This window comes from Streptomyces sp. NPDC057697 (assembly GCF_042799335.1).
Taxonomy (GTDB): domain Bacteria; phylum Actinomycetota; class Actinomycetes; order Streptomycetales; family Streptomycetaceae; genus Streptomyces.
The window spans coordinates 1-57,671 of the sequence record NZ_JBHVJA010000024.1; the positions used below are offsets into that span (position 1 = coordinate 1).

The 57,671-nt window shown below is 73.6% G+C and carries 37 protein-coding genes (1 of these 37 running past the window's edge); 23 read left to right on the forward strand and 14 right to left on the reverse strand.

From position 1 onward, the window contains the following. Positions 1 to 266 (reverse strand): adenylyl-sulfate kinase (locus tag ACFVFH_RS34945; protein ID WP_383776846.1); only part of this gene is annotated, 266 nt, incomplete at its 3' end. Between the two features lie 1,029 nt (positions 267 to 1,295). Here ACFVFH_RS34945 and ACFVFH_RS34950 point away from each other — a divergent pair. The 7 genes from ACFVFH_RS34950 (at position 1,296) to ACFVFH_RS34980 (ending at position 21,743) form a co-directional block, all read left to right on the forward strand. Further along, positions 1,296 to 8,678 (forward strand): SDR family NAD(P)-dependent oxidoreductase, encoded by a 7,383-nt coding sequence (locus ACFVFH_RS34950; protein ID WP_383776847.1) that lies wholly within the window; start codon positions 1,296 to 1,298, stop codon positions 8,676 to 8,678. A 200-nt stretch (positions 8,679 to 8,878) separates the two neighbouring features. Then, positions 8,879 to 13,060 (forward strand): amino acid adenylation domain-containing protein, encoded by a 4,182-nt coding sequence (locus ACFVFH_RS34955; RefSeq protein WP_383776763.1) that lies wholly within the window; start codon positions 8,879 to 8,881, stop codon positions 13,058 to 13,060. A gap of 19 nt (positions 13,061 to 13,079) precedes the next feature. After that, the gene (locus ACFVFH_RS34960) at positions 13,080 to 16,451 is read left to right on the forward strand and encodes an amino acid adenylation domain-containing protein (protein WP_383776766.1); all 3,372 of its coding nucleotides are present in this window, start codon (positions 13,080 to 13,082) and stop codon (positions 16,449 to 16,451) included. A 4-nt stretch (positions 16,452 to 16,455) separates the two neighbouring features. Then, positions 16,456 to 17,994 carry a GMC family oxidoreductase gene (locus ACFVFH_RS34965; protein WP_383776769.1) on the forward strand — a complete coding sequence of 513 codons (1,539 nt, stop codon included), beginning with the start codon at positions 16,456 to 16,458 and terminating at the stop codon, positions 17,992 to 17,994. After that, positions 17,982 to 18,782 carry a thioesterase II family protein gene (locus ACFVFH_RS34970; protein WP_383776771.1) on the forward strand — a complete coding sequence of 267 codons (801 nt, stop codon included), beginning with the start codon at positions 17,982 to 17,984 and terminating at the stop codon, positions 18,780 to 18,782. The genes ACFVFH_RS34965 and ACFVFH_RS34970 overlap by 13 nt, the downstream gene beginning before the upstream one ends. A gap of 471 nt (positions 18,783 to 19,253) precedes the next feature. Continuing rightward, positions 19,254 to 20,039 carry a thioesterase II family protein gene (locus ACFVFH_RS34975; protein WP_383776774.1) on the forward strand — a complete coding sequence of 262 codons (786 nt, stop codon included), beginning with the start codon at positions 19,254 to 19,256 and terminating at the stop codon, positions 20,037 to 20,039. A gap of 150 nt (positions 20,040 to 20,189) precedes the next feature. After that, positions 20,190 to 21,743 (forward strand): class I adenylate-forming enzyme family protein, encoded by a 1,554-nt coding sequence (locus tag ACFVFH_RS34980; protein ID WP_383776850.1) that lies wholly within the window; start codon positions 20,190 to 20,192, stop codon positions 21,741 to 21,743. Positions 21,744 to 21,807: 64 nt separating this feature from the next. On the opposite strand, the gene ACFVFH_RS34985 is transcribed toward ACFVFH_RS34980, so the two are convergent. The 3 genes from ACFVFH_RS34985 to ACFVFH_RS34995 form a co-directional block, all read right to left on the reverse strand. Then, on the reverse strand, positions 21,808 to 22,200 hold the full coding sequence (locus ACFVFH_RS34985; protein WP_383776776.1) for a YrdB family protein: 393 nt from the start codon (positions 22,198 to 22,200) through the stop codon (positions 21,808 to 21,810). Further along, entirely contained in the window at positions 22,197 to 22,721 is a 525-nt protein-coding gene (locus ACFVFH_RS34990; protein ID WP_383776778.1) for an SRPBCC family protein, read from the reverse strand. Before ACFVFH_RS34990 ends, ACFVFH_RS34985 begins: the two co-directional genes overlap by 4 nt. Before the next feature lie 108 nt (positions 22,722 to 22,829). Next, positions 22,830 to 24,401, reverse strand: a complete 1,572-nt coding sequence (locus tag ACFVFH_RS34995; RefSeq protein ID WP_383776780.1) for an MFS transporter — start codon at positions 24,399 to 24,401, stop codon at positions 22,830 to 22,832. Between the two features lie 216 nt (positions 24,402 to 24,617). Here ACFVFH_RS34995 and ACFVFH_RS35000 point away from each other — a divergent pair, with 216 nt between their 5' ends. The 4 genes from ACFVFH_RS35000 to ACFVFH_RS35015 all read left to right on the forward strand — a co-directional run bounded on the left by ACFVFH_RS35000 (position 24,618) and on the right by ACFVFH_RS35015 (position 27,556). Further along, positions 24,618 to 25,676 carry a ketoacyl-ACP synthase III family protein gene (locus ACFVFH_RS35000; protein WP_383776783.1) on the forward strand — a complete coding sequence of 353 codons (1,059 nt, stop codon included), beginning with the start codon at positions 24,618 to 24,620 and terminating at the stop codon, positions 25,674 to 25,676. 48 nt (positions 25,677 to 25,724) lie between these two features. Further along, positions 25,725 to 27,002, forward strand: coding sequence for a type III PLP-dependent enzyme (locus tag ACFVFH_RS35005; RefSeq protein WP_383776785.1), 1,278 nt, complete (start codon positions 25,725 to 25,727; stop codon positions 27,000 to 27,002). 7 nt (positions 27,003 to 27,009) lie between these two features. Then, positions 27,010 to 27,297, forward strand: a complete 288-nt coding sequence (locus ACFVFH_RS35010) for an acyl carrier protein (RefSeq protein WP_383776788.1) — start codon at positions 27,010 to 27,012, stop codon at positions 27,295 to 27,297. A gap of 76 nt (positions 27,298 to 27,373) precedes the next feature. Then, positions 27,374 to 27,556 carry a hypothetical protein gene (locus ACFVFH_RS35015; protein WP_383776791.1) on the forward strand — a complete coding sequence of 61 codons (183 nt, stop codon included), beginning with the start codon at positions 27,374 to 27,376 and terminating at the stop codon, positions 27,554 to 27,556. 246 nt (positions 27,557 to 27,802) lie between these two features. Here the strand turns inward: ACFVFH_RS35015 and ACFVFH_RS35020 are convergent, their stop codons facing one another. After that, complete coding sequence (locus ACFVFH_RS35020; protein ID WP_383776794.1) at positions 27,803 to 29,029, reverse strand: cytochrome P450; 1,227 nt, start codon at positions 29,027 to 29,029, stop codon at positions 27,803 to 27,805. Between the two features lie 32 nt (positions 29,030 to 29,061). Next, positions 29,062 to 30,336 carry an FAD-dependent monooxygenase gene (locus ACFVFH_RS35025; protein WP_383776798.1) on the reverse strand — a complete coding sequence of 425 codons (1,275 nt, stop codon included), beginning with the start codon at positions 30,334 to 30,336 and terminating at the stop codon, positions 29,062 to 29,064. A gap of 268 nt (positions 30,337 to 30,604) precedes the next feature. Here ACFVFH_RS35025 and ACFVFH_RS35030 point away from each other — a divergent pair, with 268 nt between their 5' ends. The 12 genes from ACFVFH_RS35030 (at position 30,605) to ACFVFH_RS35085 (ending at position 47,402) form a co-directional block, all read left to right on the forward strand. Then, complete coding sequence (locus ACFVFH_RS35030; RefSeq protein WP_383776800.1) at positions 30,605 to 32,797, forward strand: MMPL family transporter; 2,193 nt, start codon at positions 30,605 to 30,607, stop codon at positions 32,795 to 32,797. Between the two features lie 228 nt (positions 32,798 to 33,025). Beyond that, positions 33,026 to 34,963: an HAD-IIIC family phosphatase gene (locus tag ACFVFH_RS35035; protein ID WP_383776802.1), complete on the forward strand. Its 1,938-nt coding sequence runs from the start codon at positions 33,026 to 33,028 to the stop codon at positions 34,961 to 34,963. An 11-nt stretch (positions 34,964 to 34,974) separates the two neighbouring features. Then, a complete protein-coding gene (locus tag ACFVFH_RS35040) occupies positions 34,975 to 35,226 on the forward strand; it encodes a DUF6059 family protein (protein WP_383776805.1) in 252 nt (83 codons plus the stop codon). A 108-nt stretch (positions 35,227 to 35,334) separates the two neighbouring features. Next, positions 35,335 to 37,143: a fatty acyl-AMP ligase gene (locus ACFVFH_RS35045; protein WP_383776852.1), complete on the forward strand. Its 1,809-nt coding sequence runs from the start codon at positions 35,335 to 35,337 to the stop codon at positions 37,141 to 37,143. A 1-nt stretch (position 37,144) separates the two neighbouring features. Continuing rightward, positions 37,145 to 38,959 (forward strand): acyl-CoA dehydrogenase family protein, encoded by a 1,815-nt coding sequence (locus tag ACFVFH_RS35050; RefSeq protein WP_383776809.1) that lies wholly within the window; start codon positions 37,145 to 37,147, stop codon positions 38,957 to 38,959. After that, a complete protein-coding gene (locus ACFVFH_RS35055; protein WP_383776811.1) occupies positions 38,953 to 40,737 on the forward strand; it encodes an acyl-CoA dehydrogenase family protein in 1,785 nt (594 codons plus the stop codon). The genes ACFVFH_RS35050 and ACFVFH_RS35055 overlap by 7 nt, the downstream gene beginning before the upstream one ends. A gap of 41 nt (positions 40,738 to 40,778) precedes the next feature. Next, positions 40,779 to 41,075: an acyl carrier protein gene (locus ACFVFH_RS35060; RefSeq protein ID WP_383776814.1), complete on the forward strand. Its 297-nt coding sequence runs from the start codon at positions 40,779 to 40,781 to the stop codon at positions 41,073 to 41,075. Further along, positions 41,075 to 44,074: a type I polyketide synthase gene (locus tag ACFVFH_RS35065; RefSeq protein ID WP_383776816.1), complete on the forward strand. Its 3,000-nt coding sequence runs from the start codon at positions 41,075 to 41,077 to the stop codon at positions 44,072 to 44,074. The genes ACFVFH_RS35060 and ACFVFH_RS35065 overlap by 1 nt, the downstream gene beginning before the upstream one ends. Before the next feature lie 26 nt (positions 44,075 to 44,100). Beyond that, positions 44,101 to 45,141 (forward strand): 3-oxoacyl-ACP synthase III family protein, encoded by a 1,041-nt coding sequence (locus ACFVFH_RS35070; protein WP_383776818.1) that lies wholly within the window; start codon positions 44,101 to 44,103, stop codon positions 45,139 to 45,141. 27 nt (positions 45,142 to 45,168) lie between these two features. Further along, positions 45,169 to 45,396, forward strand: coding sequence for an acyl carrier protein (locus ACFVFH_RS35075; RefSeq protein WP_361710682.1), 228 nt, complete (start codon positions 45,169 to 45,171; stop codon positions 45,394 to 45,396). After that, a complete protein-coding gene (locus ACFVFH_RS35080; protein ID WP_383776820.1) occupies positions 45,393 to 46,238 on the forward strand; it encodes a 2-oxo acid dehydrogenase subunit E2 in 846 nt (281 codons plus the stop codon). The genes ACFVFH_RS35075 and ACFVFH_RS35080 overlap by 4 nt, the downstream gene beginning before the upstream one ends. A gap of 117 nt (positions 46,239 to 46,355) precedes the next feature. After that, entirely contained in the window at positions 46,356 to 47,402 is a 1,047-nt protein-coding gene (locus tag ACFVFH_RS35085) for an alpha/beta fold hydrolase (protein ID WP_383776823.1), read from the forward strand. Between the two features lie 68 nt (positions 47,403 to 47,470). Here the strand turns inward: ACFVFH_RS35085 and ACFVFH_RS35090 are convergent, their stop codons facing one another. The 8 genes from ACFVFH_RS35090 to ACFVFH_RS35125 all read right to left on the reverse strand — a co-directional run. Beyond that, on the reverse strand, positions 47,471 to 50,185 hold the full coding sequence (locus tag ACFVFH_RS35090; protein ID WP_383776826.1) for a BTAD domain-containing putative transcriptional regulator: 2,715 nt from the start codon (positions 50,183 to 50,185) through the stop codon (positions 47,471 to 47,473). A gap of 258 nt (positions 50,186 to 50,443) precedes the next feature. Continuing rightward, on the reverse strand, positions 50,444 to 51,460 hold the full coding sequence (locus ACFVFH_RS35095; protein WP_383776828.1) for an AfsA-related hotdog domain-containing protein: 1,017 nt from the start codon (positions 51,458 to 51,460) through the stop codon (positions 50,444 to 50,446). A gap of 68 nt (positions 51,461 to 51,528) precedes the next feature. After that, the gene (locus ACFVFH_RS35100; protein WP_383776831.1) at positions 51,529 to 52,707 is read right to left on the reverse strand and encodes an alpha-hydroxy acid oxidase; all 1,179 of its coding nucleotides are present in this window, start codon (positions 52,705 to 52,707) and stop codon (positions 51,529 to 51,531) included. After that, a complete protein-coding gene (hppD, locus tag ACFVFH_RS35105) occupies positions 52,704 to 53,798 on the reverse strand; it encodes a 4-hydroxyphenylpyruvate dioxygenase (protein ID WP_383776833.1) in 1,095 nt (364 codons plus the stop codon). Before hppD ends, ACFVFH_RS35100 begins: the two co-directional genes overlap by 4 nt. 144 nt (positions 53,799 to 53,942) lie before the next feature. Next, a complete protein-coding gene (locus tag ACFVFH_RS35110) occupies positions 53,943 to 54,155 on the reverse strand; it encodes an MbtH family protein (RefSeq protein WP_383776835.1) in 213 nt (70 codons plus the stop codon). A 54-nt stretch (positions 54,156 to 54,209) separates the two neighbouring features. Next, positions 54,210 to 54,941 (reverse strand): thioesterase II family protein, encoded by a 732-nt coding sequence (locus ACFVFH_RS35115; protein ID WP_383776837.1) that lies wholly within the window; start codon positions 54,939 to 54,941, stop codon positions 54,210 to 54,212. 100 nt (positions 54,942 to 55,041) lie between these two features. Further along, complete coding sequence (locus tag ACFVFH_RS35120; protein ID WP_383776839.1) at positions 55,042 to 56,361, reverse strand: PLP-dependent aminotransferase family protein; 1,320 nt, start codon at positions 56,359 to 56,361, stop codon at positions 55,042 to 55,044. Positions 56,362 to 56,392: 31 nt separating this feature from the next. Next, positions 56,393 to 57,671: the 3' portion of a cysteate synthase gene (locus tag ACFVFH_RS35125; protein ID WP_383776841.1), read on the reverse strand. It continues 194 nt past the right edge of the window; only the last 1,279 of its 1,473 coding nucleotides appear in the window; the start codon falls outside the window, past its right edge — the gene reads right to left on this strand; its stop codon occupies positions 56,393 to 56,395.

The following is a 57,671-nucleotide window of genomic DNA, read 5'->3' on the forward strand; positions in this document are numbered from 1 at the left end:
ACCAGCACCTTCACACCGTTGGCCGCCAGCAGTTCGGCGACGAAGCCGATCCGCTGGACGTTGGTGTGGCGGTCCTCGCGGGAGAAGCCGAGCCCTGCGGAGAGGAACTCCCGGATCTCGTCGCCGTCGAGCACCTCCACACGGTGGCCCTCGCCGCGCAGCCGTCCGGCCAGCTCGTACGCGAGGGTGGTCTTGCCCGCGCTCGGCAGACCGGTCAGCCACACGGTGGCACCGCGCTCGGAGGGGGCGGCCGCCGGGACCGCCACTGCGGGGTCCCCGGCGACCGTTGTGTCGGCTGTCGTCACGGTGATGTTCTCCAGACGGTGGGTTGACTGGCTGTCAGGGGCGGATGCCGCGCCCGGCACTGCCCGGCCCGGCGCCCGGCCCCGGCGGCCGACGTCCCGGGTCCTCGCGGGCTGCCGGGCGAGGGGCCGGTGTGTGGTGACGCGGGGTCCTGTGGTCGGACCCGGTGGCCGGTGGGAAACGTACGAGCCGGTGAGGTGGGCGGAGCCGTGACACCACGCGGTGGCGCTCCTCGGGACCGGACGTACGGGCCGGACGGCGCGCGGCCGTCGCCCCTCGTGGGACCGGCACACGGCCGGCGGGGCCCAGGGCGTCGCGGAACGGTACGGAGTGGACTGGCGGACCCGTCGAAAGACACGGGCCGACGTGTGATCAGGTCTGTCGGAGCCGGAAAGTGCCGAGCTGACCGGTGGCCGGTCCCCGCGCCTACCTCCCCCTGCTGGACAGCCCGTTCGGTCGTGCGGCCGCGACAGAGCATAGGTGCCTTCCGTAGGGAGCGCCAGTCACGGATCTTGATGCCGCGTGTGACTTCTCCCATTCTTCGAGTGGCGTCCGTACGGTGAACAGGTTCAGGCATCCGAATGGACGTCATTCCGGACTCTCCTAATCCGGTGCGCCGAGGTGTCGGATTTTTGTACATTTCTCGCACTTGCGCACCACCTACCCGTCCGAAATTTCGACAAGGGGAGCACCGTATTCCGATTGCGAGTAAGTCCAATGATGCTTGACGCGCCTCCGGTTCACTCATTAGGGTGATGATCATCATTCAGAAGGCTTTTGGCCGAGTGGGCCGCGTTTCAAGCGGCGACCGAGTGTGCCGGGTCTCGGACGGGGGAGTGGTCGAGGGTGGTGGCGGTTGTGCGAATGGATATGCGTAGCTCCTGCTGAGGTGCCCGCTGGCTGATGATGTCGCCAGCCCTGGCTTCCGGCTTACCGAATTCTTTTCCCTGTCGTTCCGACGGGTTCCCAGCGACCCTTTTTTTATGGGTCTCATGTGTGCCGTTTCTGGCTGCTCAAAAGCAGAAGAAAGCGTGCCAACAAAATCTCGGTGGGATATTTCCGTGTTCATTATTGATGCTGTTCGCGCGCGGGTTGTCGAGTCGCCCGAAAAGCCTGCGCTCATCATGCTGGCCGAGGGGGAGAACGAGGCCGAGCGCCTGTCCTTCGCCGAGTACGACCGACGCGCCCGGTCCTTCGCCGCAGGGCTCCAGGCCCGCGGGATGGCCGGCGAGCGGTTACTGGTACTCCTGCCGCAGGGCGTCGACTACGCCGTCGCCTTCCTCGGCTGCCTCTACGCCGGGGTGATCGCGGTACCCGCCTTCCCGCCCACCAGGAGCCGGAAGGGTGCGCGGGTCGAGGGCATCGTCGACGACTGCGCCCCGCGGCTCGCCGTGGTGGGCGCCGACCGCGTCCAGCCGATGCGCCGCGAACTCCCGGATTCCTGCGCCGTGCTGACGACGGCCGAGCTGTCGGCGGACCCGGAGACCTGGCACCGGCCCGAACCCGGCCCGGACGACGTCGCCTACCTCCAGTACACCTCCGGCTCGACGGGTCGCCCGCGCGGTGTGATGGTCACCCACCGCAACCTCGTCCACCAGCTCGACATGCTCGCCGACGTGATCCGGCTGGGACCGGACGAGACGTCACTGTCCTGGCTGCCGCTCTTCCACGACTTCGGCCTGGTCGCCGGCCTCATGTACCCGCTGCGGGCCGGTGCGACGAACGTGCTGATGGCACCGATCGACTTCGTCCAGGAGCCGCTGCGCTGGCTCGCCGCGGCCACCCGCTACCGGGCCGCGCTGACCTTCGGACCCAACTTCGCGCTGGACCTGTGCTGTGCGCGCATCCGCCCCGAGGACCGCGAGGGCCTGGACCTCTCCGCGCTCCGCACCTTCATGATCGGCGCCGAGCCGATCCGGCCCCAGTCGATCGAGCGTTTCGCGGCCGAGTTCGCGCCGTTCCGATGTCGTACCGACATCTTCACCCCGGCCTACGGAATGGCCGAGTCCACACTCGCCGTGACGATGCGACGGCCCGGCGACGCACTCGTCGTCGACTCCTTCGACGGCGACGAACTGGGACACGGCCGACTGCGACGCGTGCCCGACGGCACCCCCGGCAGCCGCCGGCTCCCGAGCAACGGCGACGTCCTGCTGGACACCGGACTGCTGATCGTGGACCCGGAGACGCACACCCCGCTGCCGGACGGCGAGTGCGGCGAGATCTGGCTGCGCGGCGACACCGTGAGCCCCGGCTACTGGCAGAACCCCGGGGCGACCGAGGCCACCTTCGGCGCCCGCCTGTCCGACGGCAGTGGCCCGTACCTGCGCACCGGGGACCTCGGCGGACGCCTCGGCGCGGACACCTACATCACCGGACGGCGCAAGGACCTCATCGTGGTCCGCGGCGTCAACCACTACCCGCAGGACATCGAGCTCACCGTCGCCGACTCCCACCCCGCGCTCGAACGGGACAAGGGCGTCGCCTTCTCGGTGGAGGACTCCGAAGGCGCGGAACAGCTGGTCGTGGTCAGCGAACTGACGCGCAGCGGCTTCCGCGACGCCGACCGCGACGAGGTCGTGCAGAGCATCCGCCTCGCCGTCGTCGACGAGCACCAGATCGACCCGCGGACCGTCGTACTGATCCGCCCGGCCCAGCTTCCGCTGACATCGAGCGGCAAGGTCCGCCGCCAGGAGTGCAAGCGGCTCCATCTGGCGGGCGAACTCAAGCCCGTGCACACCTCCTCCGCCCCGTCCGGACCGTCCGCCCCCGCCCCGGCGGGGCCGGACCGCTCCCGGCAGGAGGTGGCCGACTGGCTGACCCGACGGATCGCCCGCCTCCGGGGGCTCGACCCGCGCGAGGTCCCCGCGGACACGCCCTTCGGCTCCTTCGGACTCGACTCGGCGGGGCTCGCCGGACTCGCCGGTGACCTCCGCGCCTGGCTCGGCGGCCCGGTCGACGCCAGGACCCTCTACAACCACCCCACCGTCGCGGCCCTGGCCGACGCGCTCACCGGCGGAGACACGCCCCGCCCGCTCCCGCAGGCCGAGGCGGCGGCGCCGCCGCCGGACGGCCGCGATCCGGTCGCCGTCGTCGGCATGGCCTGCCGCCTGCCGGGCGCCGAGGACGTCGACGCCTTCTGGCAGCTGCTCATCGACGGCCGGGACGCGGTGACCGAGGTGCCGCCGCGCCGCGCACTGCTCGGCTACCGGCTGGAGCACGGCGAACCGGCGTGGGGCGGATTCATCGACGGGGTCGACGAGTTCGACGCCGCGTTCTTCGGCATCTCCCGCGACGAGGCCCGCCACATGGACCCGCAGCAGCGCCTGCTGCTGACCACCGTATGGCGCGCCCTGGAGGACGCCGGAACGGACCCGGCGGCGCTCGCCGGGGGCAGGACCGGCGTCTACGTGGGCATCAGCACCCACGACTACGGACGGCTCCAGGACCGCGCCCACCGCCCCGCCACCGCCCACGACGGCACCGGCAACGCATCCAGCATCGCCGCCAACCGCATCTCCTACCTCTGGGACCTGCGGGGCCCCAGCCAGGTGGTGGACACGGCCTGCTCGTCCTCCCTGGTGGCCCTCCACCAGGCGTGCGAGGACCTGCGGCGCGGCGCCTGCGACCGCGCCGTCGTCGCCGGTGTCAACCTGCTCCTGGACCCGGCGCTGACCACCGGCTTCACCCAGGCCGGCATGCTGGCCCCGGACGGCCGGTGCAAGACCTTCGACGCCGCCGCGGACGGCTATGTGCGCGGCGAGGGCTGTGGGGTGGTGGTGCTCCGCCGCGGCGCGGACGCCCTCGCCGACGACGACCGGATCCGCGCCCTGGTCCAGGGCTCGGCGGTCTCCTCCGACGGGCGCACCAGCACCCTGACCGCACCGAACGGACCGGCCCAGGAGGCGGCCCTGCGCGCGGCGCTCGCCGCCGGCGGCCTGACGGCCGGAGAGATCGGTTACGTGGAGGCCCACGGCACCGGCACCCGGCTCGGCGATCCGATCGAGATGGGCGCGCTGCGCGCCGTCTACGGCGAGCAGGACGGCACCGAACTGCATGTCGGCTCCGTGAAGAGCAACATCGGCCACCTGGAGGCCGCGGCCGGAATGGCCGGTCTGATCAAGACCGTGCTCTGCCTGGAACACCGCCGGATCCCGGCCTCGCCGCACCTCGGCACGGTCAACCCGCTGATCGACCTGGAGGGCTCCCGCCTGCGCATCCCGCGTACGGCGACCGACTGGCCCGAGGGGCCCGCACGGGCGGCGGCCGTCAGCTCGTTCGGCTTCGGCGGCACCAACGCACACGTGGTCCTCTCCGGCGCACCGGCCCGGCAGCCCGCCGTGGAAGTGGCGGAGAGCGGCGAGTGGTTCCTCCTCCCGGTCTCCGCGAAGAGCGGACCCGCCCTGCGCCGACTCGCCGGTGACTACGCACGGCTCGCCGGCGGCGAGGACGGCCCGGTCCCGCCCTCGAACGCGCTGGTCCACACCGCCGGAGCCCGGCGCCCCCACCACGACCACCGCCTCGCCGTGCTGGCTCGTTCGCACCAGGACGCGGCCCGGGCACTGACCGCGTACCACGACGGCCTGCCGACCGACGCGGTGGTCTCCGGCGTCGCCCGCCACGACGGGAACGGACGGGTGGCGTTCGTGTTCACCGGCCAGGGCGCGCAGTACCCCGGCATGGCCAAGGCCCTGTACTTCCGGCACGCCGCCTTCCGCGAGACGCTCGACGAGGTGGACGCGGTGGTGCGCGCCGAACTCGGGGTCTCCCTGCTGCCGACGCTGTGCGACGCCCCGGGGCCCAGGGCGGACCTCGAACAGACCCGCTTCGCCCAGCCCGCGCTCTTCGCCATGGACTACGCGCTGGCCGCGCTGTGGCGCGCGAGCGGGGTGGAACCCGACGCCGTGGCCGGGCACAGCCTCGGCGAGTACGTGGCGGCCTGCGTCGCGGGCGCCCTGACCCTCCCGGACGCCGTCCGGCTGGTCGTCGCCCGCGCCGGTGCCATGCAGGACCTCGCCGGGCCCGGGGCGATGTACGCGATCCACGCGGACCGGGAACTGCTCGCGGCGCTGCGCGCGGAGCTTCCCGCGGACCGTTCGGTGGTGGCCGCCGCCCTCAACGGGCCGGAGGACCTGGTGATCTCCGGCGGCGAGGAGGCGACGGCCGGGCTCGCCGCCCGCTGGGCGGAGCGAGGCGCCCGGACCACCCGGCTGCACGGCACCCGGGCCTTCCACTCCCCGCTGATGGCGGACGCCGTCGCGGAATTCGAGCGCTTCGCCGCGACGGTCACGTTCCACGCACCCGCGATTCCCCTGGTGTCCAACCTGACCGGCGCCGTCGTGCCGGAGCTCTCGGCCGGTCACCTCGCCCGGCACGCCGACGAGCCGGTGCGGTTCGGCGACTGCCTGGACGCCCTGGCCGCGCTCGGCTGCACCACCGTCGTGGAGTGCGGACCACACCCGGTGCTCGGCCCGCTCGTCGAGGCCGTGCTCACCGACGCGGTCAGCCTGCCGAGCCTGCACCGGGACGACACCGACGACCGGCGCTTCGGAGAAGGGCTGGCCCGGTGGTACGTCCGGGGCGGACGGGTCGACTGGACGGGGGTGCTGCGGGACCGGGACGGGACGTACGGACGGCTGCCGCTGCCGGTCCGGCTGCCCGGCCACCCGCTCGAACCGGCCCGGCACTGGTTCACCGACGGCGGCGACGGGCGACACCCGCTGCTCGGCGCCCCCGTCGAGCTCGCCGGTGCCGAGGACCGCCGGTTCTCCCGCACCCTGACCGCCGAACAGCCCTGGTACCTCGACCAGCACCGGGTCGCCGGCCGGCCGGTGCTGCCCGGGGCCGCGATGACCGAATGGGCCGACGCGGCCGTCCGCGCGGTCGCCGGAGACGGGCCGTGGTCGCTGCACGGAGTCTCCTTCACCGCCTTCCTGCCACTGCCCGAAGACGCCCCGGTCACCACCCAGACGGTCGTCGGGACCGGGCACCGGATCCGCGGCTTCAGCCGGGTGCCCGGACGCGACGAGTGGACGGAACACGTCACGGTGGCCGCCGCGCGGGCGGCGGAACCGGCCCCGGACACCCGGGCCGACCTCGACCGCCTCCGCGACGGCCTCACCGAACTGGACGTCGAGACGCTGTACAAGACGCTGCGCGGACGCGGGCTCGACTACGGCCCGGCCTTCCGCGGGCTGCGCAGGCTGTGGGCGGCCGGGACGCGGGCCGTCGGCCGGATCGAGGCGGCACTCCCCGCCGAGGACCGCACGGCCCACCAGGCACACCCCGCGGTGCTCGACGCCTGCTTCCACGCGACCGCGGCCTTCCTCGGCGACACGGAGGAACTCCTCCTCCCGGTCGGCATCGACCGGATCACCCTCCACCACCGGCTGCCCGCCCATCTGTGGTGCGTGGTCCGCGACACCGGAACCGGGGCCGACGGCACCCGCGCCTTCGACCTGGACCTGCTGTCCGACGACGGCGACACCCTGGCGACCGTCGAGTCGCTGCGGCTCCGGCCGGTCGCGCCGGACCGGATCGCCGCGGCGGCCGGGGCCGGGGTACGGACACTGCGGACCGACTGGGTACCGGCCCCGCCGGAGGCCACCGACGGGCGGCCGGGCACCTGGCTGGTCTGCGGGACCGACACATCACCGGCCGACGACTGGTGCGCCGGGGCCGAAACCACGGCACGCGCACTGGCGATCGCCCCGGACGCCTCGGACGCGGAACTGGCCCGGCTCTTCACCGAGGCCCGCGACCGGGCGGACACCGTCGCCGGACTGGTCCTGCGGCTCGCCCCGGCGGAAGCCGGGAGCGACCCCGCCGGGCCCGCCGGTACGGCCTTCGCGGTCCTCCGGCAGTTCCTGCGGGAGTTCGCCGCGGACCGCCCCGACGTCGTCGTCTGCTCGACCGGTGCCGCCCGGGTCCCGCAGCTGCCGACGCGACCGGACGCCGGACAGGCCATGCTCACCGGACTGTCCAGGGCGGTCATCGCCGAGTACCCCGAACTCAAGTGCGTCCAGGTCGACTTCGAGCCGGACGGAACCCCGCCGCCGCTCTCCGGAGTGCTCGCCCGCGTCGCGGGACTGCCGGGACGCGGTCATCTGGCGGTACGCGACGGCCGGTGGTTCACCGCCCGGCTGCGGGAAACCGGCCGCGGCGACGCGGCGACGGCACCCGTCCGCCCGGACGGCAGCTATCTGGTCACCGGCGGGCTCGGCGCGCTGGGCCTGGCCACCGCGCGGTGGCTGGCCGACCGGGGCGCCCGCTGCCTGGTCCTGACCAGCCGCTCCGTACCGGCCGGAACCCCCCGTGAGGTCCAGGAACTGCGGGCCGCCGGGGTGCGGGTCGAGCTCTGGCCGGCCGATGTGGCCGACCTCCCCGCGGCGACCGGGCTGCTCCGGCGGATCGAACGGGAACTGCCGCCGCTGCGCGGCGTCGTCCACGCCGCGGGCATCACCGATGACGCCCCGCTGACCGACCTCGACCGCGGACGCTTCGACGCCGTCCTCAGGCCGAAGGTCCAGGGCGCGCGCAACCTCCACACCCTGACCGCCGGGACCGAGCTCGACTTCCTCGTGCTCTTCTCGTCGCTCGCCGCCCTGACCGGCTCGGCCGGGCAGGCCGCCTATGTCACCGCCAACGCCTACCTGGACGGACTGGCGGAACAGCGGTGCCACGAAGGACAGGTGGCGCTCGGCGTGAACTGGGGCCCCTGGGCCCAGGCGGGCATGGCCGTCCGCCCCGGACTGCTCGCCCGGCTCGCCCGTACCGGCATCACCGGCATCGGCACCGCCGAGGCCCTGGCGGCGCTCGGCGGACTGCTCGACGGCGGCCTCCCGACGGCCGGTCTCGCGGCGGTCGACTGGGCCCGGTTCACCGCCACGGACGACCGGCGGCTGCCGTACACCCTGCTGAGCGACCTGGCGCCGGACCGCAGCACCCCGGACGAGCAGCCGCCCGGCACCCCGGCGGAACCCGCCGGGGCCCGGGAGGGCCGCGCGGCCGACCGGGTGGCCGCGCTCGCGCTCCGCGACCCGCAGGCCGGGAAGGCCGCGATCGGCGAGGAACTCCTCGACGCCGCCGGTGAACTGCTCGGCCTCACGGCACGGCAGCGGGACGAGCTGCGGCCCACCTTCGGGCATCGCAGGCTGAGCGAACTCGGCCTGGACTCGCTGAGCGCCGTACGGCTGCGCAACCGGCTGCTGGCCGACTTCTCCGCGGACGTCCCGCCCTCGTTCGTGTTCGGCGGCAACACCGTCGCCGACGTGATCGACCTGATCCACCGACAGATCACGCTCCGCAGCCTGGTCGCGGACGACGGCGAGGACGACCCGGACGGGGCCGCCGACGTCGAGGTCCTCACCATCTGATCCACGCACGCACCGCGCGGCCGACCCACGCCCGTGCGTCCGCCGGTCCACCGGCCGACGGACGCACGGGCGCGCCCCGGACCGCGGTGCCATGCCCCGGGGCCGCCACGCCCCGCCCCCCGACTTCGCACCGCTTCCCCGTGGCGGCGCCGGCCCGACCGGGCCCGGCGCCCCCGACCGTTCGAATGGGAGTACCCGGAATGACAGCACACGGAGGCCACGCCGACCCGGCCGAACTGCTGGGCCGGCTCGCCCGGCACGGCGTCCGCCTGCGGCTGGTCGACGGCGACCGCATCGAGGTGCGCGCCACCGCCGGCTCGCTCCCCGACGGAATCCGGCAGGAACTCACCGAGCGCAAGGCGGAGCTGGTCGCCCTGCTCAAGCAGGGCGACGCCGCCCGGCAGACCGGCGCGCTCCCGCAGGTCGTCCGCGACGAGCAGCGGCGCCACGAGCCGTTCCCGCCGTCCGACCTCCAGATGTCGTTCCTGGTCGGCAGCACCGCCCAGTTCGAGTACCACGTCCGGCCGCACCAGTACATGGAGTTCGACTTCGCGGAACTCGACCCCGAGCGCTTCGAGGCCGCGCTCAACCGCATGCTGCACCGCCAGCGCGACAGCCTGGTGGTGGTGCGCGAAGACCTCCAGCTGGAGACCGTCCGCGACCCCGCGCCCGTGAAGGTCCGGGTCACGGACGTCCGCCACGCCCCCGAGGCCGAGGCACGGGCCGTCGTCGAGCGCACCCGGGACGAGATGCAGGCGGCCGAACTCCCGCTGGACACCTGGCCGTGGATGGACGTACGCATCACCCGCTACGGCGACGGCCGGGCCCGGCTGCACTACAACAACAACAACTTCTTCAGCGACGGCCCCGGCACCGGCCGTTTCCTCGACAGCGTGCTGCGCAGCTACCACGACCCGTCCGAGACCCTGCCGGAGCTGGAACTCGCCTACCGCGACTGCGTGCTGGCACTGGCCGCGCTGGAGGAGTCGGAGCGCGGCGTGGCCTCCCGCAAGTACTGGTGCGACCGGATGGCCGACTGGCCGGAGGCGCCCAACCTGCCGCTGGTGAGCGGCACGGACACCCGCACCCGGGTCCAGCTCACCCGCCGCGAGTTCACCCTGACCGCCGACCAGTGGACCCGCTTCAAGCAGCGGGCGACGGACAACGGTGTCACCACGACCAACGCCGTGTACGCGGTCTACGCCGAACTCGTGGCGTACTGGAGCGGCTCCCGGCACTTCCTGCTGAACAACATGATGACCCACCGGCTGCCGATCCATCCGCAGATCTCGGAGGTGGTCGGCAACTTCGCCTCGCTGTACCCGCTGGAGGTCGACTGGCGCCACGACGAGACCTTCCGCGACCGCGCCCGGCGGCTCCAGGGCCAGGTCATGACCGACATGGAACACACCTACTGGAGCGGGGTGAAGGTCCTCCAGACCCTCAACCAGGTACGGCGTACGCCCGGCCGCGCGGCCTGCCCGTTCGTGGTCGGCAGCGGACTGTTCATGGGCCACCTCGACCAGCCGGTCTTCAGCCACCTGGAGACGCCCCAGGTGCTGCTCGACAACCAGTTCTGGGAGCAGAGCGACGGCGGCCTCTGGGTGGTCTGGGACCTGGTCGAGACCATGTTCCCGGACGGTCTCGTCGACGCCATGCACACGGCCTACCGCAAGCTGCTCCTGCTCCTCGCGGACGACCCGGCCGCCTGGACGCGCGGCTCCTTCGACCTGCTGCCGGACGGACAGCGCGAACACCGCGCCGCGGTCAACGACACCGCCCGTGAGATCCCCGAGGGACTGCTCGGCCGCGCACTGGCCCGGCAGGCCGCCGACCGCCCCGGAACCCCGGCCGTGGTGGCGCCGGACGGCGCCATGGACTACGCGGAACTGCACGCCCGCGCCCAGGACGTGGCCGCCCTCCTGCACCGCAACGGTGTCCGGCCCGGCGACAAGGTCGCCGTCGTCCTGCCGAAGGGCGGCGAACAGATCGCCGCCGTCCACGGCGTGCTCGCGGCCGGCGCCGCCTATGTGCCCATCGACCCCGGCTGGCCCCGGGAACGCGTGGCCGAACTCCTCGTGGACGCCCACGCCGCCGCGGTGATCACCTCGCCGGACGGGCGCGACTCCCTCGCCCCGGCCGCCGGCCGCCCGGTGCTGACGGTCGCGGACGCGCAGCCCGCGCGGGGCCCGCTGCCCGCGCCCGAGGGCGACCCCGGCGACACCGCCTACGTCATCTACACCTCGGGGTCCAGCGGCAAGCCCAAGGGCGCGGTCCTCGACCACCGCGGGCCGCTGAACACCATGGTCGACATCAACCGCCGGTTCGGCATCGGCCGCGACGACGTGGTCTTCGGCGTCTCCTCGCTCTGCTTCGACCTCTCCGTGTACGACGTCTTCGGCACCGCGGAGGCGGGCGCGACCCTGCTGCTGCCCCCGGCCGGAGCCGCGAGCCCGGGATACTGGGCCGACCTGGTGCGGGAGCACGGCGTCACGGTCTGGAACTCGGTACCGGCGATCATGCAGCTCTTCGCGGAGGCCGCCGAACAGGCCGGACTGACCTTCCCCGCACTGCGCGTGGTCCTGCTCAGCGGTGACTGGATCCCGGTCCGGCTCCCGGAGCTGATCGCCCGGATCGCGCCCCACGCGCGCGTCGTGAGCCTCGGCGGCGCCACCGAGGCCTCGATCTGGTCCATCCACCACCCGATCGACCGGGTCGACCCGACCTGGTCGAGCATCCCCTACGGCCGTCCGCTGGGGAACCAGACCTGGCGGGTACGGGACGCGGTGGGCCGGGACGCACCCGACTGGGTCACCGGCGACCTGTACATCGGCGGCACCGGCGTCGCGCTCGGCTACCTCGACGACCCCGACCGCACGGCGGCCGCCTTCGTCACCGACCCGGTCACCGGCGAACGGCTGTACCGCACCGGCGACCTGGGCCGCTATCTGCCCGACGGCGACATCGAGTTCCTGGGACGCGCCGACTTCCAGGTCAAGATCCAGGGATTCCGGGTGGAGCCGGGCGAGATCGAGCACGCGCTGTCCCAGCACCCGGCCGTACGGCACGCGGTCGTCGTCGCCCGCGCCTCCGGCTCGGGCCAGCAGCTCGCCGGATACGCCGTCGCCGAGCCGGACGTACCGCGTCCGGAGCCGGAGGAGCTGCGCACCTACCTGGCGGACCGGCTGCCCGGCCACCTCGTACCGAGCTTCGTCGTCGTCGTGGACGGGCTGCCGCTCACGGCCAACGGCAAGCTGGACCGCCGCGCGCTGGAGGCCATGGGCCCCGTGCAGGACGGCCGGACCCGTACGTACACGGCGCCCCGGACGGAGACCGAGAAGGTCCTCGTGGAGATCTGGGAATCGGTCCTCGGCGTCGAACCGGTCGGCGTCCACGACGACTTCTTCGACCTCGGCGGACAGTCCTTCGCCGCGCTGCGCGTCATCGGCCTGGTCTCCACCCGGCTGGGCCTGCGCGCCCCGCTCGGCGCGCTGCTGGAACACCGGACGGTCGCCGCGCTCGCCGCACTGCTGGAGGCCGGACAGGACGAGTGGTCCCCGCTGGTGGCACTCGACGACACGGGCGACACAACCCCCTGGGTGCTGGTCCACCCGGCCGGCGGCAACGTGCTCTGCTACCGGGGCCTGGCGGAACTGCTCGACGGGCCCGCGTACGCCTTCCAGGCACCCGGCCCGGGGGTCGGCAAGGAGCCGCTGGACTCCGTGGAGGCACTGGCCGAGTGCTACGTCCGGGCGCTGCTCGACGTCCGCCCGCACGGCCCCTACCGGCTGGCCGGATGGTCGTCCGGCTCGGTGATCGCCTTCGAGGCGGCCCGGCTGCTGGAGCGGCGGGGCGAGACCGTGGAGCGGCTCGTGGTGATCGACTCGCCCGCCCCGGACCAGGGCGGCACCGAGGCGGCCGAACCCGGTGACGCGACCATGCTGCTGTGGTTCCTGGAGGACCTGGACGTGGGCTTCGACCCGGCGGCGGTCCGCCCCGCCGCGGCGGCCGAACTGGCCGCGGCCCCGGCATCGGAACGGCTCGACCGGACCGTGGCACTGGCCCGGGAACAGGGCCTCGACCTCCCCGACGCCGCCGACCTGGCCCTGAGCTGGCCGGTGTTCCGCGGGATCATCACCGCCTGCCACCGCTACCGCGCGGGCACCGTCGCGGCCGACATCGGCGTGGTCCGGGCGGCGCACGGCAGGGTGACCGAGTTCGCCGACCACCCGCACACGGACTCGGCGGAGTGGGGCTGGTCCTCGCTCACCAGCGGCCGGACCACCGCCGCGCTGACCGACGGCACCCACCACACCCTGCTCACCGACGCCCATGTCGCGGCCGTCGCCGCACTCATGACCGCCCGTCCCGCTCAGCACTGACCTCAGGGGAGGACCCGCGATGGACCACGATCTGATATCGGAACTCCAGCAGCTCGGCATCAGGCTGAGGCTCTCCGGCGACGGTCTCGACGTGATCGCGCCGCCCGGCGCGCTCACCGCCCGGCTCCGGGACGAACTCCGTTCCCGGCGCGACGAGCTGATCACCCTGCTGCGCGCCACCGAGAAGGCGGCCGAGCCGACGGCGCTCACCGCCAGGCCGGACGAGCGGAACGAGCCGTTCGTACTCACGGACATCCAGCACGCCTACTGGATCGGCCACAACCGCGCCCTGGAACTCGGCGGGGTGGCGACACACTTCTACTTCGAACTCGACCGCGAGGGCCTCGACGTGGCCCGCCTGGAGAGGGCCCTGCGGAAGGTGATCGCCCGGCACGACATGCTGCGCGCGGTGATCGGCCCGGACGGCCGCCAGCGGGTGCTCCCCGAGGTCCCGGAGTACGACATCCGGTTCTACGACCGGGGCGACGCGACCGAGGACGCCTTCCAGGAGCACCTCGCGACCCTGCGGGCCGAACTCGACCACCAGGTCCTCGCCCCCGACACCTGGCCGCTGTTCGACATCCGCGCGACCCGGCACCGCGACGGGCTCCGCCTGCACATCAGCCTCGACCTGCTCATCATGGACGCCTACAGCTTCGACCTGTTCTTCACCGACTGGCAGCGCCACTACGAGGACGAGACCTGGCAGCCGGAGCCGTTCGCGATCGGCTACCGGGACTTCGTCCTCGCCGAGGAGGAGAAGCGCGACGGACCCCGCTACCGGGCCGCCGAGAAGTACTGGCTGGACCGCCTCGACACCCTGCCGCCCGCCCCCGACCTGCCACTGGCGGTCCAGCCGGGCTCCACCGAGCGCACCGTCTTCACCCGCCGCCGGGCCGGGCTGCCCCGCGAGCAGTGGGAGCTGGTCAAGAAGAACGCCCGGGAACGCGGCCTCACCCCGTCCTCGGTCCTGCTGGCGGCCTTCACCGACGTGCTGCGCCTCTGGTCGCTCCAGAGCGACTTCACCCTCAATCTGACGCTCTTCAACCGGCCCGCCGAGATCCACCCGCAACTCGGCGGGATCATCGGCGACTTCACCTCGCTGACCCTGCTCCAAATGAGCGGCGGCCAGGACCAGACCTTCGCCCGGCGGACCGCGGGCTTCCAGCAGCAGCTGATGAAGGACCTGGAACACCTCTCGTACAGCGGTGTCCGGGTCCTGCGGGAGCGGGCGCGGCGGCTCGGCAGCGGGCCCGGGGCCGGGATGCCGATCGTCTTCACCAGCGCGCTCGGCTTCTCGGGCGACGCCGACGCGATGGACGGCATGGCCTTCTTCGGCGAGTACCGCCACGGGGTGAGCCAGACCCCCCAGGTCTGGCTCGACCACCAGGTGCTGGAGGAGAACGGGGAGCTGGTCTTCAACTGGGACGCGGTGGAAGCCCTGTTCCCCGAGGGCCTGCTCGACGACATGTTCACCACCTTCCGGGACCTGCTGGACCGGCTGAGCAGCGAACCGGGCCTCTGGGACGCCCTGGGCCCGACGGTCTCGGCGCCGCGCCCGCAGCTCGAACAGCGCGCGGACGTCAACGCCACCGGCCTCGGCCTGCCCGGCGGGACCCTGCTCGGCATCGTCGCCGAGCAGGCGCTCCGCACCCCGGACGCCACGGCCGTGCTGTCCGACGGAGGCCGGCTCGGATACGCCGACGTGATGGCCTCGGCGTACCGGCTCGCGCACCGGCTCACGGGGCTCGGGGCCGCACCCGGCACACTCGTCGGCGTCGTGCTGGACAAGAGCCCGGAGCAGGTCCCGGCGGTCCTCGGAGTGGTCGCCTCCGGCGCGGCCTACCTGCCGGTCGACCCGCAGTGGCCCGCGGCCCGCCGCAGCCGGCTGATGGAGTCCGGCCGGGTGGGGATCGTGGTCACGTCGGCCCGGTACCGCGACGAGCTGGACTGGCCCGACGGGACGGTCCTGGTGGCGCTGGACGACGCCGATACCCTGGCGCAGCCGGACTCGGCACCGGACACCGCACCGGCCCCCGACGACCTCGCCTACGTCATCTTCACGTCCGGCTCCACCGGCGTCCCCAAGGGCGTGATGATCGACCACCGCGGGGCCGTGAACACCGTCCAGGACCTCAACCGGCGTTTCTCGGTGGGCCCGCAGGACCGGGTGCTCGGCCTCTCGGCGCTGACCTTCGACCTCTCCGTCTACGACGTCTTCGGCACCCTCGCGGCGGGCGGCACCCTCGTCCTGCCGAGCGCCGAACGCTCCTACGACCCCGTCTGCTGGGCCGAGCTGATGGAGCGGCACGGCATCACCGTGTGGAACTCGGTGCCCGCGCTGATGCAGCTGTGGGCCGACTCGCCCGCCCGCCCGTCCGAGGAACGGGCCGGTGACCTGCGGCTGGTACTGCTCAGCGGCGACTGGATCCCGGTGGCGCTGCCCGACGCGGTCCGCGCCCGGCACCCGCGGGCCGAGGTGATCAGCCTGGGCGGCGCCACCGAGGCGTCCATCTGGTCGGTGCACCACCCGATCGGAGAGGTCCCGCCCGAGTGGACCAGGATCCCGTACGGCAAGCCGCTGGCCAACCAGACCCTGCACGTCCTCGACGAACGGTTCGGGGCACGGCCGGTGTGGGCGACCGGCGAGATCTGGATCGGCGGCACCGGCGTGGCCAAGGGCTACTGGGCCGACCTGGAACGCACCGCGGAGCGCTTCGTACCCCACCCGGAGACGGGCGAACTGCTCTACCGCACCGGCGACCTGGGCCGCTACCTGCCCGACGGGGACATCGAGTTCCTGGGCCGCCGCGACTTCCAGGTGAAGATCAACGGCTACCGGGTGGAACTCGGCGAGATCGCCGCCACCCTGGAGCGGCTGCCCGGCGTGGGCCGGGCGATCGCCCGGGTGGACACCAACCCCGCCACCGGTCGCCGCCAGCTCGTCGCCTACGCCGTCCCCACCGGGACCGCCACCCCGGACAGCACGGAACTCCTCGCGGAGCTGGCCGGACTGCTCCCCGACTACATGGTCCCCAAGCACTGCCTGTTCATCGACGCGATCCCGCTCAGCGCCAACGGCAAGGTCGACGCCACCAGGCTGCCGGTGCCCTGGAGCGAGCTGGACGCCTACGAGATCGTCGCCCCACGCGACGAGACCGAGGCGACCGTGGCGGCCATCTGGGCCGAGGCCATGGAGTTCGACGGCTTCGGCGTGGAGGACAACTTCTTCGAGATCGGCGGCGACTCCCTGCACGCCGTACAGATCCTGACCCGGGTGCGGGAGGAGTTCCACTGGGAGGGCGACACCGAGGAGGGCCTCCAACTGCTCTTCGAGAACCCCACGGTGGCCGGACTGGCCGCCCTGCTCAAGGCCCGGCAGGAGGCATGACCCGGTGAGCACGGAAACGGGAACCCCGTACTGGGACGACGTGGTCGTCGGCGCGGGCTCGGCGGGCGCGGTGCTCGCCGCCCGCCTCTCGGAGCGGCCCGGACGCCGGGTCCTGCTGATCGAGGCGGGGGAACTCCCCGGCGGCACGGAGGAACAGGCCGGCGTGCCGGTCCTCACCGGCCGCAACTGGGACTACACCGCGCTGCCGCAGGCGGGCGGCAGACGGGAGTTCCCGTACGGGGTCGGCAAGGTCGTCGGCGGCTCCTCCGCCGTCAACGGCGCGCTCGCGCTGCGCCCCCTGCCCGCGGACCTCGACGCCTGGGCGGCCGCCGGGAACCCCGAGTGGGACTGGGAGCAGCTGCGGCCGTACCTGATCGGCCTGGAGACGGACGAGGACTTCAAGGGCCCGGCACACGGCACGGACGGCCCGGTACCGATCCGCCGGGCGCCCGCGGACGCGCTCTCCACCACGGCCACGGCCTTCCTCCACGGCTGTGCCCGGCTCGGGCTGCCCGTCCTCGGGGACCTGAACTCCGGCGCCGCGCTCGGGGCCGGGGTCACCCCGGCCAACGCCGTCGGCGGCCGCCGGATCTCGTCGGCCGACAGCCACCTCGCCCCGGCCCGGGAACGGACCGGCCCCACGCTCTGGACCGGCACCCTGGCGGCCCGGGTGCTGCTGGACGGGCGGAACAGGGCCACCGGTGTCGAGGTACGGCGCGACGGGCGGCTCCAGCGGGTGGCGGCGGGCCGGGTGACGCTGGCCGCCGGGGCGGTCAACACGCCCGCGGTGCTCCAGCGTTCGGGCATCGGCGACCCCGCGCTCCTGGCCGGGCTCGGCATCACCCCCGCCCTTGACCTGCCCGGCGTGGGCCGGAACCTCGCCGACCACCCCGCGGTCGTGCTCTGGTCCGAGCCCCGCCCCGGCGTCTGCCGGGCGGGAGACAGCTGGCACCAGGTCACCGCGCGCTGCGCGTCCGCCCCGGCGGGCGGCACGGCGGACCTCGGGCTGTTCCTGCTCGACGCGGTGCCCACGGCGGCCAATCCGCTGATCGGCGGCATGCTCCGGGCCCGGCTCGCCGTGGGGCTGTCCGCCATGGTGCTGCGGCCCGCCTCCCGGGGCCGGGTCACGATCCGGGACACCGACGCCGGGACCGCACCCGAGATCGTGCTCGGCCTCGCCACCGACCCGGCCGACGTCGAGCTGCTGATGGCCGCCGTCCGGCAGGGCTGGGAGCTGCTGCGCTCGGCGCCGATGGCCGGGCTGCTGGAACGGGTGCTCGTCTGGACCGACCGGATGGTGCGCGAGGACCGGCTGCTGCGCGGAGCCGTCACCCGGTTCGTCTCGCCCAGCTGGCACGCCGTCGGCACGGCCCGGATGGGACCGGCGGACGACCCGGACTCCGTGGTGGACCAGCGCTGCGCGGTCCACGGCGCCGAGGGGCTGTACGTCGTCGACGCCTCGGTGTTCCCCACCATGACCAGCGCCCCGCCCAACCTGACCTGCCTCGCACTCGCCGAAAGGGTGGCCCGATGGATGAGCTGACCCGTACCCCGACCCTCGCCCGGACCGGCGCGTGGGCCGTCCGCCGCAAGCCGCTGCCCCGGGCCCGGCTCCGGCTCCTCTGCCTGCCGCACGCCGGTGGCGGCGCGGCCGCCTTCCGCGCCTGGGGACAGCGCCTGGAACCGGAGATCGAGGTCGTGCCGATCCGGCTGCCGGGGCGGGAGTCCCGCTTCCGGGAACGCCCCTACGAACGGCTCGACGACCTGCTGCCGCCGCTGCTGCGGGACGTCGCCCCGCTGCTCGACCGCCCGCACGCCTGGTTCGGCCACAGCATGGGCGCCGGCATCGCCTTCGAGCTCTGCCGGGCACAGCGCCGGCTCGGGCTGCCCGAACCCGCGCGGCTGCTCGTCGCCGGACTCCCCGCGCCGCACCTGCCGCGCCGGGCGACCCCGGTGCACGACGCACCCCCGGACGAACTCTTCGCCAGGCTGGGGGAGTTGAACGGCACCTCGGCCGAGGCCCACGCCGACAACCCGATGCTGAACGTCATGCTGCCCACCCTGCGGGCCGACTTCGCGGTGGCCGAGACCTGCACCCACCGCCCCGGCCCGCCGCTGGACTGCCCGGTCACCGTCTACGGCGGCCGGTCGGACGCCTCCACCACCGAGGAGGAACTGGACGCCTGGTCCCGGCACTCCGCCGCCTCCACCACCGTCCGGCTCTTCCCCGGCGGGCACTTCTTCCCGCACGACGACCCGGACCGGTTCCTGCCGGTCCTGGCGGACGACCTGCTCGGCCGACGCCCCGCGCACCACACCGCCGGGGTGTGAACCGGAAGTCCCGTCTGCCCGGCGGAGCCCGGCACGCATGCGCGCGGCGGTGTCGGGACCGTCCCGGTACACCCGGTACACCCGGTACCAGGGCGGCCCTCCGCCGTGCGCTCGCACGCACCGGACACCGCCGGGCCCGCTCTCCGGGCGGACGACGCCACTTCCGACACCCGCCCCGGCAGCGGCTCGTACGGCCGCCGACCCGCCACAAGGCGGCGGGCGAGCACGGCCGGTGCTCAGGGCGTCGCGGACCGGGGGAGCTCAGCCGATGCTTTAGCGGTCGGCCCGAAACTGACGCCGAGCCGGCCGGTGCCCCGCCCCGGCCGCCCCCGCCGCTCCGCCCGCCCGGCCCGGCATCCCCCGTTCCTCCGGGCGGGCGGAGTACCCCGGCAGGCCGTCCGGTCACCGGACCGGCGTGCGCGACGCCCTCGGTGCGGGCGGACACCGCCCACCGAGAGGAGACCCCGCACGATGAAGCGCTACCTCACCCGCGCGTCACAGCCCTCCCCGGGACGCATGCGCATGTTCTGCTTCCCCTACGCGGGCGGAGGCGCCTCGGCCTACGCGGGCTGGCAGCGCCGACTCACCGCGGACATCGAGGTCCTTCCGGTGCAACTGCCGGGCAGGGAAGGGCGGATGACCGAACCGCGCTTCACCGACCTGCACGCGCTGGTGGCCGAGCTCGACGAGGAGATCGGGCCGGAACTCGACCACCCGCACGTGCTCTACGGGCACAGCATGGGCGCCCTGATCGCCTACGCGCTCGCCCAGCACCGGCACGCCCGCGGCAGCCGGCTGCCCGCGGCCCTCGTCCTCGGCGGCCACCGGGCCCCGCACCTGCCGGCCCCGCTGCCCGACGACCCCGCCATCTCCGACGAGGAACTGGTACGGGTCCTGGACGGGCACGGCGGTCTGCCCCGCGTACTGCTGGACCATCCGGAGTGGCTGGCCGCGCTCCTGCCGACCGTCCGCGACGACCTGCGGCTGTGCGCCGCCGCGGGAACGGTCGCCCGGACCCCGCTGCCCGTACCGCTCCACGTCTTCGGCGGGGCCGAGGACCGGCTGGTCACGGTGGACGAGGTACGGGAGTGGACGCGGTACTCCACGGTGCACGGCGAGACCCAGGTGGTGCCCGGCGGCCACTTTTTCATCCGCGAGGAGGACTCGTTCCTCGACCGTCTCTCCGCCCTGCTGCGCCGCTACGCGTGCGGACCCGACCTGGCCGGAGCCGGTCCGGCGGGCGCCCGACGCGGCTGAACGACCGGCCGACCGGCCGCTTTTAGCGGTGCCAAAGCAGGCTCTCCGACCATGCGGACATGGGCGGGACCGCTGCGGCGGTCCGCCGCCCCGACAGGCTGCCATCGACTAGGGGGACCATTGACCACGCGCACGCTCGACTCCGTAACCGTGGCCGGGGCCGCCGGCGCCGCCGGCTCCGAGCACGCCGAACGGATCGCCAACGCGGCCGAGGCGTTCCTCGGCGAGGCCGCCACCGCGCGGCCCGGCGCACCCGCGGTGCGGGACCGCTACGGCGCCTGGACGTACGCGGAACTGGACGCCGCGGCCGACTCCTTCGCCCGCGTCCTGGACGGTTACGGCATCCGGCCGGGCGACCGGGTGCTGGCCCGGGTGGGCAGCCTCCGCGAGTTCACCGCGCTGCTCTTCGGCACCTGGCGGCGCGGGGCGGTCCTCGTCCCGATCAACCCGGCGATGAAGTCCTTCCACCTCCAGCCGGTGCTGGCCGACTCGGCACCGGCGCTGATCGTGGTGGAGGCGGCGGAACGGGAGGAGGCCGACGGTCACCGCTGGCCGTCCGGGGTCCCCGTCGCCGTGGTCTCCGAACTGGACCTGTCCGGGCCCGCCGACCCGGCGGGGCGCACCGAGGCCGAGGTGCCCGCCGACCGCCTGGCCCTGCTGATCTACACCTCCGGCAGCACCGCCGCGCCCAAGGCCGTGGCCTGCCCGCACGCACAGGTGGTCTTCGCCGCCCGAGCGGTCGCGCAGCGGCTGAACTACCGCCCGGACGACGTCGTGCTCACCGCGGTGCCGCTCTCCTTCGACTACGGCCTCTACCAGATCCTGCTCTCCGCGCAGGCTGGTGCCGAGCTGCTGCTGTCGGGCCCGGAGAGCCACGCCCGGCTGCTGGGGTTCGCCCGCGACCACGGCGCCACCGTGGTGCCGCTGGTGCCCTCGCTCGGTGAACTGCTGGTGCGCCTGGCCTCCCGCGATCCGCGGCCGACCCGGATCCGGCTGTTCACCAACACCGGCGCGGCGCTCAACACCTCGCTGATCACCTCGTTGCGGGACGCCTTCCCGGGCGCGGCGGTGGCCCCGATGTACGGCACCACCGAGTGCAAGCGGATCACCGTGCTGGAGCCCGACGGGGACCTGGCGCGGCCCACCTCGGTGGGGCGGGCCCTGCCCGGCACCGAGGTCCTGGTCGTGGACGAGGACGGGCGGCGGCTGCCCCCGTTCGAGATCGGTGAGATCGCGGTGTGCGGTCCGCATGTGATGGCGGGGTACTGGCAGGCCCCGGAACCCACCGCGCTGCGGTTCCGGCCGAGCCCGGAGGACGGCCGGACCACACTCCACACCGGTGACTACGGCTGGCTCGACGAGGACGGGTACCTGTACTTCCAGGGGCGGCGGGACGACCTGTTCAAGCGGCGCGGCTCGCGCATGAGCACGGTGGAGATCGAGGCCGCGGTCCTGGACATCGACGGGGTCCGCGAGTCGGCCCTGCTGGCCCCGGAGGAGGACCGGGACATGGTGCTCTTCGTCGTCGGCGAACTCACCGCGGAGCAGGTGCTGGTGAAGCTCGCCGACCGGCTGGAGGCCGCCAAGGTGCCGGACCTCTGCCATGTGCTGCCCGCCCTGCCCCTCACCGCCAACGGCAAGACCGACAGCAAGGCGCTGCGCGCGCTGCTGGCAGCCGGCCCGGCGGCGGGGAGCGACGGCTGACAGCCCGACCGCACACGTACGGCAGACGGCCCGTCCCCCGGGGACGGGCCGTCTGCCGTTCCGGTCAGTGCTGGAGCAGCCACCAGATCCGGTCGTACGCCGCCACGTGGTAGACGACCAGGACGATCAGGAACCAGCGGGCGGCCTTCTGCATGCCCGCGTGCCACAGCGCCGCGGCGCCGCCGCCGAACACGGCCACCTCCAGCAGCAGACGCAGCGGTCCGGGGGTGTCGAACGTCGTGTCGCCCGAGCGGGCCTCGTCGCCCGCGGTGGCGAAGTCGCCCCACACGATGGCCACCACCACGGGTATCGCGACCACCGCGAGATAGCGCAGCGGGCCCGGCACGCGTCGCCAGCCCCACACCCCGAAGCAGTACAGCGCGAAGAGTTCGAGGAGGAACCGGATGCCCAGGAACACCGGGTTGTAGGCCAGAGCCAGATCGGTCGTCGTGCTCATTTCCCCTCCTCCACCGTGTTCTTCAGCGCGCCCAGCCAGCCCTCCAGGACCGTGGCCAGCTTCGCGCTGCTGTAGTACAGGCCGATCAGCGCGCCGCCGATCGACTCCTCGGACCGCACGACCGTGCGGCCGTCCGGCCCCGGCCGCAGCAGAAAGCGGTGGACCCCCCGCGAGCCGGCCAGCCGGCCCGTCCAGGCGATCTCCTCCCCGGGCGTCACGACCGCCAGCGTGGAACGGATCCGCATGCCGTTCAGCACCCAGCGGAACGCCAGGTCCGGAGCCGGGGATTCACCGCTCAGCTCCGCCTCCCGGACACCGGGCACCCAGACCGGCCACCGCGGGATGTCGGTGAGCACCTGCCAGATGACTTCCGGCGGGGCGTCGACGGTCACCTCGCACGCCGCGACGACCGGTGCCCGGTCATCGATCCGCCCGCCCTTCGCGTACTCCGCGTGCAGTGTCGGCATGGATGGGCCGACGTACGCCGCCCTGCTGAGTAACGAGCCCTTGGACCCCGTCATGGGGACACCTCCTGCTGATGGTTGGGGATGTGGAGAGGGGCGGGTGCGCACGGGGGTGACGGGGGCCGGTCAGCGTGCCCCCCCGTCATGGACCGCGCCCCTTGATCGTCACTCTACGGGGCTCGATCGACGCTCCGCCGTGACTGATCGCTCTTCGTGCGCGGGGCCGGAAACCTGCCCGGTTCCGGCCGGTGCCGGTGTGCGGCCCGGCAGCAGGAAGGCGGCGAGCAGGGCGCCCGCCCCCACCACGGCGGCGGCGACCCCCAGACCGGCCGCCGCGGCGTGGTCGAAGGCCTGCCGGGCGGTGGACGCGATCACGGCCCCGGCCCGCCCGCCGGTACGGTCCGCGAGCTCCAGGGCATCGTGCAGCGAACGTCCCGCGGCCCCCGACAGATCGGCCGTCCCCGTCGCGTAATGGCGGGCGAGCACGGTGCCCACCACCGCCACCCCCAACGCGTTGCCGAGCTCCTGCATGGTGTCGGTGAGGGCCGCCGCGGAACCCGAACGGTCCGGGTGGACCAGGGACATGGCCGTCTCGGTCGCCGGTGCCATGGCCAGTCCGACGCCGATGCCCGCGAGCACCAGGCCCACCAGCACCGGCGGATACCCGCCGTCCACCACACCCACCACCAGAACGCCCCCGGCCGCCAGCGCCATCCCTCCGGTGACGGCGCCGCGCACACCGTGGCGGGCGGTCAGCCGGGGCGAGAGCACCGAACCCAGCGCCACCGCGAACGCGCTCGGCATGATCCCGAGCCCGGCTTTCAACGGGCTGTAGCCCAGGCCGAACTGCAACCGCTGGGTCAGCACGAAGAACGTCCCGGCCAGGCCGACCATCAGCAGCATGTTCCCCGCCCCCGCGCCCATGAAGGCGGGCTTGCGCAACAGCGCCAGATCCAGCATCGGGTGCGGGTGCCGGCGCTCCCAGGCGACGAACGCCACCGCGGCGAGCGCGCTGATCCCCAGCGCCCCCAGCACACTCGGCGAGGCCCAGCCGTGCCCCGACACCTGGATCACCCCGTACACCAGCGCCGCCATCGTGCCGGCGCCCAGCAGCGCCCCCACCGGATCGGCGGCCCGCGGCACCGGATCGGCCGACTCCGGCAGCAGCACCGCACCGGCCACCAGCACCAGCGCCACCGGCACCAGATTCACCAGGAACACCGACCCCCACCAGAAGTGGCCGACCAGGGTGCCGCCCAGCACGGGACCGGCCGCCACACTGAACGCGGAGACGGCGCCCCACACACCGATCGCCCGAGCCCGCTCGGGCGCCGGGAAGACATCCACCAGGATCGCCAGGGTGCCCGGCATCACGAACGCCGCCCCGAGCCCCATCACGGCACGGGCGACCAGGAGTTGGGAGGGTCCGTCGGCGAGCAGCGCCACCACGGAACCGGCCCCGAACGTCGCGGTGCCGGCCAGGGTGGCCCGCTTGCGGCCGTAACGGTCACCGAGCGTCCCCGCCGTGAGCAGCGCCCCGGCGAACACCAGCATGTAGGCGTCGACGATCCACTGGATCTGCGAGATGGACGCGCCGGTGCTGCGGACGATCTGCGGGATGGCGACGTTGAGCAGGCTGTTGTTCAGCAGGATCGCGAAGAGCGCGGCGGACAGCACCGCGAGCACCCACCACCGGCGGGGGTCCGGGGCCGCTCCGTCCTGGGGGGATTCCTCCATGCTCGGCTCCTGTCGTAGGCGGGGCGGCCCGCGGTCGCGGCCGCCGCGCCCCCAGAATCGGTGGTCGGGCTGAAGCCGGGCTTGTGCGCGCGGCCGGCCCGTGGACCCGGGCGTTCGTTTTAGCGTCGCCCAAGTCGGCGCTTGGAGGATGCCGGTGACGGCGGGGTGGGGCGAAGCTCCATTGCCTGGCGAGCCGTCACGAGGAATGGAGGCCCAATGCGCTGGCAAAACATGTACGTGTCGGGGACCGGGGCCTGGCTGCCTCCGGCGGTATCCGCGCGCTCCGCCGTCGACTCGGGAGAGTACGACCCCGAGCAGTACGAGGCCGACGGGCTGCTGTCGGTCCGGGTGGCCCCCGACGACGTCGCACCGCCCGACATGGCCGTGCAGGCCGCGACCACCGCGCTCAAGCGGTCCGGGGTCTCGCCCGAGGACGTCCCGCTGCTGGTGCACAGCTACATCTACTTCCAGGGCATCGAGGGCTGGCCGGTGGCCTCCTACGTGGCCAACCACGCCGTCGGCACCCGGACGACGGCGGTGGAGCTGAAGCAGGAGTGCAACGCCGGTCTCGCCGGACTCGAACTCGCCGCCCACCGGCTGGAGTCGGCCGAGCAGGGCACCAGCGCGGTGCTCAGCACCGCCGACCGGTTCGGCGCCCCGCTGATGCGCCGGTGGCGGCAGGAGCAGGGCATCGTCTACGGCGACGGCGCCGCCGCGGTGGTGCTGTCCAACCGGCGCGGCTTCGCCAGACTGCTGTCGACCGCGACGGTCTCGAACAACTCCCTGGAGGCGGTCGTCCGGGGCAAGGGCTTCGAGCCGCTGCCGCAGGGCGAGCAGGAGACCCTGAGCGAGCGGGTCGGTCACTACATACAGAAGCACGGCAGCCTCCGCGAGGCGACCGAGCGGCTCGTCGCCGTGGTCGGCGAGGCCATCGACACCGCCCTCGGCGACGCCGGCACCGACCGGCAGGGCCTGGCCTGGACGGTCATCCCGGCGACCGGGCGCAGCAAGATGGAGTGGCAGGTCCAGAAGATGCTCGGTGTCACCGAGGAGCGCACCACCTGGGAGTTCGCCCGCCGCGCCGGACACCTCGGCGCCGCCGACCAGTTCGCCGGGCTCAACGACCTGGCCGAGACGGGTGCGCTGCACGTCGGCGACAAGGTGCTGCTGGTCGGCAGCGGTTCCGGCTTCACCTGCACCTGTGCGGTGCTGGAGATCGTGGAGGAGCCCGACTGGCAGGCCGCGGGCGGCCCCGGTACCGAGGTGGGTCCGTGACCCGGCCGCTCACGCCCGCCGCCCGCGCGCTGTCACGGAAGGGCCGCGATGGTCACCGATCCTGAGCTCGTCACGGCGTACGGCAGTCCGCTCTACGTCTACGACCTGGCCCGGGTCCGGGCGGCGGCGCGGGACCTGCGCGAGGCCCTGCCGCAGCCCTCCCGGGTCTACTACTCCCTCAAGGCCAACCCGCACCCCGGCCTGGTCGCCGAGCTGCGCCGCGGCGGGGTGCACGCCGAGGTCACCTCGCGGGGCGAACTCGCCGCCGCGCTGGAGGCCGGCCACCCGGCCGGGGAGCTGCTGTACTCCGGGCCGGGGAAGGTCCCGGCCGAGCTGGACGAGGCGGTCCGCGCCGGGGTACGGGCCTTCTCCACCGAGTCCTTCGGCGATCTGGAGCGGATCGGTGCGGCGGCCGCCGCCCACGGCGTGGTCGCGGACTGCGTGCTGCGCATCAACGCCGCCGGGGCCCCGGGCACCGCAGGGCTGCGGATGACCGGCGGGCCCTCCCAGTTCGGCTTCGACCTGGACTGGCTCGCACAGGACGCGCACCGGCTGCTGGTCCCCGGCACCCGCGTCGTCGGCCTGCACTTCTTCCCGCTGACCAACGCCGCCGACGAGGACGGCCTGATCGCCGAACTGGCCCAGAGCGTGCGCACCGCCGCCCAGCTCCGTGACCGACTCGGCATCCAGCTCAGGCTGCTGGACCTCGGGGGCGGCTTCGCCTGCCCGTACGCGACGGAGGGCGAGCGGCCCGTGTACCGGCGGCTGCGCGAGGCGCTGGCCGAGGTGCTGGACGAGAACCTGCCCGGCTGGCGCGACGGGGAACCGGTGGTCGCCTTCGAGTCGGGCCGCTACCTGGTCGGCGACAGCGGGCGGCTGCTGTGCACGGTGACCGACGTCAAGCCGAGCCGGGGCAGCACCTACGCGGTCCTCGACGCCGGGATCAACCACCTCGGGGGGCTGTCCGGTCTCGGCAGGCTGCTGCCCCTGCGGGCCCGGCCCACCGGCCCGGCCCGGCCCGAGGAGCCCGAACCGGCCGCACCGGTGACCCTGGCCGGTCCGCTGTGCACACCGGCCGACATCCTGGCGCGCGCGGTGGAGCTGCCCGGCGTCCGCTCCGGGGACCTGCTCGCCGTGCCCAACGCGGGCGCGTACGGCCTCAGCGCGAGTCTGCTCGGCTTCCTCGGCCACCCGGCCCCGGCCGAGGCGCTGATCGACGGCGACCGCGTCGTCTCGGCCACCCGGCTGGCGCTGAGCCGCCACGCCCTGGAGCCCGCCACCGGCGCATCCGCGCACGAACCCGAACCGCCCACCGTACGGAGGTAGAACCGTCATGACCGACGAGACCCGGCAGGCCGGCCCCTGGGACCCGGCCTTCGAGGAACTGCTGCACCAGACCCTGCCCCGGCTCGCGGCCCGGGGCCCGCTCCAGGCCGACGCCAGTCTCCGGGCCGCGGGCCTGGACTCGCTCGCCATGGTCGAGCTCCTGGTACAGGTGGAGCAGGTGTACGGGATCAGCATCCCCGACGAGAACCTGGTGGCCGACACCTTCGCCACCCCGGCCCAGCTGTGGGACGTGGTCTCCGCGCTGCGCGCGGGCCGGTCGGTCGACGCGGCCTGATCCCGCCCCGACCGTTCTCCCGTTCCCGCGTCAGTACAGGAGTCCCCATGCGCCCCATCAAGTCCCGGAGCGGGCGGTGATCTCCGCGGCGATCGCCGCGATCGCGGTCCGCCTGGCGTTCTGGTTCCGCTCCCGCAGACGCCGCCGGCAGGCCGCCGGGGAGCAGCCCGCCGCCGAGGCCGTGGCCGGCACGACCGGGGCCACCACGGACCCCGGACCGGAAGAACCGCACCGGACCAGGGCGGAAGCCGAGCACTGAGCCGCCGGCCTCCGCGCCGCAGGAAGCTCCCGGGCCGACGAGACCCCCTCGTCGGCCCGGGAGCTTCTCGTGTGCCGGGACGCTCCCCGGGCACGACCGGACCTCCTGGCCTCGCCACCGTCCCGCGGGACGTGGACCAGTGGCCGTGGGCCGCGGGCCGTGGACCGGTGGCCCGGCGTATCGACAGCGAGAAGCCCCCGGGGGGACCGGGGGCTTCTCGCTGTCAGGGCTTCGGGTGGACGGAGGTCACCACTCCACGGGCAGCGAGGTGATGCCGTGCACCAGCATCCCCGAGGGACGCGGCAGGTCCTCGGGCGCCACGGCCAGCTTCAGGGTGGGGAAGCGCTGGAACAGCGTGCCGATCGCGATCTGCAGCTCCAGCCGGGCCAGCCCCGCACCGATGCAGTAGTGCGTGCCGTGGCTGAACGCGAAGTGCGCGTTGCTGGGACGGTGGAAGTCGAGCTCGTCCGGGTCGGTGAACTGGCGGCGGTCGCGGTTGGCCGACGCCAGACCGGGCAGCACCGCGCTGCCCTTCGGGATCACCACGCCGCCCAGCTCCAGCTCCTCGGTGGTGATCCGGAGCAGCCCCTCGTCGCCCGGCGGGTACGCGCGCAGCAGCTCCTCCACCGCGGCGTCGATCAGCGACGGGTCCGCCTGGAGCTCGGCCAGGCGCTCCGGGTTGGTGAGCAGCGCGACCACACTGTTGGCGATCTGGTTGACGGTCGTCTCGTGACCGGCCACCAGCAGGCTGATCCCGAGGAAGATCAGCTCCTCGTGGCTGAGCCGGTCGCCGTCCTCGTCGTGGATGGAGACCAGGGCGGACAGCAGGCCCTCGTCCGGCGTCTCCCGCTTGGACGCCACCAGTTCGGACAGGTAGGTGACCAGGCCGGTCTGGGCCGCCAGCATCTCCTCCTTGGTCCGCGAGGTGGTCGCCAGGAACGCGCTGGACCAGGCGGAGAACTTCTCCCGGTCCTCGAACGGCACCCCGAGCAGCTCGCAGATCACGGTCACCGGCAGCGGGAAGGCCAGCGCCGGGATGAGGTCCACCGGCCCCTCGCTCTTCGCCATCGCGTCCAGCAGCGCGTCGGTGTGCTCCTGGATCCGCGGCCGCAGGGCGGCCACCCGGCGGACGGTGAACTCCCGGGAGACCAGCCTGCGGACGCGGGTGTGCTCCGGCGGGTCCATGTTCAGCAGGCTCTTGAACTTCTGCGGCGCCGCCGCGAGCCGGGGCGCGCCGTCCTCCAGGGTGGCGGCCCGGCTGAACCGCGGGTCCGAGAACACGGTGCGCACGTCGTCGTAGCGCGTGGCCAGGAAGGCGTGGTCGCCGCTGGGCATGCGTACCTCGGCGACCGGCTGGTTCTCCCGCAGGTGGCCGTAGACCGGGCAGGCCTGCATCGCGGACTCGCGCTCGAACGGGTAGGCGAGCACCTCCTGGCTGTCCGGGGTGGGTGCTGCGTCGGGCTGTGCGGTCATCGGTCGATCCTCTCCGAGTCGGTGGATGTCGGTCAGCTCAGGGAGCTGGTGGTACGGGCGGCCACGGGCAGCACGGCGCGCCCGCTGCGGTGTGCGTCCTGGAGCGGGTAGTAGATGCCCGCCACGATCTTTCGTTTGAGGAAGCCGTTGGAGCTCACCAGGCGGTAGGCCAGCCGGCGCAGCGCCACCTTGGCGGGATCGCCGAGCGCGAACGCCCGCTCCTGGCGCATCTGAAGGCCCCGGGAACGGGCCACGTGCTCCTCCCGGGCCTGCTGGAACCGGCGGCAGGCGACGAGCAGCGCGTCGGGACCGCCGTCGGCGAGGGCGTCGGCGGCCAGCGGCGCCAGCACCACCGCGTCGGCGATGGCGTGGTTGACGCCCTGCCCCAGTACCGGGGTCAGGGTGTGCGCGGCGTCGCCCATCAGCACCAGACCGGGCAGCGACCAGCGCGGTACCACGGTCGTGAAGATGTCCAGCATGGAGGTGTCGGACCAGCTGGTGACGGAGGCCCGCACCCCCTCGGACACCTCGGGGGCGAGTTCGTCGACCCGGGCGTACAGCGACTCGATGCCCTGCTTGCGCATCTCCCGCAGCCCGCCCTTGGGGATGTTGAAGCCCACCCGCACCAGGTCGGGCACGGTCGGGATGAACAGCCCGTGCCGGTCGCCGTTGATGCGGACCCGGTAGGTGTGCGGGTCCCAGACCTCGGGCTGCGGCACCTTGAACCAGACGAAGTCCCGCTCCAGCGGGATCTTCTCGTAGGGCAGCCCCGCCATCTCCCGGACCTTGCTGAACCGGCCGTCCGCCGCCACCGTGAGCGCGGCGCGCACCTCGGTCTCGCCCTCGGGCCCGCGGACCCGGACGCCGGTCACCGCCCCGCCCTCCCGCAGCAGCTCCACCGCGGTGGACCGGCGCAGCAGGGTGAAGCCCGGCAGCGCGGCGGCCTCCTCGGCCAGCGCGGCCAGCAGCGGAGGCTGCGGCAGCTCCATCGGGTACGGGCAGGGCTGGTCGAAGGCCGAGAACTCGGCGTTCAGCACCAGCCGGCCACCGTCCCGGATCTCCATCCGGTGGGTCTCCAGGGTGCTGTCGCGGACCTTGTCCATGATCCCGAGCCGCTCCAGCAGCCACACCGAGTCCGGCGAGATCGACTCGCCCCGGAAGGAGCGGTTGAAGTGGGCGCTCTGCTCCACCACGGTGACCGCCACGGACCGGCGGGCAAGCTCCAGCGCCAGCGTCAGCCCGGCGGGGCCGGCGCCGACGATGCACACCTGCGTACTCACCGATCCGGGCCCGGCCGTGTCTGTCATGGCTTGCTCCTCGCGTGTTCGGTGAAGTCCGCGGAAACGGTCTGGCCCCACCCTTGGCCCACGCCCTAAAGCCCGACTTGCGAAACGGCCCGGGAAGGCGCGCCCGGGGACCACCCGCGAGGTGACGCAACGTCAGAAGGCCGCCATGACACGCCTCGTGGGGCAGGCCTTAGCGAGAGCCAAGCCTCCTGGTCCAGGCTGGCGCGCACGTGTCTGTTCTGCGCCCGCGCTGGTCGTGACGGCGGCCGCGCGACGGAAGGAATGATCGATGTTCTCCGCTCTGAGCTCGGCTCTCCACGCCCGACGGCGAGTCGCGCTGTTATCGACGCTGCTGATCACCGTGCTGGCCGCGGTCTTCGGCGGTTCCGTACAGAACGAGCTCACCAACGGGCTGTCCGACTACGACGACCCGGGCGGCGGCAACGTCGTCGCGCGCGACATCATCACCCGCGCCACCGGAATCGACTCCCAGCAGGGCTATCTGCTGCTGGTCCGCACCGACGAGCGGCTGTCCGGCACCGGCACACCACCGGCCGCCGTCACCGCGGCCGGCCGGCTGCTGAAGTCCCGGCCCGAGGTCAAGCAGGTCCTCGACTTCTCGGCCGACCCCGCGCTGATATCCCGCGACGGGCACAGCACCGTGGTCGTCGGCTCCGTGCGCCCGATGGCCGAGTCCGAGACGAAGACGGCCGAGAAGGAGCTCCAGCAGTCCATCGAGGACGACCCGGCGCTCCGCGACCGCACCTGGCTCGGCGGCGCCACACCCGGCCACGTCCAGGTGGCAGAGGTGTCCGACACCGACCTCGCCAAGGCCGAGGGGATGGCGACACCGATCATCCTGATCGCGCTGTTCCTGGTCTTCCGCGGCCTGGTGGCCGCGCTCGTGCCCCTGATCGGGGCCATCGTCTCCCTGCTGCTCACCATGGCGGGGCTCCGGATCGCCACCACCATGATGGACGTCTCCACCGGGGCGATGAGCCTCGCCTTCGCCCTGGGGCTGGGCCTGTCCATCGACTTCGGCCTGCTCATCGTCACCCGCTACCGCGAGGAGCTGGCCGAACACGGCCCAGGAGCCGAGGCGTTGCGCAGGACCGTCGCCACGGCCGGCCGCACCGTCCTGTTCAGCGCGCTCACGGTCGCGGCGGCACTCCTCGCGATCATGGTCTTCCCCCACCCGTACCTGCGCTCCATGGGCCTCGCCGGGGTCATCACCGTCATCTCGGCCGCCCTGTTCGCGCTGCTCGGGCTGCCCGCGCTGCTCGCCGTGCTGGGCAAGCGGATCAACGCGCTGGCCCCGCGCCGCTGGCAGCGGACGGCGGGCGCCGGACAGGCCACCGCCGGGCGCTGGCACCGGCTGGCCTCGGCGGTGATGCGCAGGCCCTCGGTCTCCGCGCTGCTCGCCACCGCCGTCCTGCTGCTCATCGCCTCCCCGCTCGTCGGCGTACGGTTCACCGGCGTCGACCCGACCTCGCTCCCCAAGGACATCAGCGCCGGACAGGTCGCCGCCCGGCTCTCCGCCGACTTCGACGAACTCGCCGCCAGCCCGTTCCAGATCGTCGCCGACACCTCCGACGGGGCCGGACTCGACGCGTACGCCCGGCGGATCGCCGCGCTGCCGGGCGTGGAGTCCGTGGGCTCCCCGCAGCGCCTGGACGCGGGGCACTGGGAGATCGACGCGATCCTCACGGGCAACCCCCTCGACACGGCGGCGCTGAAGGCCGGCGAGCGGATCGTGGACCTGGACGCTCCCGTCACCACCCGCTTCACCGGCACGACGGCGGACTTCCTCGCACAGCGGGGCAGCATCGCCGACCGGCTGCCCGAGGCCTTCGGCGTACTCGCCCTCGTGACGGTCCTGCTGCTGTTCGCCTTCTCCGGATCCGTGCTGCTGCCCTTCATGGCCCTGGTGATGAACCTGCTCTCCACCGGCGCCGCGTTCGGCTTCCTGGTGTGGGTCTTCCAGGACGGAAACCTCGGTTTCGACGCCCACAGCGGCCTGGAGACCACCACGCCCGTGCTGGTCTTCGCCCTCGCCTTCGGCCTCTCCACCGACTACAACGTCTTCCTGCTCGGCCGGATCAAGGAGGCGCGGGCCGCGGGCCGCAGCGACCGGGAGGCGGTCGCCGACGGCCTGGCGAGCATCGGGGCCACCGTCACCAGCGCCGCCGTGCTGTTCTGCATCGCGGTGGGCGCGCTGGCGCTGTCCCGGCTGGTGTTCGTCCAGGAGATGGGGCTCGGCGCCGCGTTCTCGGTCCTGCTGGACGCCACCGTGGTCCGGGCGCTCCTGGTGCCCTCGCTGATGGCGCTGCTCGGCGCCGCCACCTGGTGGGCGCCCGGACCGCTGCGCAGGCTGCACTCGGCGCTGCGCCTGGACCGCATGGAGGGCCCGCCCGCCGGGGCGGAGCCCGCCGCGCCCGCCGCGAAGGGAGCCCGCGAGCCGGTGGCCGGGCCGACGGCCTGACACACGGCGCAACGGCCCGTCCCCGGTCGAGCGAGGGGGCGGGCCGTTCGGCGTGCCCGTGTCCGGTACGCGGAGCAGGCGGCCGTACCAGCCCCGCGCACCACCCGCACCCGGCCGCACCACCCCCTTCGAAGCCCGCCCCAGGAAGCGTCGGGGGCGCGCGCAAGGAAGCCTTAAGAGCCGCCCCGCAGGCTCGGCGCGTCCATCAGGGGCGGCGAAGGAGAGGCTGTGACCGCGGTTGTGAACACCGTCACCGGCGAACGGACCGGACCGCTGGACCGGCTGCGCGTCCTGCACGACGAGGGGCGGCTGGCCCAGGAGTTCCGGCAGGTGCCCGGACTGCTGGCCGAACTGGCGGCGGCGGCCGAACCCGCCGGGGCGCCCGGGGGCGGCCTGGTCCGGGCCGGGCAGCTGCTGTCCCGGCTCGACCCGGCGGAGGTGCTGGACGGCGACGAGGGGCTGGAGGCGGTCACCGTGGCGGTGACCGGGCACTCCACCCTGGGCGCCCTCACGGCCCCGCTCACCGCCGAACTCGCGCGCCACGGCCTCGTACCGCGACTGCGCTCCGGTGACTACGACTCCTGGCTGCGCGACCTCCGGGACACCGGCAGCGACCTGTACACCACCGGCACCGACCTCGCGCTGTGCGTCCTGGACGCCCAGGTGGTCTTCGACGAACTCCCGCACCCCTGGCGGGTGGAGGACCTGGAAGAGGCCGTCGCCGCCAAGCAGCGCCTGCTGGAGTCGCTGGCCGCCCGCTATGTCGAGCACGGCACCGGCACCCTGGTGCTCAACACCCTGCCGCTGCTGCCCACCCACACCCGCCAGCTGGTCGACGCCCCGTCCCGGGCCCGGCTCGGGATCGCCTGGCGGGAGTTCAACGCCGGTCTGCTGCGCATCGCCGCCGCCCACGAGCGGGTGCACGTGGTCGACCTGGACCCGCTGGTCGCCGCGGGCGGCCCGGTCAACGAGCCCCGGCTGGCCGGATACGCCAAGGCCCACCTCGGCGAGGAACTGCTCGCGGCGTACGCCCGCGAGATCGGCCACCTGGCCCGCGCCCTGCGCGGACGGGCCAAGAAGGTCCTGGTGGTCGACCTCGACAACACGCTGTGGGACGGCATCCTGGGCGACGACGGCCCCGAGGGCATCGCCGCGGCCACCACGTACCGGGGAGAGGCGTTCGGCCGCTTCCAGCGGGTGGTGGCGCAGCTCGGCGCCCAGGGCGTGCTGCTGGCCGTGGCCAGCAAGAACGACCGGGAGCCGGTGCTCGAAGTGCTGCGCGACCACCCCGACATGGTGCTCCGGGAGGACGACTTCGTCCGGGTGAACGCCAACTGGGAGCCCAAGGACGGCAATCTGCTGGACATCGCCGGGAAGCTCAACCTCGGCGTGGACAGCTTCGTCTTCGCCGACGACTCGCCGTTCGAGTGCGGACTGGTCGCGAGCAGCCTGCCCCGGGTGGCCGTCGTACGCCTGGACGAGGAACCCGCCCTGCACGTGGAGCGGCTGCTCGCGGACGGCTGGTTCGACGTGGCCGCGCTGACCACGGAGGACCGGGCCCGCGCGGGCCAGTACCGGACCGAGGCCGCCCGCCAGGACCTGCTGGACAGCGCCGGTTCGATGGAGGAGTACCTGGCCCGGCTCGACGTGCGGGTCTCGCTCTCCCCGGTACGGGACCACGAGGTGGCCAGGGCCTCCCAGATCACCCTGCGCACCAACCAGTTCAACCTCACCACCGAGCGGCTTCAGGCCGCCGACATCCGGACCCGGCTGGACTCCGCCGAACACCTGGTGCTCGCCGTACGCTCCACCGACCGGTTCGGCGACAACGGGCTGGTGGGCCTGGTGCTGGTGCGGACCGCCGAGGACGGCTGGCACATCGACAACGCGCTGCTCAGCTGCCGGGTCTTCGCCCGGGGCATCGAGCAGGCCGCCCTGGCGGCGGTGCTGGGCCGGGCCCGCGAGGCCGGCGCACCGGCCGTGCACGCCCGCTACCGGCCGACCGCCAAGAACCGCAAGGTGCGCGGCCTCTGCCCGTCGCTGGGCTTCACGGAGACGGGCGAGGACGCCACCGGCGAGGTGACGTTCCGGCACGCCCTGCACGACCTGCCCGAGGTGCCGGGGCACGTCCGCCTGACCGCGGACTTCGCCCGGGACACGGACTGAGGGGCGAGGCGATGGGAGCGGGGGAGCGGTGGAGGTCCGCGCTGCGCCGCGCGGGCACCGGCTGTGTACGGGCCCTGGCCGACCTCGGCGTGATGTTCGGCGTGGTCACCGAGAACCACCTGGGCCCCCACCCGGAGCAGGCACCGGCACCGCTGGACGAGCCCCCTGCGGGCCACCCCGAGCGGCTGCCGCGGGGAGTCCCGCCCTCGGCTCGGGAGCGGGAACTGTGGGCGCAGCTGGGCGGATTCCAGAAGCGCGCCTGAGGGCTGTGCCGTGCCGTCCCTGACGGATCGGCCCGGAAGCGTGTCCGAGGCCGTGCCGTCCCTGACGGTCCGGACCTCAGCGCAAAGACGGCTTTAGTGCTCGAACTGATGATCGGTACGGACGTGTCGGCCGAACGAGGGGGATTGACGGTGGCGGAGTTCGGATCGTTCGCGGAGCTGGTGCTCGCGCGGGCGGAAGAGCGTGGGGATGCGGACGCCTACCTGTTCCTGGAGAACGGGGTACGGGGGGTGGAACCGGAGCGGCTCTCTTACGCCGGTCTCGACCGGGCGGCGAAGGGCCTGGCGGCGTGGTTGCAGGACCGGGGGCTGACCGGACGTCAGGTCCTGCTGCTGTACCCGTCCGGGCTGGACTTCCTCAAGGCGTTCGTGGGGTGCCTGTACGCGGGCGCGGTGGCGGTTCCGGCCCCGCTGCCCACCGAGCAGGGCCGGCACTTCCAGCGGGTGTCCGGGATCGTCCGGGACGCCCGGGTCGGTGCGGTGCTCACCCTCGGGGTGCACGCACCGGACGTGGAGGCATGGCTGGCGGAGGAGGGCTTCTCCGATGTGCACTGCCTCGCGACGGACGGCTTCGCGGGCGACCCCGCGGCCTGGGGCGACCCGAAGCTGCGCTCCGACGACCTGGCGTTCCTCCAGTACACCTCCGGGTCGACCAGCGAGCCCAAGGGCGTGATGGTCTCGCACGGCAATCTGCTGGCCAACGAGGCCGCCATCCAGCGCGCCACCCGCGGCGACGGGGAGACGGTCCTCGGCGGCTGGCTGCCCTTCTACCACGACATGGGCCTGATCGGTCATGTGCTGCAACCGCTCTGGCTGGGCACCAGCGCCGTGCTGATGTCGCCGACCTCCTTCCTGCGCCGCCCCGTGCGCTGGCTGGAACTGCTCAGCGAACACCGGGTGACCGTCTCCGCCGCCCCCAACTTCGCCTACGACATGTGCGTCCGGCGGGTGTCCGACGCGCACCTCGAAGGCATCGACCTGTCCAGCTGGCGGGTCGCCTGCAACGGCGCCGAGCCGGTCCGGGCCGACACCCTGCGGGCGTTCGCCGAGCGCTTCGCGCCGTACGGCTTCCGGGCCGACACCTCCTTCCCCTGCTACGGCATGGCCGAGACCACCCTGCTGGTCTCCGGCAAGCGGCCCGGCCGACCGGCCGTGCTGCGCGAGGTGGACTCCGCCGGTCTTGAGGCCGGCCGGCTGGAGGGCCCGTTCCTCCAGGCACCGACACGGACCCTGGCGTCGAGCGGAGTGGTGCACGCGGAGGACTTCGAGGTACGCATCGTCGACCCGGAGACCCGCGAGGAACGCCCCGAGGGCGAGGTCGGCGAGATCTGGGTGCGCGGCGCCAGCGTGTCCGTCGGCTACTGGAGGCGCCCCGAGACCAACGCCGAGGTCTTCGGAGCCCGGATCGCCGGTGCGCAGGAGCTGGGGGCCTGGCTGAGAACGGGCGACCTCGGGGCGCTGGAGCGCGACGAACTGTTCGTGACGGGCCGCCTCAAGGAGATGGTCCTGATCAACGGACGCAACATCTACCCCTACGACGTGGAGAGCGCGGTGCGCGGACTGGACCCGGCCTTCGGCTCCGGAGCAGTCTTCGCCGTCGACACCGACCAGGAACACCTGGTGGTGATCCACGAGGTCCGCCCGAGCGCCCTCGACGACCAGGACCTCAAGAGCGCCACCGCCACCGTCCAGGCGCTGATCAGCCGCGAGTTCGCCGTACCCGCCGGCAACGTCCTGCTGGTGCGCCCGGGGACCGTCCGCCGGACGACCAGCGGCAAGATCCAGCGGACCCTGATGCGCAAGCTCTTCCTGGACGGCGCCGTCACCCCGCTGCACGCCGTACTCGACCCCGCGGTGCGCGAGCTGGTCGGGCCCCTCGCCCTGGAACCGGTGGGCTGACATGGAACATCCGCCCTATCTGCGCGCCGAGGAACTCGAACAGTTCCTGGGCGACCCCGACGACCCCGCCACCGTGTTCTCCCACGCCCGGAGCCTGGAGCTGGACGAGGCCGAGGCGTTCCCCGCCGACATCTGCCGGGTCCTGGGCGACTGGCGCCTCCAGGACTTCTACGTACCGGTCGAGCACGGCGGCCGGCTGACCGACTACGAGACCGTCATGCAGGTCATGCGGACGGTCGCCCGCCGCGACCTCACCGTGGCCATCGGACACGGCAAGACCTATCTGGGCGGCGTCTGCGTCTGGGTGTCGGGCACCCCCGGGCAGGCCGCCCGGCTGGCCGCGGACATCCGGGACGGGGTCCCCGTCTCGCTGGGCCTCACCGAACGGGCGCACGGCAGCGACCTGCTCGCCGACGAAGTGCGCGGCGAGCCCGACGGCGCCGGAGGCTGGCTGGTCAGCGGCGAGAAGTGGCTGATCAACAACGCCACCCGGGGCAGCCTGCTCTCCATGCTGACCCGGACCGACCCGGCGGGCGGACCGCGCGGGTTCAGCGTGCTCTTGGTCGACAAGCGCGGCCTGGAACCGGACCACTACCGCTGCCTCGACAAGATCCCCACCCACGGCATCCGGGGCGCCGACATCAGCGGCATCGCCCTGGACCGGGCCCCGGTGCCCGCCGACGCCCTGGTCGGCACCGAGGGCGGCGGCCTGGAGACGGTGCTCAAGGCGCTCCAGCTGACCCGTACCATGTGTGCCGCGCTGTCCCTGGGCGCGGCCGACCACGCGCTGCGGCTGGCCCTGGACTTCGCCGAGGAGCGCGAGCTGTACGCCCGCCGGCTGGTGGACCTGCCGCAGGCACGGCAGTCGCTCGCCGCCGCGGCCGCCGACGTACTGGTCGGCGAGGCCCTCGCGACCGTGGCCATCCGCTCCGTCCACACCCTCACCGCCGAACTCGGCGTGGCCGCCGCCGCCACCAAGTACCTGGTGCCCACCGGCACCGAGCAGGTGATCGCCGAGCTGACCCGGCTGCTGGGCGCGCGCGCCTTCCTCAAGGGGGTGCACGCCGGAGGCATGTTCCAGAAGGTCGACCGGGACCACCGGGTCGTCGGACTGTTCGACGGCAATACCCTGGTCAACCTCAACTCCCTCATCAACCAGTTCCGTTCGCTCTCCCGGGGCTGGGACCGGGGCACCGGGGACACCGCCGGGGCCACCGCCGCCTTCGACCTCGCCGTACCGCTGCCGCCGCTGGACCCCTCCCGGCTCTCCCTGGTCGCCAAGGGCGGCAGCGGCATCCTCGCCACCCTCCCGGCCTCGCTGGCCGAACTGCGCACCGAGGCCGCGCACCACCCCGCGCTCAAGGGCGCCCTCGACGCGGCCGAGCGGCTGCTCGCCGCGACCCACCGCGTCCACACCGACATGGCGCCGTACCGCGCCCTGGTCTCCGACGTGCCGACCGCCGCCTTCGACGTCGCCCGGCGCTACTCCCTCTGCCTGGCGGGCGCCGCCTGCCTGGGCCTGTGGGCGCACAACCACCGGGAGGCCGTCGCGGGCCGCACCGGCGGACTCTGGCGCGACGCCACCTGGCTGTGGCCCGCCCTGGACCGGCTGCTGGTCCGGCTCGGCGAGCAGGACGGCCCGACGCCGGAGGCCTACCCGGAACTGCTGGCCCGGCTGCGGGAGACCCGCGCGGCCGGGGAGCTGTTCTCGCTGCTCCCGCTGAAACTGCACGGCGGCGGGCACCCCGCCCGGCACGACGCCGCCGAACAGGCCGTACCCACCGACACCCGTCCAGCCGAGGGGGCGCCATGCTGACCGACTCCGCGGTTCCCGGGTCCCGCCCGCCCGCGACCCCGGCCGACCCGGCCCCGGACCCCGCCCAGGAAGCGGCCGCGCAGGCCCGGGTCGCCGAACTGGAGCGCCGCTTCGGCGACCCCGCCGACCCGGCCAACCCGGTCGGCGCCCAGCGGCTGCTGGCCGCCGACGAGGCCGGCGAACTCTCCGTGGACGGCGAACAACTGCTCGACGACGCGGTGCTGACCGCCGACTTCGTCCCCGTGGACCTCGGCGGACGGCTCACCCGGATCGACACCCTCGCACGGGTCCTGAGACCGGTCTTCCGCCGCGATGTCGCGCTCGGCCTCGGCTACGGAGTCACCTCCTTCATGGCGGCCGTCAACGTCTGGACCGCCGGGAACGAGGAGCAGCGGCGCGGACTGGCCGAGCTGCTGCTGGGCGGCGCCCGGGTCTCGGTCGCCTACCACGAGCTGGCGCACGGCAACGACTTCGTCCGCAACGGCTTCCTGGCCCGCCCGGAGCCCGGCGGCCACCGGCTGCACGGCCGCAAGGAGGTCATCAACAACGCCGAACGGGCCGCCGCCTTCGCCCTGTTCGCCCGCACCGACGACGCGCCCGGCTCCCGCAGCCACTCCGTCCTGCTGGCCGAACGCGACGCGCTCGACCCGGCCCGCTTCCGCACCCTGCCCCGGTACCCCACCGCGGGGGTGCGCGGCTGCCGGATCTCCGGGCTGGAGTTCGACGACTGCCCCGTCCCGGCCGGAGCCCTCGTCGGCGAACCGGGCCAGGGCGTGGAACTGGCCCTGCGCTCCTTCCAGATCACCCGCAGCGCCCTGCCCGGCATGGCACTCGGAGCCGCCGACACCAGCCTGCGCACCGTCGTCGGCTTCGCCCGGGGACGGCAGCTCTACCGACGGTCCGTGCTGGAGATCCCGCACGCCCGCGACACCCTCTCCGACGCCTTCCTGGACCTGCTGATCTGCGACAGCCTCTCGCTGACCGCCACCCGCGCGGTGCACCTGCTGCCCGAGGAGACCAGCGTCTACGCGGCCGTCGTGAAGTACCTGGTGCCCAGGATGCTGACGGAGACCATGCACGACCTGTCGATCGTGCTCGGCGCCCGGTTCTACGTCCGCGAAGGCGAGTTCGGCATCTTCCAGAAGCACGTCCGGGACCTGCCGGTGCTCAGCCTCGGCCACGCCGGATCGGCGGCCTGCCAGGCCACCGTCATCCCCCAACTCGCCCGGCTGGCCCGGCGATCCTGGTTCTCCGGCGAGCAGGCACCGGCGGCCCTCTTCGAACCCCGCACCGCACTGCCCGCCGTCCCCTTCGAGCGGCTCACCCTGGCGAGCGGCCGGGACAGCCTCAGCGCCTCACTGGTCGCGGCCCGCGACGAAACGGCGGACGGCTCCCCCGAGGAGCAGGCCGTCCGCACCCTGACCCTGCGGATGGCGGACGAGCTGCGGCGGATCCAGCAGGACAGCCTCGCCCTCTCCCCGCAGGACCGCACCGCCCTCGCCGCCCCCACCGCCTTCGCCCTCGTGGACCGCTACGCGGTGGTCCTCGCCGCGGCCGCCGTCCTGGGCGTCCGGCGCGCGGCGCGGGCCGACGGCACCGACCCCTTCCTGGCCGACCCCGCCTGGGCCGCGGCCGCGCTGCACCGGCTCGCCCGGCGACTCGGACAGCGCCCGGCCGACCTGCCCGGCGGCTGTGCGGAACGGGTCCACCGGGAAGTGCTGCGGCGCTTCCAGGAACACCGCAGCTACGACCTGTACGACACCCCACTCGCCGGCTGATCAGCCGCCACCAGACGTCCCAACGCAGCGAGGAGTACGCCATGACTGTCCCCACCGGCCGCCCGGCCACCGTCCGTGAGCACACCGTCGAGACGCTGAGCGAGTGGATCGCCAACCGGATCTCGCTCTACCTCAAGCGCCCGGCCGACCAGATCGCGTCCACCGTGCCCCTGGCCGAGTACGGCCTGGACTCGGTCGCCGCACTGAGCCTGTGCGGCGACATCGAGGAGGACTTCGACCTCGTCCTGGAGCCCACCGTGGCCTGGGACTACCCGACGATCGACGCCCTCGCCGGATACCTGGTGGAGGAGCTGCGCGCCACCGTGGGAGAGGCGTGATGCAGCCCGTCGCCATCGTCGGCATCGACTGCCGCTTCCCCGGGGCCCCGGACCCCGCCGCGTACTGGGACCTGCTGATGCGGTCCGGCGACGGCGTCGGACCGGTGCCCGCACAGCGGTGGAACGCCGACGACTTCTACTCGGCCGCGGGGACCGACGGGCACTCCAACACCACCAGCGGCGGCTTCATCACCGACGCGGACGCCTTCGACCACGAGTTCTTCTCGATCTCGCCGCGCGAGGCCGCCGCGATGGACCCGCAGCAGCGGCTGCTGCTCCAGTGCGCCTGGCGCGCGGTCGAGGACACCGGCGTCGCGCCGCGGAGCCTGGCCGGCACCGCCACCGGGGTCTTCGTCGGCGTGATGGGCAACGAGTGGGCCCATCTCCACCTCACCGACTACGCACGGGTCACCGCACAGGTCGGCTCCGGCAACGGCTACTGCATGACCGCCAACCGGATCTCCTACCACCTCGACCTCAAGGGCCCGAGCCTGGCGGTCGACACCGCCTGCTCCTCCTCGCTGGTCGCCGTCCACCTGGCCTGCAACGCACTGCTGGCGGGGGAGTGCGACACCGCCATCGCGGCCGGTGTGAACGTGGCCCTCACCCCGGCCCTGGGCATCTTCTACACCCAGGCCGGGCTCTCCGCGCCCGACGGCCGGTGCAAGCCCTTCAGCAGCGAGGCGAACGGCATCGGCCGCGGCGAGGGGGTCGGCGCGGTCGTCCTGCGCCGGCTGGACGACGCGATCGCCGACGGGCAGCCCGTCTACGCGGTGATCCGCGGCACCGCCGTCAACCAGGACGGCCGCAGCAACGGCCTCACCGCGCCCAACCGCTGGTCCCAGCAGGAAGTGCTGGCCGCGGCCTACCGGCGGGCCGGAGTGGACCCGTCGGACGTGGCGTTCACCGAGGGCCACGGCACCGGCACCGTGCTCGGCGACATGATCGAGGTCAAGGCGCTCGGCGGACTCCACGCCGACCGGACCGGAAAGCCGATGGCGCTGGGCTCGGTCAAGGGCAACCTCGGCCACACCGAAGGCGCCGCCGGGGTCGCCGGACTCATCAAGGTCGCCCTCTCCCTGCACCACCGGGTGGTGCCCGCCAGCCGCTTCGCCGCCCGCGAGAACCCGGCGCTCAAGCTCTCCCGGTACGGCCTGCGGCTGCTCAAGGCACCCCTGCGGCTGGCCGCCGGAGCCACCGTCGGCGGCCTCAGCAGCTTCGGCATGGGCGGCACCAACGCCCACGCGGTGCTGGAGACCGCCCCCGCGCACGCCGCCCGGCCGAAGGCCGAAACCGCCGACGGGGCCACCGGCATCGGTACCGCGGTGTTCACCCTGACCGCCCCCACCGCCCCGGCACTGCGCCGCAACCTCCTGGCGCAGGCCGACGCCCTCCAGCGCCACCGGGTGGTCCCGGCCGGTGCGGTGGGCTGGAGCAGCAACCGGCTCAAGACCGGGCACCGGCTCCGGTTCGCCGTACCGGCCGACAGCACCGGCGACCTGGTGACCGCGCTGCGCCGGGCCGCCGGGGACGAGGAGGAACTGGCGGACCTCACCTCCGAGACCACCGGCCCGGCCCGGCCCGCACTGCTCTTCACCGGGCAGGGCTCGCAGTACCCCGGCATGACCGCCGGTCTCTACCGCGACGCCCCGCTCTTCCGGCGGTTCCTCGACCGGGCCGACGAGGCCCTGCTGCCGCACACCGGCGGCTCGGTGCGCGAACTCCTGCTCGCCGCGGACCCGGCGGTGCACCGCACCGGCTGGGCCCAGCCCGCCCTGTTCGCCGTCGGCTACGCCCTGGCCGCCACCCTCACCGAACTCGGGGTGCGCCCCGCGCTGCTGCTCGGCCACAGCGTCGGGGAGTACGCGGCCGCGGTGGTCGCCGGGGCGCTCCCGCTGGAGGACGCCGCCCGGCTGATCGCGGCCCGCGGCCGGCTGATGCAGGAACTCCCCGGGGGCGGCGGGATGCTGTCCGTCCGGGCCGGCGCCGCCGAGCTGGCCGAACGGGTCGGCACGGAGCCGCTGGTCGGGATCGCCGCCGTCAACGGACCGACGTCCACCGTGCTCTCCGGAGACCTGACGGCACTGGCCCGGATCGAGGAGGAACTGACCCGCGCGGGAGTGAGAACCCGCCGTCTGGAGGTCTCGCACGCCTTCCACTCGCCGCTGATGGACCCCATGCTGGAACGCTTCGCCGAGGTGGCGGAGGAGACCGGCGGCACCGTCCCCGCCCTGCCGGTCCACTCCACACTGCGCGGCAGACTGCTGCTCGACGAGCCGATGGACGCCGCGTACTGGGTGGAGCACGTCCGGGCCCCCGTCCTGTTCGCCGACGCCGCACGGCAGTTGCTGGACGAGGCACCCACCCATCTGCTGGAGATCGGCCCCCGGCCGGTGCTCGCCCCCATGGCGCGCCGGCTGCTCACCGCCTCCGACGGGGCCCGGGTGCGCGGTGTCCACCCGGTCCCCGGCGAACAGGCCGGTGGCTGGGAGCTGGCCGAGGCCGTCGCCGAACTGTTCCGCGGCGGCGCCGACATCGCCTGGGACGCGGTCTACGCCGACCAGGACCGGGCACCGCACCGGCTGGCCCCGTACGCCTTCGCGGACGAGCACCGGTTCTGGGCCCGCGGCCCGGTCACCGCCGCCCCGCCCGGCACGGCCCCGGAGCGCGACGGCGGGCAGCCGTCCGGCCGGGAGCCGGACGCGGCACGGCCCGTCGCGCTCGCCCAGGGCCGCCGGACCGCCGCCGACCCGGTGGCCGAGGCCGTACTGGACGCCGTCGCCCAGGTGGGCAGCTACGCACCCGAGGCGATCACCCCGCGTTCGAAGCTCTACGAGGACCTCGGCTTCGACTCGGTGATGGTGATGGAGCTCAAGAAACGGATCGAGGAGCGGTTGCCCGACCTCGAACCGCTGAGCGTGGAGGAGCTGCTGCCCCGGCTCTCCTCGATCGGCGACCTGATCGGCTTCGTGGGCGAACGACGCTCCGCCGCCGCCTGAACCCGCCCGTGGAAAGGACCCCCACCATGCAGTCACCGCCCGACCGCGACCCCGCCCAGGTGTACCTCGCCTCGGTCGGAACCGCCCTGCCCGGCGACCCGGTCGACAACGCCACCCTCGCCGAGGTGCTCAAGGTCAACGAGGAGTGGATCGACCACTTCATCGGCACCCGCACCCGCCACTTCGCCCGGGACCTCGGGACCGGGACGGTGCGCTGGTCACTGGCCGACCTGTGCGCCCAGGCCGGTGCGCGGGCACTCGCCGCCTCCGGGGTCGACCCGGCCGAGATCGGCTTCGTGGTGCTCGGCACCGCCACCCCGGACAACCTGATGCCCGCCACCGTCAACCACATCGCCGACCAGCTCGGCCTGGACCAGGTGCCCACGTACCAGCTCCAGTCCGGCTGCGCCGGTGCCGTACAGGCGCTCGGCCTCGGCCGGACGCTGATCGCCGGTGACGGGCACCGGGCCGGTCTGGTCATCGGCGGCGACGTCTGCAGCAAGCACCTCGACCTGAACCGGGACCTCGCCGACGCCGCCCCCAGCGACCTGGTCAACTACGTCCTCTTCGGCGATGGCGCGGGAGCCGCGGTGCTCACCGCCGAGCCCGCGGCGGAGGCGGTGGCCCTGCGCCGGGTGCTCAACCGGTTCACCGGCCTCGGCCGGGAGCCCGGCCAGGTCATCGACTGGTTCGGCCTCGCCGACCGGTACGAGGACCGGCAGGCGGTCCGGGAGGACTACAAGGCCATCGAGGAGTTCGTCCCCGTGATGGCGGTGGAGATCCTCTGGGAGATGCTCGGCGACCTCGACTGGTCCGCCGAGGAGCTCGACTACCTGCTGCCGCCGCAGCTCTCGGGCCGGATGACCCGCCGCATCCACGAAGAACTCGACATGCCCGGCGCCATCGAGGTGTCCTGCGTCGCCGACACCGGCAACAACGGCAACGCACTGCCGTTCCTCCAGCTGGAGCGGCTGCTGGGGCAGATGTCCAGCGGCCAGAAGGCGCTCGCGGTGGCCGTGGAGTCCAGCAAGTGGATCAAGGCGGGTTTCGCCCTCGAAAAGATCTGACACACCGTCACCGATTGGAGAACGCCGATGCAGACCATCGACGAGTTCGCCCGCCTGGTCCGCGAGGAACTGGGCATCCCCCTGGCGGACGAGGACCTGGCCGCCGACCTCGACCGGCTCCCCGAGTGGGACTCCCTCTACATGCTCAAGCTGGTCACCGCCCTTGAGCGCACCACCGGCCGGAAACTCCCGGTGGGACGGGTGCTCGAGGTCCGCAGCCTCGAAGCGATCTACCAGCTGGCGGTCAAGCCGTGACCGCCCGCCCGCACCCCGAACGCCGCCGCCGGCACACCCTCTACTTCCTGGAGTACGCCGCCCGCCAGCGCCTGGTCCACCTGGACACCGAGATCGACATGACCCGCGTCCAGCACCACCGCGCCGAAGCCCGGGAATCCGGACAGCGCTTCTCCGTGGTCGCCTACCTGCTGCACTCCGCCGGCCGCGTACTGGACCGCCACCCCGAGGCCAACGCCGTACTGGCCCCGGGCCGGCTCGGCCTGCGCGGCCCCCGAACGGTCCGCTTCACCGGCGTCACCGCCAAACTCGCCCTCGACCGCACCGTGGACGGCGAACGCACCGTGCTCTCCGCCCTGCTGCCCGGCCTGGAGAGCGCGGGCCTGCCCGCCATCCAGGAACGGATCGACCGCTACCGGACCCCGGCCGCCGCCGATCTCCCCGAATTCCGCGGCGTACGGATGCTGGGCCGGCTGCCGGTCCCGCTCGGCCGGACGGCCTTCGCCGCCGCACTGCGCAACCCGTACCGCCGCCCCACCGTGCTCGGCACCGTCGCGATCAGCTCGCTCGGGCACCGGCCGGTCGACGGCTTCCACGCGGGCGGCGGCACCGCGGTGACGCTCAACGCCGGACAGGTGCTGGAGCGCCCCGTCGTCCGCGACGGCCGGATCGTGGCGGCCCCGCTGATGCGGCTCGGCCTCACCTTCGACCACCGGGTCATCGACGGCGCGGCCGCCGCCGACGTCCTCGCCGACCTCAAGCAGACCATGGAGACCTTCGACGACGGCCCCGAAAGCCCCGGAACCGGCCGCCGCGCCGAACACCGGGCCACGGACGGGACGACGGCTGCAAGGACGGCTTAAGCCCCCACCCGCACCATCGTTCCGACGGGCGCCGTGCCGGGTTGCCCTGCCCCGCACCCGGCACGGCCCCGCGCACCGCACCCGCCCGCCACCCGCCCACTCCGAGACGGACGCACCATGGACCATCTGGCAGAACTCAAGGAGTTCGCCCGGCTGCACGGACGCGGCCAGGGCCTGACGGAGCAGCACGTCCAGGCCGTACTGTCCCGGATCACCGGAGACCGCCCCGGCGACCCCCACTCCTGGGCACAGGTGTGGACCGCCGAGGGCGACGCCCTGACGCAGGGCGGCCGGCCGCTCGACGCCTGCCGCCACTACGCGCTCGCCCGCTTCCCCCACCACGGCGACGAGGACCGGCTGCCCGCCCAGCAACGCTGCGTCGAAGCCTTCGACACCTGGCGGCGCGACGGCGGGAACGGCATCGAACGGCTGGAGTTCGACCACCCGGACGGCACCCTGGCCGCCTGGGCGGCCGGACTCTCCGCCGACCGGCCACGGCCCCTGCTCGTGATCATGGGCGGCATCGTCAGCGTCAAGGAACAATGGGCGCCCCTGCTCCCGCTGTTCGCCCGGCTCGGCTTCGCCGCCGTGGCCACCGAGATGCCCGGGGTCGGCGAGAACACCCTCCCGTACCGGGCCGACTCCTGGCGCCTGCTGCCCCGTCTGCTCGACGCACTCGCGGACCGGGCACGGGTCACCGGGACCGCCATGCTCGCCCTCAGCTTCAGCGGACACCTGGCCCTGCGCGCCGCCGCCGAGGACCCCCGCATCCGCAGCATCCACACGGTCGGGGCCCCCGTCTCCGCGTTCTTCACCGATCCCGCCTGGTGGTCGAAGGTGCCCAGGATCACCGTGGAGACCCTGCGCCGGCTCACCCGTACCGGAGACGACGACGAACTCCGCGACGTACTGGCCGACTTCCCGCTCACCCCGTCCCTGCTCGGCTCACTGGACATCCCCGTCGGATACGTCGCCAGCTCGCGCGACGAGATCATCCCGCAGTCCGAACACCGCCTGCTCGCCCTGCTGCTGCCACAGGCCCGGTTCAAGGTGTTCGACGACGTCCACGGCTCCCCGGAGCACGTCGGCGCGATGCGCCGCTGGCTCGTCCTCTCCCTGCTCCGCGCGCGCCTCGCCGGACGACGGACACCCCGGACCGGCTGAGGCAGGCACCACGGCCGCGCGGCGGGCAACCACCCTGACGGGCGCCCCGCCGCGCGACCGGCCGGAGATCAGAGCCGCTGCGGCAACCGCCGGTCGGGGACCCCGACAGGGCGGTCCGCGGCCGCCGGAGCGAACGACAGCCGGCCCGGGTCGAGCAGCCACATGCCCGGCCCGACCTCCACGGCCGCCACCCGCCCCTGCGGAGCGGTGATCCGTTCCGCCGTGCGGCGCGCGTACTCCGCCCACCGGCGGTCACCGAGCCGCCGCGCCGCCCGCCCGCACTCCGCGAGCTGCCGCAAGGCGTCCCGAGGCAGCCCCTGCCGCAGATCCACCAACGCCAGACCGCTCAGCGCGCCCACGACCCCCCGCAGGTCGTGGCCGGCCGAACAGACCGCCAGTGCTCTGCCGTACCGTCTCGCGGCGGCCGGCAGACGGCCCTGACCGAGCAGCACATCGGCCTCACCGATCCGGCAGCGCGCCGCGCCCAGCTGGTCACCGACCAGACCGAACAGCCGCCGGGCCTCGTCGTACCGGCCGAGCGCCCGGTCCGCCTCGCTCCGCTGCCAGGCGAGATCACCCAGCGAACGCAGCACCGCCGCCTCCGCCGCCTGCGAACCCGCCCGGCGCGCCGTGTCCAGCGCCCGCCGATGGGTCTCCTCCCACTCCTCCCAGGCCGCACACGTGTGGAAGTACCCGGCGGCACTGCTCGCCAGCTCCCACACCATGGACCCCAGCCCGGCCGCGTGCGCCAGCCGCACCGACTCCACCAGCCCCGCGGCCTCCTCCCGGAACCAGGTGAGCGGCGAGTACCGGGCCAGTACCGGATCCGCGGCGTACGGCGAGGGCTCCGGCGCCGGATCCCCGCTCCACGGGATCCTGCCGGGCGCGAGCAGCGCGTCGGCACGCCGGGAGAGCGTCAGAAAGGCGCCGCACAGGCGCTTCGTCGCCTCGTGCAGCGACTCCTCGCTCTCCTCCTGGCGCAGCTGCACGGACAGCACCCGCAACAACTCGTGGAACCCGTAGCGCACCTGCCGTCCGTCCGGCTGCGCCCTGGTCTCCAGCAACTGGGCCCGGACCAGCCCCTCCACCAGCTCCTCGGCCACCGGCAGTGACACACCCAGCAGCGCCGCCGCCGTCCACAGCGCGAAATCGGACGCGGGCGCCAGCCCCAGCAGCCGGAAGGCCCGCTGCTGCTCCGGCTTCGCCTCCAGATACGCCGTCATCAGACAGGCCCGCAGATCGAGGTCGCCCTCGTGCAGCCGCTGCAACCGGGTCCGCCCGTCGCGCAGCCGGGCCGCCAGGTCCGCGGCGGTGCTGTGCGGACGGGCGACCAGCGAAGCCGCCGCGACCCGCAGCGCCAGCGGCAGATAGCCGCAGAGACCGGCGATCTCGGCGGCGGCCACCGGGTCGGCGGCCATCGGCTCGCCCCCGTTGACATGCAGCATCTCCATCGCCTCGTCCGGACGCAGCGGCTCCAGGACGAGGTGCCTGGCACCGTCCAGGGCCGACAGCGTCCGCCGGGCGGTGACGATCACCGAGCAGTCCCCGACCGCCGACAGCAGCGGCCGCACCTGCTCCTCCGAACCGGCGTCGTCGAGGACCAGCAGCAGCCGCCGCCCCCGCACCGCCTCCTGGAGGGCCGCGGTCAGCCGCCCGCGGTCCGCCGGCACCGGCCCCACCGCGCCCTGGTCGCCCGCCGCGCCGAGCTGCCGCAGCAAGGACGCCGCCGCCTCCTCGGCGGTCAGCTGCCGGCCGAGGGCGCCGCGCAGCCGGAGCAGCACCTGGCCGTCCGGGAACGCGTCCGCGACCTGCCGGGTCAGCCGCACCGCCAGCGCCGTCTTGCCCACACCGGCCCGGCCGGCCACGGTCAGCAGCCGCACCGGGCGCCCCCCGGCCTCGCCGCGCAGCATCCGTTCGGCCGAGGCGGTCGCCTCGTGGCGGCCGATGAACCCGGTCGTCTCGACAGGCAGCCCCCGCAGCGGCCCGGCGGACGGGGCGACGGCCGCGCAGCCCGGTCCGGGTGGTCTCCAGTCCAGCGACGGATCCGAGTGCAGGATGCGGTCCTGCAACCGCCGGACCGCGCGCCCGGGTTCGACGCCGAGCTCCTCGACCAGCGAGCGCCGCAGCCTGGCGTAGATGCGCAGGGCGTCCGACTGGCGGCCGGTGCGGTAGAGCACCACCATGAGATGGCCGTGCAGCGACTCCCGCAGGGGGTGTTCCGTGGCCAGGGCCATCAGCTCCCCGGCGAGTTCCCGGTGCCGCCCGAGCCGCAGATCCGCCATGATCCGCTGCTCCAGGGCCTCCATCCGCAGCTCGTCCAGGCGGATGGCGGTGCTCTCCAGGCGTACGCCGTGCGGCACCCCGGAGAGCGCCGGTCCGGTCCACACCCCCAGGGCGTCGTGCAGCAGCCGGGAGGCGTCGGCGTACTCACCCTTCTCGTAGGAGGTACGGCCCGCCACGCGCAGGGTCTCGAAGCGGGCCAGGTCGAAGTCCTCGTCGGGCACCCGCAGCAGGTACCCCGGCGAGCGGGTGAGCAGGAGCCCCTCGGTCGCCTGGTGGGGGTGTTCGGCCTCGGCCAGCAGCTTGCGCAGCTGCGAGACGTACACCTGGAGGGTGGTGGTCGCGGTGCGGGGCGGTTCGGTTCCCCAGAGTTCGTCGATCAGGCTGTTCGCGGAGATGACCTCCCCGGCGCGTACCAGGAGGGTCGCGAGCAGCGCGCGCGGTTTGGCGGCGGACGGCGTGCGGGGGGCCAGGGACACCGGCCCCAGGATCCGGAAACGCATCAGGTGGTTCCTAAGGACGTGGTTCGCGAGTGAGTGGTTCGGGGGTGGGCGAGTCGGTGAACGGACGGTCCGGGGGCCCGGTCGCGGGTCGGCCGGACGGAATCCCGGTCGCGCCCGGTGACTTCGGGCCGCCGTGGACCCCGGGTCCTCGGACATGGCAGCGCTTCGACGATCAACGCGCGTTGACCTCCCTGTCGGTGGAGCAGGCCCCGACGGCCGTGCGTCCTGGTGTGTACGTGGTGTCCTGGCCGGACCGGGTCAGCAGTCCTGGAGGAGCGAGACGGAGGTGCTGGCCACGATCCGGCTGCCCTGGCTGAAGATGACCCGCATCCGGGCGACGGGACGGCCGGCGGCGTCCCGGCTGGGGCGCCGGGAGGAGACCGTGCAGGTGAGCGGCAGGTCCGTGTCCCCGAGGCCCCGGTAGGAGGTCCGCCAGTGCGTCAGCACGGCGTGGCCGGGCTCGAAACCGTGCAGTTCCGCGGCGACCAGCAGGGACGCCTGCCGGGACGCCTCCAGGAAGAGCGAGCCCGGAATGGGCCCCCCGGCCGCCGGATGGAAGACCTCGTGCTCCGGGGCCGGGTCGACCGGCAGCATGAACTCCCCGTCCAGCACCCGCAGCGGCGGCCCGACCAGCACATTGCGCGGGTCGTCGCGGCCGACGCGGGCCGGGCGCAGCGACCGGCCCGCGTCGGCGGGGGCCATCGGACAGGTGTCGTTGAGGCTCTCGCGCCTGCCCCGCGCGCGATGGCTCTGCAGGGCCCCCGGCATGACGAACACCAGCCGGGTCCGGTTCAGCCCGCAGCTCACCCCGTCGATGGCCACTCTGGCCACCGATTCCAGACAGCGCGGGACGCCGTTGACCACGTCGCTCGGGGTGAGGGTGAGGTCCATGGCCAGATGGGCGGCGCGGCCGGTGCGGCGCCACGGGGTGAGGTCGAGGATGTCGGTGCTGCTGGAGGCGAAGGCCCCGGGCCGGTTGCCGGGCACCCGGAAGTACTGCTGGGCGACGAAGTGCGCCGCCTGATGCATCGTTTCCGCAGGGAACAGCACATCGTGGAAGATGCCCGGCCCGTCGGTGAACAGGTCGTGCTCGTCCGGCAGTTCCGTGGACAGGACGAAGCACTGCTCCTCGGGCGCGGTGGCGTCCAGGACGAAGCCCTCGGCGGTGGCCGGCCGGCGCAGCAGATGCAGGGGCGCGGGCGCGGCCTTCGTGGTGGCGCGGCCCGAGCCGTGGGAGAGGGGGTGGTCGGAGGGGAACGGGAGCGCAAAATCCATGGAGTGGTCCTCAGACTGACGGCGCTCGGAGCGTCGGATCGGGTGGGAGCGGCGGCCTTTCCCGGGAGCTACCCGCGCGGCGCGGACACCGTCCGGAAAGGCGTGGAGGTGACCACGCGCAAGGAGCGCGCGGCCTCGACCGAGGCGCAGCCGGCCAGCCCGAGCGCGTCCCGCAGCTCCTCGGCCAGCATGCGCAGGACGTCGCCGACTCCGGCCTGGCCGTTCGTGGCGAGCCCCCAGAGGACGGGTCGCCCGACGAGGGCGCCGGAGGCGCCGAGCGCCACGGCCTTGACGATGTCGCTGCCGGTGCGCACCCCGCCGTCGACCAGGATCTCGCAGCGGTCGTCCACGGCGTCCCGGATCTCCGGAAGCACCGCCATCGGCGGTACCGCACCGTCGAGTTGGCGCCCTCCGTGGTTGGAGACGACGATCGCGTCGATGCCCCGCTCCGCCGCCTGCCGCGCGTCGCCGGGGTCGAGGACCCCCTTGAGGATCAGCCGGAGGCCGGTGCGCTCGCGGAGCCGTTCGATGTGTTCCCAGGAGAGCGATGCCGTCATGAACGCCCTGGTGTGCTCCGCGACCGCGGAGGTCCGGGACCGGTGGGCATGGGCCCGGGACGCGGCGCCGTCACCGAGGTGCGGGGCCTGGACGTCCGGCGGGAGGACGAACCGGTTGCGGACGTCGCGCAGGCGGCGCCCCATCCACGGCAGGTCCACGGTCAGCATCAGCGCCTCGCAGCCGGCCGCCTCGGCCCGGTCCACGAGGTCGAACAGCCGGGCCTCGTCGTTGAGCCAGTAGAGCTGCAGCCACAGACGACCGCCCTGGGCGGCGATCTCCTCCAGCGGACAACTGCTCAGCGTCCCGGTGACGAACGGCACCCCGGCGTCCCGGGCCGCGCGGGCCACGGCCGGTTCGCCGTCCGGATGGACCAGCCGGTGGTAGGCCATGGGCGCGACGGCCAGCGGAGCCGAGGCCGCCCGGCCCAGCAGCGGGGAGGCCGTCGAACACCCGGCGACGTCCCGCAGGACGCGCGGCACCAGATGGAGCTGCTCGAAGGACGCCAGGTTGGCGCGGAGCGAGGACTCCGTACCGCTGCCGCCCGTGATGAAGTCCCAGACGTCGGGGGGCAGGACCGCGGCGGCCGCCCGCTCCAGATCCCGCAGACAGGCGGGCTCGGACTGCCACCGGGCGGCCGCCTCCTCCCGGACCGGCCCGGAGACGGAGGAGTACGAGGAGGAGGTGGTCACCGCGCGGTACCGCCCTGCCTGGACCGCTCCAGCTCGACCGCCTCGTACAGCGCCTTGATGTTGGAGCTGCCGAAGGTCTCCGCGCCCAGACGCTCGATGACCTCGAAGAAGAGGGAACGGCGGGGGTGCGAGGAGCGGGTGAATATCTGGAACAGCTGGCCCGCGTGGTCCTCGTCCACCAGGAGGTTCCACCTGCGCAGGTCGTCCATCGGATGGTTCTTGGGCGACACCCGCTCACCCAGCAGGTCGTAGTAGGAGCCGGGCGTGTCCAGGAACTGCACCCCGCGCGCCGACAGCGCGCCGACGGAGCGCACGGCGTCCTCCACCGAGAACGCGATGTGCTGCACGCCGGAACCGTCGTGACGGGCGAGGAACTCGTCGATCTGCCCGGGTTCGGCGGTGACGTCCGGCTCGATGACGGTGAAGGTCACCGACTTCGAGGCGTTCTGGACGACCTTGGAGTTCATCGCCTGGGCACCGATGACGATGTGCTCCTCGAAGACCGCGTCGAAGCCCAGCACCTCGCAGTAGTAGTCCACGGTCGGCTGGAGCTCGCCCGCGTTCACACAGACCGCGAAGTGGTCGATCTCCTGGAGCCCGACGGACGGCGTGACGGCACGCGCCGCCTCCAGCGCGGCCGGATCGGCGACCAGCCCCCGGGGCAGCGTCGGCCCCGGGCCGCCGTCCGGGACCAGGGTGTGCACGACGTCCCCGAAGCCGCTGACGGTCGCGGTCCGCCCGCCCGCCGGATGCGGCGCCGGAGCGGCCACCGGCCGCGCCCCGCGCCGGACGGCCTCGGCGAAGGCCGCGCCCACATCGGGCACCCGTACGGCGATGTCGGCCACCCCGTCGCCGTGGCGCCGGGTGTACGCGCCGACGGGATGGTCCTGCGCCCGGCTCTCGGTCAGGACGAGTGTGATGCCTCCCTGGGCGAGGGCGACGCTCCTGAGGCCGTTCCCGGTGGAGACCTCACGGGCCACCACCTGGAACGCGTACTGCTCGACCCAGGCGGCCGTGCTCGCGTCGAGGTCTTCCACACCGAGCTCGACGTAGTCGATGCCGAGATCGCCGTAAACTGCAAACTCACTCATGTGTTTCTCTCCTCAGAAATGTCGCGGTGCGACGCCGGTGCGGGGCCGACGTCCCGGCTCGGGAACCGAACGCGGGACGTCGGCCGTACGCCTTCCCGCCCGGGGGCCGGTGCCTCCGGGCGAGGCATGCGGGAACGCCGACGGTCAGCTGTCGGCCATGGCGTCGGCCAGGCTCTTGGGCCGCATGTCGGTCCAGGAGCCCTCCACGTAGTCCAGGCACTCCTGGCGGCCTGCCTCGCCGAAGACGGTGTCCCAGCCCTCGGGCACGTCCACGGAGGCGGGCCACAGCGAGTGCTGGCCCTCCGCGTTGCGCAGCACGAAGTACGGGGCGTTGTTGTTCTCGAACGGGTTCGTCACTGTCGTGTCCTTTGCTGTGTGGGCTGACGGTCCGCGGGATGACGGCCCGTCGGTTCAGGTGGCGGCCGGCGCACCGATGCGGGAGAGCACATCCCGCAACAGCCCGGCCCGGTGGTCGGAGAGGTAGAAGTGCCCGCCCTCGAAGGACCGTGCGGTGAAGCGGGCACGGGTCACGGACGCCCAGGCCGCCACCGAACCGGCGTCGACCTCCTCGTCGTCATCGCCGTAGTACGCGACGACGGGCGTGTCCAGAACGGCCCCGGTGCGCGCGGCCCGGTACTCCTCCACGATCCGGTAGTCGGCGCGGATGGCGGGAAGGACCAGCTCCAGCAGGTCCGGATGGTCCAGCGCGGCCGCGTCCGTACCGCCCAACTCCTTGAGGTGCTGGATGAGTTCGGCGTCGGAAGCGGTCGAGTGGGCCCGCTCCGGGATGGACTCCCGCCCCGGGCCGGACCGTCCGGAGACGAACAGCCCCGCGACCCGGGCGCCGTGCACCTCGTACAGCCGCCTGGCGACCTCGAAGGCGACCGACGCGCCCATGCTGTGGCCGAAGAGCGCCAACGGCCGGTCCAGCAGCGGCAGGCACTCCGCTACCGCCGGCGCCACCAGGGCCTCCATCGTCTCCGCGAGCGGATCGACCAGCCGGTCCTCCCGCCCCGGGTACCGCACCGCGCGCAACTCCACGTCGTCGGGGACGAGCGGCCCCCACGGCTGGTAGAAGCCCGCCGTACCACCGGCATGCGGGAAACAGACGATGCGCGTCCGCGGGTTCGCCGACGGCTTCACTACTCGTAACCACTGCTGTGCTGGGCGCACGTCATTCCTCTCGGCCTCGGTGTCGATGGGCCCCGGCGCCCACGGCGGTGGAGCGGGCGCCGGCCTCGTGTCAGGGGGCCTCCGCCTGCTCCCGGACGAAACCGGCGAGCCGGTCCAGCCCCTCGTCGATCTCCGCGGGAAGCAGATGGCTGAAGGACAGCCGCATCACCCGGCGCGGCTCGGAACCCGCGTAGAAGTGGTGCAGCGGAGTCCACAGCACCTGGTGCTTCCCGGCGCTGAACTCCAGCAGCTCGTCGCTCGTGGCGAACGGAACCGTCAGCAGCAGGAAGAACCCGCCGTCCGGGCTGTTCCAGGACACGCCCGGCACCTGCCCGTCGCCGAAGCGCGCGGCCAGGCCGTCCAGCATCAGCCGGAGGTTCCCCCGGTACGTCTCCCGCTCACGGACGTTGGCCGCCCGCAGGCTGTTCCCGTTCTCCAGCAGCTTTCCGGCGATGACGGCCTGCGCGATCGGCGAGGTGTTCACCGTCGTCATGCTCTTGATCTTCGCCAGTTCGTCGGCCAGCAGACCGGTATCGCCCCGCGCGTCGACCACCCGCTGGTCCGCGACGGCGTACCCGACCCGGGCACCCGGCAGCCCGGTCTTGGCGAACGAGCCCAGGTAGACGACGCGCCCCTCGGTGTCGAGGGCCTTCATCGTCGGCGGCCCGTCGTCACCGAGCAGACCGTACGGATTGTCCTCCAGCACCAGGAGACCCAGCTCGGAGGCGGCCCGCAGGGTCCGCAGCCGCTCCGCCTCGCTCATCCGCACCCCGGTGGGGTTGGCGAAGTCCGGCACCAGGTACAGGGCCCGCGGGCGCAGACCGTCCGCCCTCGCCCTGCGCACCACGGCGGCGAGGTCGTCGAGGTCGACACCGGTCGGGGACTCCTCGACCGGCAACAGCGGCATGTCCACGAGCTGCGCCGCCCCGTGCACCCCGACATAGCAGGGCGACACCGCCAGCAGTACGTCCTCGGGGGTGGCCCGCAGGGCCCGGAGCGTCAGATAGAGCGCCTCCTGGCAGCCCACCGTGACCACGATGGACTCCGCGTCCACCGTGATGCCCTCGTCGACGGCCAGGTGGGCCGCGACCAGCTCGTGGATCACACCCTTGGTGCGCCCGTACTGCATGACGGTGCGCCGGACCCGTGCCTCGTCGCCGTCGAACCGCTCGGACAGGTACCGGCGGTAGACGTCGAGGTGGCGGTGGACGTCGTCGAGGTCGAAGTAGCCCTCGAACGGACGGCCCGCGGCGAAGGACACGGCGTCCGGGTACTCCTGCGCCACCTCGTTGAGGAAGTTCATGGACGCGCTCACCGGGGAGTTCAGCGAGTCGTGCAGCTCCCGCACGTCCAGCTGTACGCACGCGCGTTCCACGGCCGGGTTGCTCACGGTTCCTGGTTCCCTTCTGACGACATTCGCGCTAGCCCGCGGGGGCGAGGGTGTGCGGCCTGTTGCCGGACGCGAAGGCGTCCAGCACCCTGGCCGCGACCTCGTCGGGCGAGTCGGTCTTCTTGACCAGCCAGACCCGCGGCTCCCCGGCCGTGGTGTCGGTGCCCAGCTTCTTGCGGCCGCCACCGGTCACATTGAGCAGGCACTTCGCGTCGGGCGGCAGCAGCTTCGCCCGTACGGCGTCGCGCAGCGCCGCCACGGCGACCGCGGGGGCCGGCTCGATGTCGATGCCCTCCAGCTCTTCGAACATCGCCCGAGCGGCCGCCGCCTCGGTGCGGTCGGCGACCAGCATGTCGCCCGCGCTCGACCGCAGGATGTCCCGGACACCGCCGTCGACGAGGTAGGGAGGGGTCGCGTTGGCCAGCTCCGGCGCGTAGAGGTCCAGCGGCGCCTCGGCGTCACCGAGTTCGGGTTCCCGCTTCCACGCCCGGCTCAGCGGCGGGTAGTCGGCGTTCTGGCACAGGAGCATCCGCGGGACTGACTGACCGTCGGCCGAGCCGGACGCGATGATGCGCTCGCACGCCTCATGGGTGGCGATCGCTCCGGCGCCGCTGCCCACCGCCTGGAAGTAGAACTCGGGGAGCGTACCCATCTCCTCGAAGGCGGCCAGCGCGACCACGCCCAGGCCGTCCCGGCGGCCGACGTTGCGGACGCCTCCTTCGGCGAAGAACTCGGGGGCGGAGGCGACGACCTTCCGGCTGAAGCCGATGACATCGTTGTAGGTGGCGTCCTCGACCGCCACCACCTGGAGGTCCGTCGAGGGTCCGCCGGCCGCGGCCAGCACCACGGGCAGCGCCTGGCCGGGCACGAGGAGCAGGCGCGGAACGCCTTCGCCCCCGGCGGCGGCGAAGGCCGCCGCGGTGTTGCCCGCCGACGCGACCACCATCACACCGGACCGCTGGGGAGTGCGCCCCAGCACCGCGAAGGCCTCCAGCTCCTTGAAGGAACCCGACACCATGCGGCAGCCCCGCTCGGGCCAGTACCCACTGAAGGAGATCCACAGATCCGTCAGACCGAGCGCTCTCCCCAGCCCTTCACTGCGATAGACCACGGGCCGACTGGAACCGTCGATCTCACGCCGGACCGGAAGCCATCCGTAGCGGAAGATCCCGGACTTCTCCGGCGCGACGGTGAACTGCTTCGCCATGTACTCCGTACGCAGCAGGGTGTCGTCCCCGCATCGCGGACAGCTCATGCAGAGCCCGTCGTCGGAACTCCGCCAATCGCAGCCGGCGCACACGAGCAAGTAG

Bases quoted from the DNA above. Each gene is read 5' to 3' on its own strand.
- ACFVFH_RS35000 (WP_383776783.1), top strand. From the start codon at position 24,618: ATGCGCTGGCAAAACATGTACGTGTCGGGGACCGGGGCCTGGCTGCCT.
- ACFVFH_RS35085 (WP_383776823.1), top strand. From the start codon at position 46,356: ATGGACCATCTGGCAGAACTCAAGGAGTTCGCCCGGCTGCACGGACGC.
- ACFVFH_RS34970 (WP_383776771.1), top strand. From the start codon at position 17,982: ATGGATGAGCTGACCCGTACCCCGACCCTCGCCCGGACCGGCGCGTGG.
- ACFVFH_RS34990 (WP_383776778.1), bottom strand. From the start codon at position 22,721: ATGACGGGGTCCAAGGGCTCGTTACTCAGCAGGGCGGCGTACGTCGGC.
- ACFVFH_RS35040 (WP_383776805.1), top strand. From the start codon at position 34,975: ATGGGAGCGGGGGAGCGGTGGAGGTCCGCGCTGCGCCGCGCGGGCACC.
- ACFVFH_RS34985 (WP_383776776.1), bottom strand. From the start codon at position 22,200: ATGAGCACGACGACCGATCTGGCTCTGGCCTACAACCCGGTGTTCCTG.
- ACFVFH_RS35030 (WP_383776800.1), top strand. From the start codon at position 30,605: ATGTTCTCCGCTCTGAGCTCGGCTCTCCACGCCCGACGGCGAGTCGCG.
- ACFVFH_RS35020 (WP_383776794.1), bottom strand. From the start codon at position 29,029: ATGACCGCACAGCCCGACGCAGCACCCACCCCGGACAGCCAGGAGGTG.
- ACFVFH_RS34995 (WP_383776780.1), bottom strand. From the start codon at position 24,401: ATGGAGGAATCCCCCCAGGACGGAGCGGCCCCGGACCCCCGCCGGTGG.
- ACFVFH_RS35045 (WP_383776852.1), top strand. From the start codon at position 35,335: ATGATCGGTACGGACGTGTCGGCCGAACGAGGGGGATTGACGGTGGCG.
- ACFVFH_RS35060 (WP_383776814.1), top strand. From the start codon at position 40,779: ATGACTGTCCCCACCGGCCGCCCGGCCACCGTCCGTGAGCACACCGTC.
- ACFVFH_RS35050 (WP_383776809.1), top strand. From the start codon at position 37,145: ATGGAACATCCGCCCTATCTGCGCGCCGAGGAACTCGAACAGTTCCTG.
- ACFVFH_RS35005 (WP_383776785.1), top strand. From the start codon at position 25,725: ATGGTCACCGATCCTGAGCTCGTCACGGCGTACGGCAGTCCGCTCTAC.
- ACFVFH_RS35065 (WP_383776816.1), top strand. From the start codon at position 41,075: ATGCAGCCCGTCGCCATCGTCGGCATCGACTGCCGCTTCCCCGGGGCC.
- hppD (WP_383776833.1), bottom strand. From the start codon at position 53,798: ATGAGTGAGTTTGCAGTTTACGGCGATCTCGGCATCGACTACGTCGAG.
- ACFVFH_RS34955 (WP_383776763.1), top strand. From the start codon at position 8,879: ATGACAGCACACGGAGGCCACGCCGACCCGGCCGAACTGCTGGGCCGG.
- ACFVFH_RS34975 (WP_383776774.1), top strand. From the start codon at position 19,254: ATGAAGCGCTACCTCACCCGCGCGTCACAGCCCTCCCCGGGACGCATG.
- ACFVFH_RS35075 (WP_361710682.1), top strand. From the start codon at position 45,169: ATGCAGACCATCGACGAGTTCGCCCGCCTGGTCCGCGAGGAACTGGGC.
- ACFVFH_RS35025 (WP_383776798.1), bottom strand. From the start codon at position 30,336: ATGACAGACACGGCCGGGCCCGGATCGGTGAGTACGCAGGTGTGCATC.
- ACFVFH_RS34960 (WP_383776766.1), top strand. From the start codon at position 13,080: ATGGACCACGATCTGATATCGGAACTCCAGCAGCTCGGCATCAGGCTG.
- ACFVFH_RS34950 (WP_383776847.1), top strand. From the start codon at position 1,296: ATGTGTGCCGTTTCTGGCTGCTCAAAAGCAGAAGAAAGCGTGCCAACA.
- ACFVFH_RS35095 (WP_383776828.1), bottom strand. From the start codon at position 51,460: ATGGATTTTGCGCTCCCGTTCCCCTCCGACCACCCCCTCTCCCACGGC.
- ACFVFH_RS35010 (WP_383776788.1), top strand. From the start codon at position 27,010: ATGACCGACGAGACCCGGCAGGCCGGCCCCTGGGACCCGGCCTTCGAG.
- ACFVFH_RS35070 (WP_383776818.1), top strand. From the start codon at position 44,101: ATGCAGTCACCGCCCGACCGCGACCCCGCCCAGGTGTACCTCGCCTCG.
- ACFVFH_RS35055 (WP_383776811.1), top strand. From the start codon at position 38,953: ATGCTGACCGACTCCGCGGTTCCCGGGTCCCGCCCGCCCGCGACCCCG.
- ACFVFH_RS35090 (WP_383776826.1), bottom strand. From the start codon at position 50,185: ATGCGTTTCCGGATCCTGGGGCCGGTGTCCCTGGCCCCCCGCACGCCG.